This window comes from Clostridium culturomicium, from assembly GCF_000821305.1.
Lineage (GTDB): Bacteria > Bacillota > Clostridia > Clostridiales > Clostridiaceae > Clostridium_J > Clostridium_J culturomicium.
On the sequence record NZ_CCXK01000017.1, the window covers coordinates 173,015 to 230,685 of the forward strand.

Below are 57,671 nucleotides of genomic sequence, written 5' to 3' on the forward strand. Positions count from 1 at the left end.
GTTTTTAGGAGCACCACTTATAGGTGCATTAATTGGATACTGCACAAATTATATAGCAGTTAAAATGTTATTTCGCCCATTAAAGCCAGTGAAATTTGGAAAGGCAACAATGCCATTTACACCAGGAATTATTCCTAAGAGAAAGCCAGCGTTAGCAAAGGCTATTGGAAACATGGTTGGAAATTCTTTAATTGGGGAAGAGGAGATAAAAGGAATACTGACATCTGACAATATGAAGGAAGCAGTGGTATCAAGTATTTCTGGTGCCATTGAAAACACTATAAAGGAGAAATCTATAAAGGATATGGTGTCCTTTGTTGTGGATGAGCATGGTTACACTGATAAAAAAGCAGCAGCCGTTGATTATATTTCAAATAAAATCATAGAAGGTGTTAAGGATATTGATATTGCAGGAATAATAGTGCAAGAGGGGACAACTGCAATAAAAGGTATGGGCGGTATGTTAGCAATGTTTGTAAATGAAGCCATGATTGCTTCCATTGCAGAGCCCATAGGAGCTAAGGTGGATGAGTACATATTAATCAATGGAAAAGATTTAATTCAGTCAAAGGTTCAAGGGGAAGTAACAAACCTGGAAGAAAAACCTTTAAGTGAACTAGTTTCCTTAGAAGATACCAATGGAATTTCAACTGTTATCAGAGAAATTTATGAGAAGATGTTAGATGAAGAAATTGGAAATATTGTTAATGCTTTTGATATCTGTGCTGTGGTAGAAAAGAAAATAAATGATATGGATATTATGGATTTAGAGCAGTTAATAATGTCAGTTATGAAAAGTGAGTTAAGTGCCATTGTTAATTTAGGTGCTTTAATTGGATTTGTACTAGGATTACTTAACTTATTTATATAAAAATAGTTATAGGCTTAAAGAGGTATTTATTTAAGATGAATTCTTTTCAAGGTATTTGAGAGAAGATGACCTTAGAATAAATATCTCTTTGTTTTTAATATAAAAGTAATTTTCTTTATGAAGAAGTTACTAAATATCATAGAACATTAACTACTTACATAAATAAATTATTGAGTACAGGTTTTGAAATTTTGAGTGTAGTTGAGCCAATGCCTCCTGAAGATATGCTTGAAAAAATTGAAGGTATGAAGGATGAATTACGAAGACCAATGATGCTTTTGATTTCTGCCAGAAAAAAATAATAATATAGATATTAGAGGAACTCATGTATAAGAAGATATGTGAGTTCTTTTTTATTTATATTGATGAAAGGATATGTTAAGTTTTAGTGATGTTTTGCCTTTAAACCTAATACTAATAAGTAAAGAAGTTTAAGGATGGGGATATTTGTGGATTGGTTAATTCCTTCAAAGAATCAAGAGGTGGAACAGTTAGCCTTTGATTTAGATGCTAAGTTTAGTATTGATGTAAATCAAATAATGCATAACAAAAGAAAGAGTGAGAATAAATTAAGTTATACCAGGTATTTTTGGTCAACAATTGAGGATATAGCGAAAGATATATTTTCAGATGGAAAGCATGAATTCTGCTGGGCAGAGGATATGTGGAATGTTTTAATGTTTAATGATGTTGTAAAATATGAAAACCTCTTTAAACCCTCCTATGGGAAAAGAGAAAGAGGAGATATAATTCTATGGCTGATTGCAATGTATAATTTGTATTATGAATTCAAGGTGGCATCAGGCTTATGTAAGTTAATTAATTATGATTATTTTGATGGAGTATACTTTATTGAGGATTCCATGAAAGCTATTGGGGAATATTTAAGTGAAAGCATTATGAAAGAGGTAAACAATAAAATTGCTAAGGGAAGAATATTAAAATATGAAGTGTTCGATATGGAAAATCAATGCTTTAATTTTGAACCAGGAGCTATTGCATATAACCTTTGTATTAAGGAAGTTTCAGAAAGGCGAAAGATTATAACTGATGCTTTAAATAAATATTGTAATGGTCCAATGGAAATTTTAAGATTTATGGAAGGTGTCCATTGGTGTGAGAATTATTTTAATTATAAGGAAAGAGAAGAAGAAATCCTAAGCCGGTATGAGGATATTAAAGCTCATATTAAAAGGGGATTATCTGTAACTTACAGGAGAGGAGATAATCAGTTTGAGTATGTTGAAGAAGAAGACACCATTGATGATATGGAAGGAGAACTTAAAGCCTTAAGGTGTGAGATGAATGAATCCATTTTGGAGGGAAATGAGATTAACAGGCTCATGTGGCTGGATAATGACATGAAGTTTTAAGTCAAAGTTGTTGATACTTAAACTTAGGGGATAACCAAGTTTTTGGTCAGGGAAATCAAAGTAATAATTCATATTTTCCATGAGGTCATTTGAATATGACAGCAAGTGTATTGAGAAGAACTAGTAATAGTTCATATTTTCATGAAGACCTTCGTTTATATGAAATATATTTTCCTAGATTGAAATTTCTTATTACTATAATTATAATGATATTGTAATAAATTTGAATTAATGTAAAATATATTACAGATATACTGAAATGATATGAGGTCTGGAGAGTGATAAAAATGAAAAAGATTGTTATTATAGTATTAACTCTTGTTACAATGTTAGTATTTACTTCCTGTGGTATTTCTGCAAAATCTAATTCAGATACTAATAATGAGGAGACTTTCAAAAGTTCAGAAGAAGAAAAGTCAGATGACACAAAGGAAGATAAAGATACAGAGAACAAAGAAGCTGGATCACCAGTGTCTAAGGCAGAACAATTGCTTGAAAATATGACGTTGGAGGAGAAAGTCGGGCAACTTTTCATTGTACGCCCAGATGCTTTAAATCCTAATTTAACTGAAGAGCAGATTGGAGATATAAATAGTGGTGGAGCAATCAGCCTTGATGATCAAATGAAAGAAATGATGAATAGATATCATGTGGGGGGAGTTGCTATTTTCAGCAAAAATGTTGTGGAACCAACTCAGTTAACAACCTTTATTGAGGATATGCAGCAAGAAAGTAAAGTTCCACTATTTGTTGGAGTTGATGAGGAAGGCGGAATTGTTTCAAGAATTGCAAGCTCTCCAGGGTTTGATGTTCCACAAATTGGAACTATGGAGCAAATTGGTCTTACAGGTGACAGTGAAAATGCAAAAAATGTTGGACTTACCTTAGGAGCTTATTTAACTCAATATGGATTTAATCTAAACTTTGCTCCCGTTGCTGATGTTAATACAAATCCAGCGAACATTGTTATTGGGAATCGTTCCTTTGGAAGTGATCCAAACCTTGTGGCAGAGATGGTGATTGCAGAAATTCAGGGGCTTCATGAAGGGGGGATAATGAATAGTGTGAAGCATTTTCCAGGTCATGGAGATACAAAGGGTGACACTCATTATGGATATGTATCTGTTGAAAAGACATGGGAGGAACTTAAAGGCTGTGAATTAATTCCTTTTTCAGCAGCAGTTTCTGCAAATACTGATATGATAATGATAGCTCATATTACAACACCAAATATAACGTCTGATGGACTTCCAGCCTCTCTTTCTAAGGAAATCATTGAAGAAAGACTTAGAAAGGAGTTAAATTATGATGGCATTGTAATCACAGATTCAATGTCCATGGGTGCCATTACAGAGGAATTTACTTCCAGTGAAAGTGCTGTTAAAGCAGTTTTGGCAGGGGTTGATATAATATTAATGCCAGAAAATTTTGTTGAAGCTTATAATGGCATTTATGAGGCAGTGAATAGCGGAGTTATAAGTCAGCAGCGAATTGACGAAAGTGTATTGCGTATTTTATCCTTAAAGGAGCAATATGGATTATTAAAGTAATTGTGGTATTTAATTAGAAGAGTTTCAGTGAAGGGAGTGAGGAAAGTAAGTATACCAATAATTTATTGAGACATTATAAATATAAAGTGGCTAGAAAGGGATAGATAAATTATGATAGTAAATATATTATCGATTATAGTTCAGCTTATAAATATTATAACAATCTTTTATATGATATTTAAAGAAAAGCGTTCTGCTAACAGCGTTGTTGCTTGGACACTGCTCTTATACATCATGCCTTACATTGGATTTATAATCTATTTATTAGTTGGACGAAAGATAAATAACAAGAAGATATACATCCTAAAAGAAGATGAAATAAAGATGTTTAAGAAATATGAAAACCATATAAAGAAAAGAGATGAATTAAATCTTCAGGAAAAAAATATAAGGATGATAAGGGCAATTGAGAATATGGGATATTTCCCATATAGAAATAATAATAAAATAGAAATGTTCTTTGATGGCAAGGATTTTTTTGATCATCTTATTGAAAGTCTTAAAAAAGCTGAAAAAAGAATTAACATTCAGTTTTATATATTTAAAAGCGATGAAATTGGTAGGTCGATTCTTAATATATTAAAGGAAAAGGCAGAGGCTGGTGTTGAGGTAAGACTTCTTTATGATTCTGTTGGGAGCAGATCTCTTAACAAGGAATTTTTAAAGGATTTGAGAGCTGTTGGTGTTAAAACAGGAGAATTCTTTCCTTCCTGGCTGCGCTTTATAAACATAAACATGAACTTCAGAAATCATAGGAAAATCGTTGTTATAGATAATAGAACAGCTTTTGTCGGTGGCTTTAACGTTGGAGATGAATATTTGGGGAAAGACCCTAAGTTTGGATATTGGAGAGATACTCATATTAAGTTTAAAGGGCCTGCTGTTAAGGATTTAAATCTCAGATTTTTAGCTGATTGGCGAAGTGCCACAAAAGAAGACATTGGTTTTGAGCATGTATTAGATGGCGTGGATGAATTGAAGGAAGTTAATGAAGAACTAGAAATAAATGATGGTATACAGATTATTGCAAGTGGTCCTAATCCAAATAATTTTTTTGAAATTAAATTATCTTATTTAAAGATGATACAAAATGCGAAGGAATATGTTTATATCCAATCACCTTACTTGGTCATTGATAATAGTGTGGCTGACAGCCTAAAGATTGCAGCAGTATCAGGGGTGGATGTAAGAGTGATGATTCCAGGTAAGGGAGACCATCCCTTCATTTATTGGGCAAATTCTGTTTATGCTGGAGAGCTTTTGAACTTTGGGGTTAAGATATACAGATATGATAAAAATGCTTTTCTACATTCTAAAACTGTGGTTATCGATGATGAAATCTGCTCCGTCGGAACAGCTAATATGGATACAAGAAGCTTTGAGTTAAACTTTGAAGTCAATGCCTTGATATATTCAGAAAAAATTGCAAGAGAGCAGAGAAAACATTTTGAAGAGGATATGCTTAAATCTGTGGAATTAACAGCGCAGGAGTATAAAAAACGAGGTACTACAGTTAAGATAAAGGAGGCAATATCAAAGTTGTTTTCTGGGGTTCTTTAATGGAGTTTGCTGTAGCACTTCAGAGCTAATATAAGAATGGAAGGTTAAGAACTGTACATATGGGATTCAGAAGAGAATTTTACCCTTGATTTTATATTCAAGGGTATTTTTTTATGTGTAAACATTAGGAAATTCATTGAAAATAGTGTATAATAGAATAATTATGAAATTATTTTAACGACATTTTTTAGATTACAAAGGAGGAAGTTATGGAAAAACAGAAATCCATTAATTTAACAGAAGGCCCAATCGCCAGCAGTCTTATAAAGCTGTCTCTGCCAATAATGGGGACATCCTTTATACAAATGGCTTATAACCTTACGGATATGATCTTCATCGGAAAAAAGGGAAGTGATGCTGTTGCAGCAGTTGGAACTGCAGGGTTCTTTACTTGGTTTGCAGTTGCGGTAATATTACTATCAAAAGCAGGAGCGCAAATAAAGGTTGCCCAAAGCATTGGAATGAAGAATGAAGAGGAAACCAAAAACTATATAAAGACAAGCATTCAGCTGAATGTTATTCTTGCATTAGCATATATAGGAGCTATTTGGTTATTCCATAATCAGATGATTGGTTTCTTTAGACTTGGTAGCGAAGTTGTTATAGATTATACTAAGCAATACCTTTTAATTGTATCTACGGGACTAGTATGCTTTTGTATTAATCCTTTACTTACAGCAATTCTTACAGCATCAGGAGACAGTCACACACCGTTTAAAATTAACTCTATAGCACTTGGCATTAATATTGTTCTTGACTATGTGCTTATTTCTGGTGTTGGACCTTTCCCAGAACTTAGTGTAGCTGGAGCGGCCATTGCCACAGTAACAGCTCAAGTTGTGGGAACTCTTTGTTTTATAGGCGTTATAATAAAGCGTAAAGATAAGAGATTTAAACAGAATTATTTATCAAAACTTGATTTTGAACATGTTAAGACTATTACAAAGTTGGGAGCTCCAGTTGCTCTTCAAGAAGGTTTATTTTCAATTTTCTCTATGACATTAGCAAGACTTATTGCACCTTTTGGACCAGTTGCAATTGCAGTACAGAAGGTTGGTTCTCAAATAGAATCTATTTCATGGATGACAGCAGAAGGATTTTCAGCATCTTTAAGTGCCTATGTAGGACAGAACTATGGAGCTAGAAAGTATGACAGAATCAAAAAGGGGTATAAGATTACCATGACGCTTGCATGCTCTATTGGAATTTTTGCAACTCTATTCTTAATCCTAGGAAGAGACTTTTTAATAAGCATCTTCATCAATGAACCACAAGCCATTGCTATGGGTTCAGATTATCTCATAATCCTTGGATTGTCACAGATATTTATGTGCATGGAAATTACTACAGCAGGTGCTTTTAATGGAATGGGAAGAACTGAAATACCATCTTTTGTTGGAATTACTTTGACTGGTGCTAGAATTCCTATGGCTATGGCTTTAGCAAGTATTCCGTTACTAGGTATTAATGGTGTTTGGTGGAGTATTAGTATCAGCAGTATTTTAAAAGGAATAGTGTTGTGCAGCATTTTTTACATCTTCATCAAAAAGAAAAAATATGTTATAAATTAATGTAAAAATAGACTTTAAAGGAGACCACTGAAAAACATTAGTTTTTGGTGGTCTATTTTTATATACTTTTTTTTGGTTTTCTTAAGTAAACAAAAAAGATGTTGCAAAATGATTGAAAAGTCATTTTGCAACACCATATTTTATACTAGTGGAACTTTTATATTAAGTTATTACTTGCTTTTAAAGCTGTAAATTACTTTTTAATTGAGTTTAACTTCATGTTAACTAATAGTAATAGGTTTTCTGGTAATTCTTTACCCATTTGACCTGCCATTCCCATTAGATCTTCTAAAGTTTTTTCACCCATCATTCTTAGCATTGATGCTTTCATTTTCATTCCAGTTGCTGCTGAGAATGTAGCTACTAGGAATGCAGATGCTTCTTCATTATCAAGGATATCATTTACAGTATCTTTAATTGAGAAGAAACCTTCAGGGAATTGCATTGTAGCATTTGCTGCCTCTGCTGCAGCTTGGTTAAACCAGTTTGCTGCTCCTGCAGTGTCTACATCATCTTCGTCATCTACTAGAGTGTATATTGCTGGCTTTTCAGCAACTTTTTCTAAAGTTATAGCATCTGAGAAGTTTCCAGACTTAGCAGTGATTCCAGAGAAGCCTTCTGCTAGTGGTACATTGTTGAATACAAATACCTTTTTGCTTCCTTCTTGAGTTTCAAGTAATTTTCCGTTTACGTATAAGCTTACAGAATCTAAGTTAGAGTAAACTTTAACTGTTGTAGTTTCTCCAGCTCTTTGAGCATATCTACGTCCACATACATATACGAATGGCTCGTTGCTCCAGTATGCTTTATATACATAGAAAGATTCTTTCTTAATGTTTCTGTCTATAGTCATAAGACCTTTGTTGTTACGTCCAGAAACTCCACCTTCATCTCTTGCAGCGCAACCGAAGTCGAACATGTTCCAAACGTGAGTGCTCCATAGGTAATCACGCTCAGAGATGATTTTAGCCATGTGCTCATGGTATTCAGCTTGGTATGCTTCAGAGTAATCTCTGCATTTTGGCTCGTCTGGTTGGTAAGTTATGATACCTTCAGCACCGTACTCAGAAATTCCAAGACATCTGTTTGGATATTTAGCATGGTAAGCATCAAGCCATGTTTCGTTTTGAGTATAGTCTCCACCATACCATCCGAAGTAGTGGTTGTAGCTTTCTACGTCTGTTACGCTGTGAAGCTCGCTGTCTGTTCCAAGCATACTTACGTGTGCGATTGTAGTAAGTCTAGTTGGGTCTAACTCTTTAACTAAGGCATTAAGATCTCTGTGGTTATCAACTAAACCTGGTTTTTCTCCAGAGATTGTTATTTCGTTAGAAATTCCCCAGAAGCAGATTGAAGGGTGGTTGTAGTTTTGGTAAACTAGAGCCTTCATTTGCTCACGGCAGTTTTCATGTGCAGCTGGGTTGTTGCTTTGGCTACTGATGTATGGTATTTCAGCCCATACTACGAATCCGTATAAGTCACATGCATCATAGAATTCTTGAGCGTGCTGATAGTGAGCAAGACGTACTGTGTTAGCTCCAACTTCAGCAATGTAAGCTGCATCTTCATAATGGTCTTCTATAGTTAAAGCGTTACCTTGGTATAATCTATCTTGGTGACGAGAAACTCCTCTTAGTGGCATTTTCTTTCCGTTTAAGAAGAAGCCTTCATTTGGATCTACGCTGAACTCACGGATACCGAATGCAGTTGAAACTTCATCTACAGTTTCGTTTCTACGTACTAAAGTAGCTACACAAGTGTAAAGGTATGGATCCTCAACTCCTTGCCATAAGTGAGCGTTCTCTATGAATTGAACAATTTTTGTCTCAGTTGAAGGTCTCCAGCTTTCTGCTACTTGGGTACCCTCAGCATCAAATATTTGGTATCTAACTGTGAAATCTTCACCAGCGTTAGTTATCCATGAATTTAATTCTACGTTTGCTCCATTTTCAACTATTTTTGAAGTTACTGTTAATCCTAAGCTTCCGTAAAAGTCTAAATCAAAGTGAGTTTCTGGAACTACTATTAAGTTAACTCCACGATAAAGTCCACCATAGAAAGTGAAATCAGCCATTTGTGGGTAGATGTGATCTACTGAACTGTTGTCAACTTCTATAACTAATAGGTTTTCACCTTCAGCTTTAAGCTGTTCTGTTACGTCTGCTCTGAAAGTAGCGTATCCACACTCGCTATAAGCAACTTCTGTTCCGTTAACGAAAACTCTTCCAGAAAGAGCAGCAGCAAGTACTTCAACGTATACTCTGTCACCTTTTTTCTTAACTGGGTTTTCGAAAGACTTAGCGTACCAGCAAGTTCCACGGAAGTATTGTCCGTTTCCATCTTGTCCATCTATGGCATTCCAAGTGTGAGGAAGATTTATTTTCTCCCAAGTTGTTGGCATTTCTGTCGGCATGCCAACGTTTTCTTTATTAAAAAGCCAATTGTTATTAATGTTAATTATGTTTCTCATTAATGGTTCCTCCTTGTAAATAAGGTATGTTAAATTTATATATATTATATATTTATAAATGAAAATATAATAGGCATAAATTTGTTAGTTTTTTGTACTATTTTTAGTTTTTCCTTGATTAAGGAGAAATATTATGCCAAAATATTGTAAGGAACTCTTTCTTGTATAGAATCAGTGGAGTAAATTCGAGTAACCAAATCGAAGATTTGAAATCAAAATAGGAAACTCCTTCTCATATACATTCGAAGGAGTAAGTTCGAGGAACCAAATCATAGATTTGGACTCTCACTTATGAGGTGGTAGTATGAATAATCAAATATTTGATTTTGTCATAAATTATTTAAAAGATCTGCATATAAATTGTGTAAGAGTCACTAATCCAACAAAGGATTTTTCTGATGTAGACTTGGGATTAAGAAAGATTATCTTGGGAATGAAGAGTAATGGCGACGTAATGAGCAAGGTTAAAGAAAAAATTGATTTGAAAACTATCTATCATTTTACTGATAGGTTTAATTGTAACTATACTATTTTTAATATTCCTGGAACTGAGGAATTTGAAATAATAGGTCCAATCCTTTTAAAGGAGATGAAAAAAAGCGATATTTATGCTTTAATGAGTGATTTAAAGATACCTATTGAAGCTTATGGAGAACTAAAGGAGTATTATTATTCCTTACCGTATATATCTGATAAAATGTGGATTTATTCTTTAATTCATCGTTTAGGAAAAGAATTATATGGAGATGAAGATGTATCAATACAATATATAAAGCTTGATTCATCAGATATATGGCATAAAGGTGATGAGGACCACAACTTTAAAGTGCCATCAGATCCAATTTTAAGTATGAAGATCCTTGAAGAAAGATATTTTCAAGAAAATGAACTGCTAGCAGCTGTTCAGCATGGAAATTATAAGAGAATTCAAAGCTTTCTAGAGTCAGCTGGGATGATAAGATTTGCCAATAGAATTGATGATGAAATTCAAGAATGTAAACATAGATTAATTGTCTTAAATACTCTTATGAGAAGAGCTGTTTATCAAGGTGGAGTTCACCCTCTTCATATAGATAGACTCTCAAATTCCAATGCTGTTAAGATAAATCAAATTTCAAATACAAAAGAATCAGATGAAATGTCTTTGGCCATTGTAATGAATTATTGTAAATTGGTTAAAGATCATAGCTTATCTTCTTACTCTAAGCCTATACAAAAAATTATAACTACAATTGATGCATCTATAACCGCAGACTTGAGGCTTAATACCTTTGCCAAGGAGTTATTCATGAATCCCAGTTATTTATCTGCTCTTTTTAAAAATGAGGTAGGAATGACTTTAACAGAGTATGTTAATAAGAAAAGATTAAAATACAGCAAAACCTTATTAAAGGATACAAATCTTCCTATTCAAGAAGTAGCAGCAAACTGCGGTGTGGCAGATATACATTATTACACAAGGCTCTTTAAGAGGGAATATGATATGACTCCAAGAGAGTATAGGAAAAAGTATATGAAGGGTTAGATAAGAAAATAAGCGTAATAAGATAACCTTGAACAAATTAAAAAGTTGAAGAAAAATGCTCATAAGGAATAATCTATAGATTAGTCCTTATGAATTTTTTTTAGTATTAAAATATTAAGGGAATTTGATAGGGAGGTTACAACAAGTACACCTAAAGAGATAGCGCCACCCACCAATAGTACATCAGCACCTTTAGCAATTGCTTCATCAAAATAACCCTGAACAAGATAAAGCATAGTATTATACATCCCTAAACCAGGTACTAACGGAATTATTCCTGGAATAATAAAAATAATGGCTGGCTGTTTTAATTTTCTAGCTAAAATCTCGCTGATAAAGGCAACTAAAATAGTAGCGATAAAATTTGCAGAAGGATCATTAATTGAACGAGTAGATAGGAAGTAATATAAGGACCATCCAACTGCCCCTGAAAAACCACAGAAAAAAAGAACTTTTTTAGGGGCACATAAAAATATAGAAAAGCCTACAGAGGCTAAGAAAGCATATAAAAAGTGCATTAAAACCGGCATTTGTGTCATCATAAGTTACCACCTAAACTAATCCACATATTAAGTATAATTCCTACACCACAAGCAATGCTTACAGCAGTAACACAGGCATCAAAACTACGAGCTACACCAGAAATCAAATCACCCGATATTAAATCTCTAATACCTTTAATAAATGAAACTCCAGGAAGCAAAGGCATAATAGATCCGACTATTAAAGTGGTCGGAGAAGCTATTATATTCAGCTGGGTGAGAATTAAACCAATTGAAGCTATGACAGTGGATGCAGCTAAACTTGAAAAAGCTGAAATGGAGCTTAATTTCATAATTTTTTTATAGAGTATAACTGCAAGAATAGAAGTTATAATGGTTGAAATAAAGTTTGAAATATTATTTCCTCCTAGTAGACAGGCAAAAAAAGCTGAACCCAAACCAGTAGACAAATAAGTTAGTTTAGGGGAGTAACAGGTAACAGAGCTTATGTCCTTAAGCTCCCTCATAGCATCTACTAATGGAATATCAGTGTTCGCAACAAATTTCCTTGAAAAGTTGTTTAATAGTGAGATTTTGTTTAAATCGATGGACCTTGCTTTAATAGTTTTCATAAAGGAATACCCATCGAATCTATAATCAGCAATAATTATAACTGTTGGTGAGGCAAAAACATTTATATGATTAAAGCCTCTGGAAGTACATATTCTTAGAATTGTATCTTCAACACGAAAGGTTTCGGCCCCATTAATGAGCATAAGCTCTCCTAAAAACAAAGCTAGGCGCAGAATGCTTTTTTTATAGGCTTCACTAAATTCATTTTCCATAAATTTATCTCCATAATATAAGTAATTTTAGATTTATTCTTAACTATGTATAGAATGTGCTAAAAGTAGAAAATTTATTAGTTTTACTTTGCATTGATACCTAAATGAGTGATGAAATATATAAGAATTCACAAGAAATTATTGACTATGTAAGGATTTTTAGCCACAATTAAGCTAATGAATATCCGATAAAAGAATGCAGAAAATAATTAAGAATACATCTATTAGAAAGGAAGGGTTGATGATGAAAATTACTGAAGGTTATATGCCTTTTGAAGGTTTTAAAACTTATTACCGTATTGTAGGAGAGGAAACAGAAGGTAAGAAGCCATTAGTGCTACTTCATGGAGGACCTGGTTCTACTCACAATTACTTTGAGATGTTGGATAAAGTTGCTGAAAGTGGCAGACAAGTAATAATGTATGATCAGATTGGCTGTGGAAAATCTTTTGTGGAGGGACATCCAGAACTATTTAATGCGGATACCTGGATAAAGGAATTAATAGAACTTAGAAAATATTTAGGGCTTGAGGAGATTCACCTTTTAGGGCAATCTTGGGGAGGAATGCAGACTATTTGGTATGCTATTGAGTATAAGCCAAAGGGAATCAAGTCATATATTCTTTCTTCAACCCTTTCTTCTGCTAAGCTTTGGGAAATAGAGCAGAAAAGAAGAATTTCTTATATGGACACTGAGGATCAGGAAGCTTTACTTAATGCAGAAAAAACAGGGGATTATTCCAGTGAAGCTTATGAAAAAGCCTTAGATAAGTTTATGAAACTTTACTGTGCAGGAGAAGTTACACAGGATTCGCCAGAATGCTTAAGAAGGCCTAAAATATCAGGAAAAGAAGCTTATATAGTAGGATGGGGACAAAATGAATTCTCACCAACAGGCACTTTAGCAGGCTATGAATTTACTGACAGGCTTCATGAAATCAAGGAGCCATGCCTCATAACAAGTGGAGCCATTGATTTAAGCTCACCATTTATTGCAAAGACCATGCATGATAGAATTCCCAATAGTAAATGGGAGTTATTCCAATATTCAAGACATATGCCTTTTGTTGAGGAAAATGAAAAATATATTGAAGTTTTAAATAAATGGCTTGAGGCTCATGATTAAAATAAAAAGCCTAAAGTATTGTTAAATGGAACAGCTCCTTGTCATTTTGACAAGGAGCTGTTCATTATAGTGAAGTATTTTAAAATTATTTTTCAGTTTCAATATATTTTAATTTAGCATATTTTAAATTTACTCCATTATATAGGAAGGCTAAACCAGCACCTAGTAATGCTAAACCTAAACCTATATAAAATGTACCTAAATATCTAGGATCAAAAATATGAGCATTTCTAACGGATATACCACCAACAATCATTACAACCATAATAATATAGCTTTTTACATCAAAGAATGAAAATAAGCAATGACGTTCAAGAAGGCTATTTAATATTCTTTTAGAATGTTTTTTAACCATTTTGCTGAAAACAAATTTAAAAAACATAAAAAATATTACTGATGAAACTAATAGGTATATTATTACATTGTTTGCATTTGAAGTTAAATCACCAAGCCCCAGAGTGAATACACGCCCCCCTGCGAAGCTCCACAAAGCACCTGCAATTAGAAGTAAAGTTCTTTTATCAGCTTTAATTTTATATTTTTCTAAGAAATCTTTCATAAATAAATTCGCCTCCAAATTCAAATTGAACTTTGTTCATATTCATATTATATTCCTATTAGTATAAAATGTGAAGGGGTTAAATAAAAATTATTTATTAATAATAATTATCCGATTGTGATATATGAAAAATTCCTGTTCTAATTTACCAGAATAGTATAACTAATGTTCCATTTAAACCTTATCAGCATATCGTTTATTCAAGCTCTTCTAATAATTCTAAAACAATACCATCAGGGTCCTTAAAATATACAGCTTTACTTTTCGAAAACCCATCTGGCGTAAAATCAAAATATTGAGGTGGAGAAATAAATTCTACGCCCTTCTGTATTAAGGTTTCATAGGCTGCATCAATATCGGGTACTTGAAAGCATATTTCTGAAATTGATATGGAGTTAAGTGATGGTTTGACTTTGGCTGCTTTAGGGTTCACAAATTCAATTAGCTCAATGGATGGGCCTGAAATTTGTTCATTGCATTTTAAATAAGCTATTTTGGCAAAACAGTTATTAAGGTTAAAAAGTATTTCTGTGTTTTCACCTGACATAGTCATTTTTCCAAGGTAATTTAACCCTAGTGTATCTCTATAAAATTTTATTGAATTGTTTAGATTTGAGATTGTTAAGCCTATGTGACAGACATTCTTTAACATGTTTAACCTCCAGTTTAATCAACTTAAGATAGTTGTTTTATTATGTGTTGGTAATAGTTTTATCAAAAGGCGCTGGATTTAATACTATGTTTCATAATTTACAGAAAAATAGTATTAAAAATTTACATTTACATAAAAATACAATAATGGTAAGCTGAAGGTGAAAGCTGAGAGATGAAATTAGTTTCCTAATATTCTAAGGAGTTCTTAGAACATAGATGGATAAGCTTATTCATTGTTCAGCAAACATCAGGTATGGATGAATAACTAAATAGAGTTTAAGAGTATAAATAAATATAAATGAAAGGGAGGGGAGGTTTAGTGAGAAGTTATAGAATAATATTTCTCGCTAAAATATTATGAGTAAGGAGTTTAAGTTGCCACAAAACCTTCTATTAGGAGTCGCCACGGCTTCAAAGCAGATTGAAGGAGGAGACACGGATAGTAACTGGAATGACTGGTATGAAAGAGGCGAAATCAGAGATGGCAGTAATCCTGCTAGGGCAAATGACCATTATAATAGGTTTAAGGAAGATATTGATTTAATGGCAGAAATGAATATTGAAATTTACCGCATGAGTATTGAGTGGAGTCGCATTCAGCCAAAAGAGGGATGTTTCGATGAAGGTGTTATTGAACATTATCGAGAAGAAGTTAAATATCTGCAAAGCAAGAGGATAAGGGTCCTTTTAACGCTTCATCATTTTAGCAACCCCATGTGGTTTGAAAGAATTGGTGGTTTTTTAAATAAAGACAGCAGCGATATTTTTTTACAATTTGTAACTACAGTAGTATTAAAACTGGGGGATTTAGTTTCTGAATATATAACTATAAATGAACCCAATGTTTATGTTACCAGTGCCTACTATTTCGGAGAGTTTCCTCCAGGGCATAAATCTTTTAAGGAGTGCAGAGAGGCATTCACAAATTTAGCTTTGAGCCATATTAAGGCATATAAAGGGATCCATGATATTCGTAAAAAAATGGGCTTTAGTGATACAAAGGTTGGCTATGCAAGCCATGTAAGAGTTTTTGAGCCAAGCAGAAAGAATAATTCTTTCGATAAAATTTCAGCGAAGCTGATGGATCAGCTTTTTCAAGTTGGTATAGATGATGCCTGTATGATTGGAAGAGTATCCTTCCCAATCAAAAATCATAAGTATTTTGAAAAAGGAAAGTATTATGATTTCGTTGGAATAAATTATTACGCAAGAAGTATGGTTAAATTCTTTGAGGAGTTTCCTAAGGCAGAGGCGCCACATAATGATATGGGGTGGGAAATTTATCCTGAAGGGTTGGGCATTGTTGCAAAACGATATTATGAGAAATATAATGCTGAAATTTATATCACTGAAAATGGAACTGCTGACAGGAATGATAAATTTCGTTCAAAGTTTATATATGATCATTTAAAGGTTATTGCAAATTGTTCAGTACCAATCACTAGGTATTATCATTGGACCTTTATTGATAATTTTGAGTGGATGGATGGTGAAGCAGAGTGCTTTGGCTTAGTTAACTTAAATTATGAAACACAGGTTAGAACGCCAAGGGAAAGCTGTATCTTTTATTCCGAAATAATTAGAAATAAAAATATAACTGATGCAATGTATTCAAAGTATGTTAAATAATAAGATAAAAGAAGTGACTAGCTTTCTATGATTTAATATATCGTGGAAAGCTAGTTTAATGTATAATAAAATCCATGAAAGAAAAAAGTATATTAAAGAAATAATTATTTTGAACTTAAGGAGAAATAAATGGAAAGATTTAATGCTGAAATTAAACAAGTTGAAGGCAAGGATGCAAGTTATATTGAAATCCCCTTTGATGTGGAAGCAGTGTATGGAAGTAAAAGAGTTAAGGTTAAAGCAACCTTTGATGGTCATCCATATAGAGGTTCTATTGTTAGAATGGGATTACCTTGCTATATGATTGGAATTACAAAGGAAATTAGAAAAGCTATAGGTAAAATCTTTGGAGATATAATACAGGTTTCTATTGAAAAAGATGAAGAGGAAAGAACTATTGAAATTCCAAAAGATTTTCAAGAAGCTGTGGATAAAAGTGAAGAAGCAAAGGCCTTTTGGGATACCTTATCTTTTTCTGGAAAGAGAAAATATATAACTTGGATTACTTCTGCAAAGAAGGAAGAAACACGAAAACAACGTTTAGAAACTGCTGTTGAGAAATTAAGAAATAAAGAAAAACTATAGTAAAATTGCAGAGAAAATGAAAAGGAAACTGTACTACTTTAAATTGACCATCATGGCATATGCATTAAAATTTTGATATATGCAATTTAAACTATAAAAATTAAATGCGTTATCTAACGTAATAATAAATAGATACAAAATCTTCTATAGATATTAAAATCTATGGGGGATTTTTATATAACTATATCTTCATAAAATTCAATATGTTATGTATGGAAATTATTTTTTAGAGTATTATGAAGTCTTATTTTGTAAAAGATAAAAAGCGATTCATAGGATAATTACTTAAAAGTGCCTAATTGATGAAGTAACTTTTTTGGATTAACCTATATTAAGCAGTAATTAAATAAAAAGAGGGAACACAAATGAAAAAATATAAAACGGTTATAGTAACAGTTGCAATGTTAATGCTTTTAGCATCAAATATTACAGTCTATGCAAGTCCACAAAATGTAAATAAAGGAACAATTAGAGTTGGCTCTTCAGGAACTTATTATCCTTTTACTTTTATAGAAGGAGATAGTGCTAAGGGGTTTGAGATAGATGTTTGGAACGAAATTGGGAAGCGTTTAGGATATAATATCGAGCATAAAACAGCTTCCTTCAGTGGATTATTTGGAATGCTAGATTCAGACAAAATAGATGTAATTTCTAATCAGATAACAATAACAGATGAAAGAGAGAAAAAGTATTATTTTTCTGATCCATATGTTGAAAGTGGAGCCCAGATAGTAGTTAAATCAGGTAATGATAATATAAAGTCAGTTGAGGATTTAAGTAGTAAAAATGTTGGTGTTGACTTAGGAAGTAATTATGAAGAGATTTTAAAGGGAAAAAATGAAGAAGCCAATATAATTACATACCAAAGTACTGATGCAGCCTTTAATGATTTAATCATAGGACGAATAGATGCTGTTGTAATAGATAAAATATCAGCGCTGATAAATATAAATGAAAAAAAACTACCATTAGAGTTATCCGGTGAACCTTTTGAAAAAGTAGTAAATGCTATGGTATTTGCAAAAAATGATGTTAACGTTGAGTTAGTAAAAGAAGTTAATAAAGTTTTAGAGGATATGAAAAATGATGGTGCATTAGAAGAAATTTCAAACCAATGGTTGAATAGCAATGTAATTGCATCAAATGAAACCAGTTTCTTTAGCAAGTTAATAAAAGCTGTATTAGCAGGGGCTAAAGTCACTATAGCATTATCAATTATATCTATAGTTATAGGTTTATTAATAGGAATAATAGTTTCAGTAATAAGATATTTAAGGATACCGGTATTAAGTCAGATTTTAGGGGTATATGTATCCTTCTTTAGAGGTACACCTGTATTAGTTCAATTATTCTTATTATATTTCGGATTGCCACAGATTTTCCCAATACTTAAGGGGATGAGCGGATTTACGGCAACTTACATTGCATTAGGACTAAATGCTTCTGCATATATTTCAGAAGTATTACGAGGCGCATTTGACACAATAGATAAAGGGCAGATGGAAGCTTGTTTATCAATAGGAATGAGTAATACTCAAGCAATAAAGAGGATAATACTGCCACAGATACTCAGAATGTCAATTCCTTCTATAGGAAATATTTATATAGATATAGTAAAAGGTTCATCATTAGCTTTTACTATAGGAGTTGCAGAAATGTTAGCTAAGGCTCAAATGGTTGCATCTACTAACTATAAATTTTTCCAAAGCTATATAGTAGTAGCAATAGTTTATTGGATATTAATTGAAATATTTAATTATATTCAAAGGCTTATAGAAAGAAAATTATCTATATATTAAGGGGGATAAGCTGATGATAAATGTTAAGGGAATTAAAAAGAATTACGGAGAACTTGAAGTATTAAAAGGAATAGATTTGAAGGTAGAAAAAGGTGAGGTAGTGGTAATAATAGGTCCGTCAGGTTCTGGTAAATCCACATTTTTGAGATGCTTGAATTATTTAGAAGTTCCAAGTGCAGGAAGTATAAAAATAGATGAATTTTCAATAGATGCTGAAAATTACTCAAAAGGTGATGTGAAAAATCTAAGATCTAAATCAGCCATGGTATTCCAAAACTTTAACCTCTTTAATAATAAAACAGTGTTAGAAAATGTTATGGAAGGATTAATAACAGTAAAAAATTTAGATAAAAAAATCAGTGAAGAAATAGCTTTAAAGAGGCTTAAACAAGTAAATATGGATATGAAAAAGGATAGTTATCCTAAGAGTTTATCTGGAGGACAAAAGCAGAGGGTAGCTATTGCAAGAGCTGTGGCTCTAAATCCAGAGGTAATATTATTTGATGAGCCTACATCCGCATTAGATCCAGAAATGGTTTTAGAAGTTTTAAATGTAATAAAAGAGTTGGCAGATGATGATACTACAATGGTAATTGTGACTCACGAGATCTCCTTTGCTAGAGATATAGCGGATTTCGTTATATTTATGGATAAAGGAGTAATTATTGAACAAGGTACAGCAAAGGAAGTATTATTAAATCCTAAGCAGGTAAGAACTAAAGAGTTTTTATCAAATGTAAGTTTACATTAAATTAAAAGAGTAAATAGAGTTAAAATTAATAATTTCTGTTTACTCTTGTTTATTATTGGTAAGAGCCTTATCATATTTATATAGCTATCCTTTTATATGGATTCACAGCTTCATCCATCGGTGTTTTAGGCCCTGTTTTAATCTATAAGTTTTTGGAAAAATATGAAAAATTCGTTACGAGGTTATGTAAGGAGCGCCTATAGCTTCTATTGTTTTAATCACGGCTTATGGATTTATTTATGACAAATTAGGAAATTATAAATTTGTTCTGATGTTTTTAATTTTTATGCGATTGGTAGGATTAATTAGTATTTGGATAGCTGGAAAAATAGACGTAAGTTATTTGGAAATAAGTGTGAATATTGAAGGTAAATTAAAGTAGTCACTTAAAAGTACCTAATTGTACCTTTCAAATAAGAATAGTATCTTAAAGAAGTAGAGAGTATATAAATTAAAATTAACAAAGGTTGGAGTTCATATAGAGAAAGCAACATAGGGAAGGAGAAATTCATATGAGTAAACAGATTAAAGAAAAAGACTTAATCGTTATTGGAGCAGGACCAGCGGGGCTGACTGCTGGAATATATGCAGCAAGAGCAGGCCTTGATACACTTATATTAGAAAAAGATGTTATTGGTGGTCAGGTAAGATTAAGCTATACAATAGAAAATTATCCTGGATTTGAAAAAATCATGGGCAGTGAACTTGCGGAAAAAATGGAACAGCAGGCAGTTGCATTGGGAGCTGAAATCGATGAGTTTGATATGATTGAGAAAGTATCATTAACTAATGAGGAGAAAATTATAGAGACAGGGGATTATATCTATAAGCCTAAAGCAGTAATTATTGCAACTGGAGCAAATCCAATAAAATTACCAATACCTAATGAGGCTGCTTATTTGGGTAAAGGAGTTCATTACTGTGGAGTATGTGATGGAGCAAGTTATAAGGATGAAGTCATTGCCGTTATCGGTGGTGGTAATGCTGCATTAGAAGAATCAATTTTTTTAGCAAAACTAGCTAAAAAAGTTATCATTATAAGAAGGTACGATTATTTTAAAGGCGAAGTAAAAATCTTAGAGGCTGTGGAAAATACACCTAACATAGAAATTATGTATAACTGGGATCTCGTGGATGTGGCAGGGGAAGGTTTTGTAGACAGAGCTATTATTAGAAATACAAAAACAGATGAAGTAAAAGAAATTGAAGTAAAAGCAGTATTTGGATATATAGGAACTGCACCAAAGACTGATTTATTTAAAGAAAGTATAAACCTTAACGATAGAGGTTATATTTTAACAAATGAAAGCATGGAGACTAATATTAAAGGTGTTTATGCAGTAGGGGATGTAAGAGAAAAAGAGTTTAGACAGGTTACTACAGCTGTGGCTGATGGAACAATAGCTGCCCTTAAGGCAGAACATTACATTTCAAAATAAAGGAGTGATTATTATGATAAAAGTATATTCAGTAGAGTGGTGTGGGCCATGTCAAAAGGTAAAAAAATATTTAACTACAAAAAATGTGCCATTTGAGTCTGTAATAGTAGCAGATGAAAAAGAGGCTAGAGACATTGTTCAAGAAATATCAGGACAAAGGTCAGTGCCTGTAACAGTAATTAATGATAAAGTTATACTTGGATTTGACAAACAACAAATCGACGCAGCTTTAGCAGAGCTTAATAAATAATAAATACTAGACAAAGCTAATAAAGTAAATATAGCAATTAAAAAAGCCAGGTAAATAAAGAAGAAAAGCCAAGAAATAACCTTTAGGAGTTCCAGCTCTTGAAGGTTATTTTTTATGCCAAAATTAAAATTAAAAATAATTTTATTTAAATTTCAATGAAGGAGTTTTACAGCTCATATTAGTTTATAAATTTGTTATGTATAGATATTTAAAATATCATTATTTTCAATATAATGTTACAATTGAATAAATAAACTATTTGTGTAAAGGGGGATGTAATGAAACCATCAGAGAGACAAGAGGTGTTTGAGACTTTAAAAGCAAAATATGAAGGTGAGGGATATGTTACAAAGGAACATACCATTTCTGTTCTAACAGCAAATTTAATGGCATTTGTAATAGCATTACCCATAGTTATAATTTGCGGTGTAATTTATTTTAATGTATATCATCCATTTGACAAAAATAATACAGCAGTAATATATATTAGTTCAGTTGAACTGATATTAGGGCTTATTTTAATGATTGCATTTATATTTATCCATGAATTACTTCATGGAATGACTTGGAAGAGGTTCTGCAAAGATAAGAAGAGTATTTCATATGGGGTAATGTGGAAGCAGGCAACCCCTTACTGTTGCTGTGTGGAGCCATTAACTTTCAAGGGATATATATTAGGTGGTTTGATGCCTTTTATTGTTATAGGTATTGGCCTGTTTATAGTTGCATTGGTATTAGAAAATACAATGATATTTATACTTAGCATGTTTAATATTATTGGAGCATCAGGTGATCTGACTATTGCTTTAATGCTTTTAAAATGCAGAAAATCCGTTATAATTGATCACCCAACTAAGTGTGGCTTTGTAACGTTTAATAAATAATAAATCTTCTAAGGAGGAAAAATGATGAACAAAAATATTCAATGGTTTAAAGAAGCAAAGTTTGGAATGATGATTCACTGGGGGTTGTATTCATTATTAGCTGGAGAATATAAGGGAGAAAAATCCAGTGTATATGCAGAGTGGATTCAATCAAGATTCCAAATTCCAAATGAGGAGTATGGGAAGCTAGCAGATGCCTTTAATCCTATATACTTTGATGCTGATGAAATTGTAAGCTTTGCAAAGGCATGTGGCATGAATTATTTAGTAGTTACTACAAAGCACCATGATGGCTTTGCAATGTATCATTCAAAGGTGGACAAGTATAATGTATATGATGCAACACCTTTCCATAGAGATGTTCTTGGAGAGCTTGCAACTGCTTGTAAAAAAGAAGGTCTAAAGCTTGGAATATATTATTCACAAGATCTTGACTGGCATGAGCATCATGGTGGAGGATATTTGTCTAATCATATTGAAACTGCTGGAACAACATGGGATAACAGCTGGGATTTTAAGGGGGAAAAGGATTTTAATATTTGCTTTGAAAATAAAATCATTCCTCAAATCAAAGAAATCATGACAAATTATGGTGAAATCTGTACAGCTTGGTTTGATATGCCAATGACTCTTACACAGGAGCAAAGCCAGAGAATTTATGAGGTGGTAAAGGAGCTTCAGCCGGATTGTCTTATCAATTCACGTCTTGGAAATGGAAAGTATGATTATGTGTCTTTAGGGGATAACGAAATCCCAGAAACTATGGAAGTTATGGACAAGGATAACGTGGATTATAATGATGTTAATGGAGTTAAACCATCACCTTATGGTCTGTATGAAACTGCTGCAACTATGAACAAAACATGGGGTTTCTCTTATCATGACCACAACTGGAAATCACCAGAAAAGATATATGAATTAAAGAAGCATTTAAACTCCATGGGGGTTAACTATTTATTAAATATAGGCTTAGATGGTTTAGGAAGAATTCCAATGGCTTCAGTAAAGGCATTAAAGGCTGTTGCTGAAATGGAGAAAGAAAAAAAGTAATGGATAAGGCTGTTATTAAGAGATAGGAAAAAGTACTAAAATAATTAAATATAAAATAAACTCTTTAGCTTAAGCAAGCTGAAGAGTTTATTTTTGTCATAAAGCTGTTTGTATATAGAGATAGAGAATCACTAGAATTTAAATCATTAGTATTCAATGCAGGAAACATCAATGATGGTGCTGAGACTGAACCTGATACTGTACAACTTGGAGCGGCTGATTCTGGCTTTAGTATAATGGGATGGATTTTACCTCAAGGAGATACAGATGAATATTCATTATATTTTAATGTGCCAAGAGATGCCTTTAATAAATCTAGAAACACTAAAATGTTTGTTCATTTACTAACTGATAATTTTGATATACCTGGAAATAGGTTTTCAATTAGACTTTCATCATTATTTACTAGAGCTAATGGTGTAGTAAATGCAGATAATATACAAGTTAATAATAGTGGTAATATTACAGTTCAAAACTCAGGAGCAAGTTTTCGATATAGTCATTATGTAATAGAGTTTTGCTTAGACGATATTGTTAGAGCAGAAGATTTTGCATTGTTGAGTGTTGCTAGTGTTACAATTCCTGGTGACTTTACTGGTCCACTACTTTTAACTAGTATAGAGTTTAGATATTTAAGCTGCGAAGCATAAAAGCTAATTAAAAATAATATGAGCTGATATCATGGATATTTACAGGTTAAGAGCTAACAGCCTAGATTAAACCTAAAATTATATAAGGTTGATGGTATATATAATCTGTTAATAATCCAAATAATTGTATATATAATTGACTAAAGTATGATATCTATTACATTGCTTGATAGAATTATTAATAGAAGTGAATAGATGTCATGTATTCTATAAATGAAAGTCTCTATGCCATTTTAAATGGGGTAGAGACTTTTTTATTATTAGGGATATATATCAAGGAATAAACTTCTCTCAACATTGAACATGCACTATTTATTTGATAGTTCATGTTCATCTATGGTTGGAGGAGCTTTTATTGAAATTCTTTATTAATCCTTATACCTGATTTCAGTAAAATTAAAAATTTATCAATTACGTGGTCGTAATCATAGTCTTCTTCATTTAAAAGTTCATAAAGGGCAAAGGAAAACAACATTCCCATGAAGGTGTGGCTGGAAAAGGCAGCATCATCATTTTCGATAAAGCCCTTATCCATGGCTTCTTGAATATGACCAGTTGCTTTATCAAGGAGGAGAGTAACTTTGCTGCGAATGAATTTATTTCTGTCTTCTGTACCCCACAGTTGGCTTATGATAAGTTTAATTAAATCCTTGTTATCATAAACGTATTTAAGCTGTACTCGTGCTGATATTTCTATTTTTTCCAATGGATTTTCTATACCCTCTGTGGCCTTGTCCACCTTTTTAAGGATTAAGTTAACTCCTTCATCCACAATAAAGTTAAATAATTCTTCTTTATTTTTAAAATGATAATATAATGATCCCTTTGCAACACCTGCATTACTAACTATTTCGTCCATGGTAGCCCCTGTATATCCATAACTGGAGAACACCTTAATGGCTGCTTCAAAAATAGCGGTTTTGGTTTTATTCATATTTCTCACCTAACCCATAATTTAGTAAATATAATTATATATTATAGCACTTTTAATGAGAAAAAATCTATTTTGTGCATATTTTACTTTTAATACACAAATGGAATATTGATTTTTTTATTGAGTTCTGAATTATTGTATGGATTTTAGAAGGGAGTTCAGCAAGAAATCTGTTAAATTTTGATAACTATGTAACAAAAAAGATTCATTTGAAAGAGTTAAATTTTTCAATAACTAGTAATATAATATAATTGTACTGACTACCCAGTACAAAAACTTTACAGAAGGTGATAGTGTGGATATTTTTAAAATCGCAGGAAAGGATTTAAAAAGTATTACAAAAAACAAATTCTTAATCATCAGTATAGTAGCAATCATTGTAGTACCAATGCTTTATTCTTTACTATATTTAGATGCTTTTTGGGATCCCTATGCAAAACTAGAAGATGTGCCAGTCGCTGTAGTTAATGAAGATAATGGTGCTGTCCTTGATGGCAAAAAGGTTAACTATGGCAATGACATTCTTGATGAACTAAAGAATAATGAGGAAGTTGGATGGAAAATAACTGATGAGAAAACTGCTGAGGATGGTTTAGAAGGCAGTAAATATTACGCTGTAGTTAAGATTCCTGAAGGCTTTTCAAAAGATGTTATTGCTGCAAAGGAAGGTAGACCTAAAACAGCAACAATCTCTTTTACTTGTAATGACAAGAAGAATTTTTTAGCTGCGCAGATAAACTCTAAGGTTCAATCTGAATTCAAGGCTAACGTTACTGCATCCATAACAAGTAACTATGTAAATGTGGCCTTTGATAATTTGTACAAAGCAAAGGATGGAATGAAGGATGCTGCAGATGGAAGCACTAAGCTTAAGGATGGAATTGGTACATTAAGTGACAAAATGCCAGCCGTGACAACAGGAATTGGGGCTCTTTATAAGGGTTCTAATGAACTTACAAGTGTACAAAGTCAGTTAAATGGTGGTATTAATACTTTAAAAAGTGGAGCATCAGCATTAAATGATGGTGCCTCAGCTTTAAATTCAGGAGCCTCACAGGTTAAGGATGGCGTTGCTGTTTTGGAAAGCAAAGTACCTGAGCTTACACAGGGGGTAGGAGCTTTAGCATCTGGAAGCAAAACTTTATTTGATAGTTATACTAATAAGGTTTTACCAGGTATTAGTAACATCAATGGTGGCTTAAATGCTTTAGATACTCAGTTAAATAATGGAGAAAAGGATATAACAGCTTTAAGTGAAGGTTCAAAACAGCTTCAAAGCAATATTTCAGCACTTCAGAAGGGGGCCAGTGATATAAAAGCTGTAGATGAAATCGTAACTGAAGGTTATAATCAGCTTATTGAAGGAGCTCAGAATTTAAATTCAGGAATAAAGGCAGTAGCAGCTGGCGTAGCAGAAACAACTAAGGAAGTTGAAAACATAGGAACAAATGTGGCAGCGTTACTTCAAAGTAATCCACAGCTTATGAATGACCCTAATATGCAGGCTGTTCTTTCAAGCTTAAATAACTTAAGCGCTGGAAAAGAGCAAGGACAGGCTGGACTTCAACAGCTTGTACAGGGTGGCGATAATTTAGTAGCTGGAGTAAATAACTTTAATCAGCAAGGGTTACAAACTTATATGGCTGGTGTAAGTGAATTTGCAGACAAAACTAGCGAATTTGCTACAGGTACGGCTGCAATGGCTAAGGGAACAGATAGTTTAATTGGAAGTGTGGCACAGATTAAAGGTGCTGTGGGACAGTTAAGTTCAGGAACCAATGAACTTTATAACAACATGATATTAACTAATAAAGATGGCTTTGGATATGGGCTTGCTTCAGTGTCACAAGGAAATTCAAGCCTAAACAGTAAGTTACCAGAGCTTCAAGGAGGAATAAATCACATTTCAACTGGAACAAGTCAGTTAAAGGATGGATCTCAAAGTCTACTTTCTGGAACTACTAGTTTATTAACTGGAGCTAAAGATTTGCAAAGTGGTTCATCAGCAATACTTGAAGGTCAAGTTAAATTAAATAATGGAATTGCTGATTTGAATAGTTCAATTCCAGAACTTACAAAGGGAGTAACTCAGCTTAAGGATGGTTCCACTGAACTTAGTACAAAGTTAAGTGATGGGGCTAAGGAAATGAAGGATGGGCTTGTTAACTCATCAACAGTAATGGGTGACTATGTTGCAAATCCTGTTAAGTTAGACAATTCTTCAGTAAACCCAGTACCAAACTACGGTACAGGCTTTGCTCCATATTTTATTCCACTATCTTTATGGATAGGAGCAATAATGATGTTCTTCGTTGTTCCTATGAAGGTTAGTAAGGAAGAAGAAGAGGCAAGCAGAGTAAGTAAGGTTGTAGGTAAATTTATTACCTTCAGCATTGTTGGTATTTTACAAGCACTACTTGTAAGCTTTATAGTTCTTGGTTTCTTAGGACTTAAACCAGTGAGTACCATAGGATTTATTGGAACTAATATCTTCCTATCTTTAGTGTTTGTTGCAATAGTTCAATGTTTGATTTTATTACTTGGAGATGCAGGACGATTGATTTCCATCGTATTTTTAATTCTTCAATTAACAGGCTGTGGAGGGACCTTCCCACTAGAAGTAGTTCCAAAATTCTTCAGAGTAATCAATCCATTTATGCCATTCACCTATGCAGTTGAAGTTTTAAGAGAAGTAATTTCTGCAACATCAATTAATTCAATGGTGATGTTAAAAGATTTTGGTATCTTAGCTTTAATAATGGTAGTATTTTTAATTATATGTGTTATCTTCAGAGATAAGGGGGAAAAGCTATCTGAAAGAATCACTGCAGCAAGATAGAAGCAGGAAAATAATCAAGTAAAAGGTAAAGAAAAGCTCATTAGTTAAATTTCTTTACCTTTTATTAGTTTACATATGTATAATTTATTAATAATCCTAAATAAGTGTAAACTCAATTGACTTAAACTATGATATCTATTACATTGTTTAATAGAATTGATCCTAGAAGTGAATAGACGTTATTTAATAAAAGCCTCTAATTCCTTTTAAGGAATCAGAGGCTTTATATTTTATTGAGTTCATCTATAACATAGTAGTATTAATTTATAAGTAAGAGGCTTTTATTTTTATAAAAGGCATCATAATTAACTAAAGAAACAACATATTTAGCGAAATCTAATTTCACAATTCTTTTTTTTAAATGAAATTAATATAATACAATAAATAGATTTGGACGAGCTTTATTTATTATATTTCAGAATAAGATAGAAAATGAAGAGGTATAAGATTTTCTTCAAAAGTATCATATAAGGAAGAGTTCGCTTAAATGAACAGTGCAAAGGAGAATATGCTGATGATTTTTTTTCAACAATTTTGGGCACCACGAAATGCTTATGATCCTGTAGGTATGTTTACACAGGGCCATATGTTTTTATTATTAATTTGTTTGGGGATTCTCGGGATTTTGTTATATGCTTCAAGAAAAATAACTAAAAGCAACATTGAAAAAGTAACTAAAATACTTGCTATCGTAATGGTTACTTTAGAGGGAATTAAAATTTGTTATAGTTTTTATTGGGGCTATACTTGGCTTAGTGCATGGTTTCCAATTGCTTATTGCTCCATATTTATGTATGCTCTTTTGCTTAGGGGATATGGAAAAGGGAAGTTTAGAGCCATTGGAGATGCTTTTCTTGCAGGAGGGTGCATTATAGGTGGAACAGCATTTTTACTATTTCCATCCACATCACTTATGATGTATCCAGTGTTTCATTACCAGTGTTTATACAGTATGTTCTTTCATACTCTAATGATATACATGGGAATTATGTATATTTGGAAAATGGATATTAAATTTAATAAAGAAGGGTACAAGGAGTATTGTAAAATATATTTATTCTTTGGAGTTATAGCTGTTGTTCTTAATACAATATTTGATAGTAATTTAATGCTTTTAAAAAAGCCATTTAAGATTCCTGTGCTTTTTGTCCATAAGTTATTTATGGATGCACCATGGGTATATACGATTTTTGTATTTTTAGTGTACTTATTTGCGCCATATTGGATTACAGCATATTTTGCTAAAATCATAAAGAAGAGAAGAAATAAAAAGGTCCTGAATACTTTGGATGAGATAACAGCATAGAAAGTTTAATTGAAAAATCAATTAATTCTAGTAAAAAGAAATGAAAGTTTGTATATTTAAGAGATAAATTATACTTATGTAAATAGGAAGACTGATGACATAAATGCTATGCCATCAGTCTTTTATTATTTTTTATCTTTGTGAGTTAACTAAATGTATGCTTCATCTAAAGATAAGCAGATATATTTTTATTTATCACGGGTATCTCTTTCAATTTTGACAGAAGTTAAGAAGTCCTTAAAGTAATCTCCAACAGAGCAGATGGTACCTAAGGATTTTAAGCATGGAGGAAAGTTACAATAGCTATTTAAAATATATTTTAAATAGCTATTGTTTTACATTATAGTAAGGTGTATAATCTATTTAAAGAAAATTTTAAATAGATGATGCAATTGGAGGTTTAGCATAGTGGGACTTCATGATACTTTTAAAGCTTTATCAGATCCGCTTCGCAGGCAGATTTTAATGATCTTAAGGGAAGGGGAAAGAAGTGCAGGAGATATTGCCAGTGAGCTGAATATTACACCAGCAGCTCTTTCTTATCATTTGAATTTACTGAAGAAAGCTGATTTGTTAATGGAGTATAAGCAGAAAAATTATATATATTATCAGCTGAATACCACCTTATTTGATGAGCTGGTAATGTGGCTAAAGCAATTTGGAGGTGAAGAAAGTGAAAAATAAAATTTTAGGGATTACAACCTTTTTACCATTAGTAGTAACTTTGATTGTCATTAATTTTTTACCAGAACGTATACCAAGGCATTATGATTTGCAAGGGAATATAGATGCTTGGGGCTCAAGATATACACTATTTATATTTCCAGTAGTAATTATTTTAATTACTTTGATTTGGTTATTAGTTATAAAATACTTTGAGAAGAAATCGATAAGTGCTGAGGAAGATAAGGAAAGAAAAGAAGCTGGTGGAAATGCAAAAGTACTTTATGTAGTGGCTATAGTAGAAAATCTAGTTTTTAATGTTATGTGCTATTCTTTTATATTTTCAGCATACCTTGAAGTTAAAAGCAATGCGCAGGTTATGGCAATTGATATTAATACAGTTATGGGTGTGGTCTACGGATTAATGTTTATAGTTTTAGGTAATGTGATGTCTAAATGTAAAAGAAACAGCGTTTTAGGATTGCGCACTCCTTGGAGTATGAAAAATGATATAGCTTGGGCGAAGAGTCAGCGATGGGGAGGTATTTCTTTTATAGTTTCAGGTATCATTATAATAATTTCTGCATTCATTTATGGGGGATTGGCAGTATTAGGTATTATGCTGGGGGTATTAACATTAGACGCTGTATTATGCTTTCCATTGTCGTATATTGCGTGGAAAAAATCAGAAGAAAGAGGCTAGACATAATAGGATTAAGGTTTATCTTATCTGAAGGATTTATGCTAGAATTCCTGTGGAACCCTTTTAGTAAAATTAAAATAAAAAATTTTTGGAGCTTTAGAAGACGCAAAGAATAAAGGGTTAACCATTAAGGCGTTCTCATTTAATTCTAAGGGTGGACGCTGTGAAAACTGTGAAGGTCTTGGATATGTGATTAGTAACATGTTGTTTTTCAAAGATGTGGAAGTAGTATGTCCTATTTGTGAAGGAAATCAATTTAATGATGAGGTTTTAGCTGTTAAGTTCAAGGGCTACTCTATTAAAGATATTCTTAGATTGTCTATAGAGGAGGCAATACCAGTTTTTGAAGATAACTCTAAAATCCTCAAAATTCTTAAAATGTTGCAGGATGTAGGACTAGATTACTTAGAGCTTGGTCAAACGTTGACTACCTTATCAGGGGGAGAAGGTCAGAGATTAAAGCTTGCTAGAGAGCTTATTGAGAAAAAAGGAAAGAATAATTTATATCTTATTGATGAACCTACCACGGGTCTTCATCCAGTAGATGTGGAAAACTTCCTTAAGCTTTTAAATAAAATGGTTGATTTAGGAAATACCTTAATTGTTGTGGAACATAATCAGCAGATAATAAGAGCTTCAGACTGGATAATAGATTTAGGACCAGAAGGTGGAGTAAACGGTGGAGAAGTCATGGCAGTTGGAACTCCAGAGAAAATTGCAGCTAATGAAAAATCTATAACAGGTAAGTATTTATAGATTATTGTATAAAGCAAAATGAGCGGAGATTTTCTCCGCTCATTTTAAGTATCTAAAGATACTTCAGATACTTCGGTTTTATCATTAAAGCCATAAAGCCATTTTGATTTTAAATAGTAGATTAAGAAAATAATTGAACTTAAGGTCCAGGTTAATGGATATGCCCAGAAAATAACTTGAATATCTGGAATAATCCTTGTAGCAACAGTTATATAAGATACTCTTATAACACACCAGCACACAAGCATTACTATCATTGGGACCTTAGACTTACCTGCTCCTCTCATAATACCTGCAATGCAGTGGGAGAAGGCTAGAAGAAAGTAAAAGGGAGCAATAGTTCTTGCTTGTCGTACACCGTAGCTTACAACACTTGAATCATGAGTGAATAAAGCAATTAAAACTGGTGCACCGATGAAAAATAATATTCCAATGGATTCAGCAAGGATCATTGAAGTTGCAATGCCAAAATATGTTCCTTTTTTAGCTCTGTCGTATTTTTTAGCCCCAAGATTTTGTCCAATGAAGGTTGTCATGGACATGGCAAAGCTGGTTACAGGGATAAACACAAAGCCTTCGATTTTGGAATAGGAGCCACACCCAGCTACAGCAGTTGCGCCAAAGGCATTTATACTAGATTGAACAACTATATTTGCAAGGGCGATAACGGAATTTTGAACTCCTGATGGTACACCCATGGATAATATCTCTTTAAGTAAATCCTTGTGGATTTTAATCTTTTTAAAGCTTACTCTGTGAATATCATTAGTGTGGGTAAGGTTATAAAAAGCAAGGCATACGCTTGTACCTTGAGCAATGACTGTTGCAATGGCAGCACCTGCAATTCCCATCTTAAATACCACAACAAATAAAAGATCTAAAATAACGTTAATGATTGAAGAGGTAATAAGATAATAAAGTGGAGACTTACTATTCCCCATGGCTTGGAATATTCCGTTTGCTGTGTTATACATAACAACTGTAAGGATACCTGAAAAATAGATTCTTACATAGGTAACAGCTTTATCGAAAACCTCTGGTGGTGTTCCCATAAGTTTCAAAATTTGAGGTGCAAGCCAAGTGCCAAGTATGGTCATAACTATTCCAGATATGATACCAAATGCCACAGCAGTATGTATAGAGTCTTGAACTTTTTTTGTTTCTCCAGCTCCAAAATATCTAGAGATAACTACTCCAGCCCCAGAAAAAATACCTGTGAATAGTCCTACTAATAAGAAGATTAAAGAACCAGTAGAGCTGATAGCAGCAAGAGAATCAGGACCAACAAAATTGCCTACAACTAAGGAGTCAACCATGTTGTAAAGCTGCTGAAATAGATTGCCGAAGAAAATTGGAACTGCAAATCTTACAATTTGTTTATAAATAGAACCCTCTGTCATTAAATTAGCTTTTGAACTCATAATTATTACCACCTAAAAATATAATACATATTGATGGTAACATATTTTAAATTATTTGGGAACTCTAACTATTATTTACATAAACTCCGTAGTAAAATAAATATATACATAAACCAAAGGTGCAGGCTGTGAATGTTTCACTTTTGGATTGTCACTTTTAGTGATTTATTTAAGGAGTGGAATTAAATGTGGGTAGTTTTTGCCTTTGGATCAGCTTTATTTGCAGGGTTAACAGCTATTTTGGCTAAGATTGGAATCAGAAATACAGATTCCAATCTAGCTACAGCTATTCGTACTTTGGTAATTTTACTTTTTTCATGGCTTATGGTTTTTATTGTAGGGTCCTTTGATACCATAAGTTCTATCAGCAGTCATACTTTGATTTGTTTAATTCTTTCAGGAATTGCTACAGGGGCTTCATGGATATGTTACTTTAAGGCACTGCAGCTGGGGGATGTAAATAAAGTTGCGCCTATAGATAAGTCAAGCATAATTTTGACAATGGTTCTGGCATTTATTATTTTAGGTGAAACTATAACAATGTTAAAGTTTATTGCAATGATAGCTATAGGAACAGGAACATTTTTAATGATAACTAAAAAGTCTGTTGAGAATAAACATTTGGATAGAAGATGGATTATTTATGCAATTCTTTCTGCTGTCTTTGCAAGTTTAACTTCCATCCTTGGGAAAATAGGAATTGTTGGAGTTGAGTCAAACCTTGGGACTGCCATAAGAACCATTGTTGTTCTTATCATGGCATGGGTTGTAGTTTTTATGTCTAAGAAATAAGGTGAAATAAAAAATATTGATAAAAAAAGCTGGATATTTATATTTTTATCAGGGATAACTACTGGGTTATCTTGGTTATGCTATTATAAGGCTTTGCAGATTGGGGACGCCTCCATTGTAGTTCCAATAGACAAGCTGAGTATAGTTATAACGGTAGCTTTTTCATATATTGTATTACACGAAAAATTATCAAAAAAGGCAGCAGTGGGACTTGGATTTATTGTCATAGGTACGTTGATGCTGCTGGTGTAGCTTTAGTGTTAGATTACAATAATATTTAGTAGTTTTAAGAGTAAAGTTTATAAGCATCTCATTTTGAGATGCTTATTTTTTAAATATTAACTAAGTGAATTTTGGTGATATTTTTTTCTATTGCCAATTCCTCAGCAATGTCTATATAGGTTATACCTTTTGGCAGTTCTATTGTATAGATGTCTGAATATATACGTGAATCCCTATCAAAATGTATACTGAAGTTTGTACTTCTGATTTTGACTTTGTGGTCAATGAAATAATTTTGAATAAATTCTTTTGTTTCACGGTGATAATATTCTATTTCAACTTGTTTTATAGTTGGGAAAATTGATAGTGAAAAGCTTTGAAACTTTTTTAACGCTGTTAAAGAAAAGAAGATTAACACCATGCCTGCTACTGCAAGAGAATAGTAGCCCATGCCCACTGCAAGTCCCAAAACAGCTGTTGCCCATAGTGAGGCTGCTGTAGTTAAACCATGGATAGAGCTTTTAGTAATTACAATAGTACCTGCACCGAGAAAACCAATACCACTGACAACTTGACATATAAGTCTTGCGGGGTCAGACCTGATTATACCTGAGAGTTCAGGGTAAGCTACACCAATTCGTAAAGACTCAAACATGATTTCTTTCTGAATCATTGCAATGATAGTTGCACCTATACATACAAGAATATGGGTACGAAGTCCAGCAGGCCTAGTTCTGAATTCGCGCTCCCATCCAATTAAACCTGCGAATAAGACAGCCAGAGATAAGCGTATACAGATGTCAGAAAAATTCAAACTCATAATAACCTCCTGGGTATAAATTAATTTTATTTATATTAATTTAAATTATATGAAATAGATAGTATTAAATATATAGTAATAATATTTATACTATTGTTAAGGATTTAGATGAGTATACCATAAGTTAATAATTTTTGAAGAATTTTATAGGTTTGTAACTAACGTTACATATTTAAATTTATAGATGTGATAACATAATATTACAAAAGGAAAGAATAAAGATTAAAAAAGTAAAGGATGATGAGCTTATGGGATTTTATGAAGAAATATCAAAATATTATGATTTAATATTTCCAACCTTACAGGTAACAGTTAACTTTCTCAAAGAAATAGCTGGAGAAGGGGAGAAAAAGATTTTAGATGTGGCTTGTGGTACAGGAGGATATTCCTTTGCTTTAGAGAAGGAAGGTTATGATTTAACAGCCTTTGATTTAGATAAAAAAATGGTTGAGGAGTTAAGGAAAAAATCAAAAATTCTTGGAAGTAGTGTAAAGGGTATGGAGGGAAATATTCTAAATATAAAAGAAAAGTTTCCCAAAAACACTATGGATTTAGTCTTCTGTATAGGAAATTCCATTGTACACCTAGATAACTCAAAGGACATTGAGAAGTTTTTCAAAGATGCAAAGGATATTTTAAAGGATGAAGGAACTTTATTATTTCAGGTTATAAATTATGATAGAATTGTCTGCAAGGGAATTAAATCACTGCCAACTATTTATAATGAAGCTGCTGATTTGAGCTTTGAAAGATTATATAGATATGAAGAAACTGAGCATAAGGTTTATTTTAAAACTATCTTAAAGGTTGGAGAAGAAAGGTATGAAAATGAAGTACCTCTTTATGCTTTACAGTATGATGAAGCAGTTAGGTTTATAAAAAATGCTGGATTTAATCATATTGAAGCATATGGTGATTTTAAGGGAAATCCTTTTGATAAGGAGAATTCCTATGCAATGATTATTTTATGTAGTTTTAAATAAAATAAAATAAAATAAAATAAAATAAAATGATGCCTCCAAGGGTATAGTGTTTCTTTATAAGAACTTTATACAAATAAAGTTGCTAAATATCTAAATATAAAGAATAACAGTATATTTTGGAGGCTTAATTTTTATTTAATATTTATCATAAATGGTTTTGTTGATACTAAATTGAGTTATACTCTCTGTATGTTTATTATAAATAACCTTTGACATAGAGGCTATGGTTTTCTCAGCATTATAAATTCCCTCAGTGTAGATTGAAATGATATATGGTTCATCAGTGAAAACAAACCCTATATCATGAACATAGGAATCTATAGATCCTATTTTATGGGCAACCAAGTTATTTGGAATATATTTATCTAGTCTTTCATGGAAAATTGTTATTTTCATGGTATCAATCAAGTGATTGAATCCAGATAGTTCTCTATTATCATATACATACTTTAAAATTTGTGCTGAAATAGCAGGAGTTAAAAGATTTTCATAAAGAACATAGTCAATATTTAAAAGGCTGTAGAGCTGTTCTCTTACGGAATTATAACCACCTAAATAATCAGAAAGTATGGCAGTGGCAATGTTATCGGAGTAAATAATAGATAAATCAAGGAGTTCCTGTATGGAAATTTCCATACCAGAATAACAGTACCCGTACAAAATTCCTGTACCATCTTGGTAAAAGTAATCATAATAAGTTAGAAGAGAACTTAAATCAACCTCTCCTTTGTCAGCATAATAGTAGTATAAAAGATTAAGGCCAACCTTATAGGTGCTGGCAGCATCAAAGTCCATATTTTCATTTATTGTTACATATTCTTTTGTTGTAAGGTTATAGTAGACAAGACCAATCTTATTTATATTGTTCCCCAAAAGGTTAGCTAGCTCTGAGTATAATTCCTCATCAAATTTTTCAGTTGCTTCCGTAGTTAATGAAGCTTTCATTGTTTCAGAAGAAGATAAGTTAAATGACTGCATATCTTCATAGATTTTTTTGCTAGGTATCTTATCTAAAGCAGTTTGATTTTTTACTGAGTCTATTTCTTCTGAAGCAGTCACCAAAGTAGAAGAAGTAATTGGTGAAGATGGTGAAAATAAAATATTTAGTGCAACAAAAACAATAATTATTATTGTTCCTGTAAATACATTTTTTTTCATAGGGAAGGACCTCCATGATTATATGTCACTAGAAATTATACTTTCTAAATATATATGACTGGTTAAATGATGATATGATTATTTGAATTTAAGGGTAGAATGAATAGTTTGTGATAAACAAGATGTTCATCACAAATATTTTTCATAAACAAATTCTTTCAGAAATAAAGGTATTTTACTAAAAGTATAGAATATAATCTTAAGGTACTAAAAAAATATACAAAGAAACACTTAAGCTGTAGATTTTTAGTGTTCTTAAGACATAATACAATTACTTTTGGGGAGAAGTGTAGCAATGGGTAAAAAGAATGAGACGGAAAGAGTTTATGATATTTTAAAACAAAGAATAATTTATTTAGAATATGAACCTGGGATGGTTTTGAATGAAGTTGATATTTCAACAGAGTTTGATATAAGTAGAACTCCAATTCGAGAAGCCTTTCAAAAGCTTAGTAATGATAATCTTTTAAATATTATTCCAAGGTTTGGAGCACAGGTTTCGCATATAGATTTTAGATATATGAAATCAGTTTTTGAGGTTACAAGGGAGTTTGAGCCTTTTGCTGTAAAATTAGCTATTGAAAGAATTAGTGAGGAACAGATAAAAGAGCTAGAAGAAATAATAGATAGATTAAAAGCTTTTGATATAAAAGAAGATTATAAAAAAGCAATTATGGAAGATGAAAAATTTCATAAGATTACTATTGAGAATTGTAAAAATCCATGTCTTCAAAAAATATTATATGATTTACATAATCATACGGAAAGGTTATGGCATTATTCTAAGCATTACTTTGATTCTATGGACATATTTACTGTTACTTTAGGGAATGTTTTAGAGGGAATTAAAGAGAGAAATCCAGAAAAAGCAGAAATTTATACAAGAGAGCATATAGATGCTTTTGTTAGAAAAATAAAAGAAGAAATGCTTTAATAAAGGCAGCAGGAAGTTTCACCGAAAGTTTCAGCATATATTTGAAAAGTTGTAAATAAATTTTTATAGAAGTATAAGTTTTTAGTAAGGAAGGGGAAATAAACATGTTTTACAGAAATGAAGCAGAAGTAGAAAAAAACGAAAAAGATAATAATTTAATTATGGAGAAGATGTTAAAGTCTAGGACTATTTTTATATGTGGAGAAATTAATCAAAAGCTGGCTGAAACAGTATGCTCACAATTATTATTACTTGAACAAATGGGAGATGAACCAATTAAAATATTCCTTAATAGTCAAGGGGGACACGTAGAATCTGGTGATACAATCCATGACATGATTAAGTTTATTAAACCAGAAGTTATTATTATAGGAACAGGTTGGGTTGCAAGTGCTGGTATTACAATATATCTTGCAGCTGAAAAAGAAAATAGATATTCACTACCAAACACTAGATATATGATCCATCAGCCATTAGGCGGGTTCCAAGGTCAAGCTACAGATATAGGAATTGAAGCTGAAGAAATATTAAGAGTTCGCAAAAGAATAAATACAATTATTAGTAATGCTTCAGGTCAGCCAATAGAAAAGGTTCAAAGAGATACTGATAGAAATTATTGGATGAATGCTGAAGAAGCTGTGAATTATGGTATAGTAAATAAAATAGTAACTAATCGAAGTGAAATATCTTGTAAATAATAAACTTTTAACTAATTAATTTAGTTGCGAAAGTCCTTAGAAAGAAACTATTATAGTTTTTTCTAAGGGCTTTTTATTTATCTATAGAAAAAACTAATACATACCATTTAAAAACACAATTGTAAATATTTTTAAAAAGAAGGAGTTTTATGAAATAAACAGAATATAATGTATTAAAGAGTTACTGATATACATTATGTATATTAATAATGTTGATGAAGAGAAAAATAATTATCATTAAATTTTATCAGTGATTCAAGGATGAAAATTAAGACATAATCATACAAAGAAAAGTTAAGAATTTAACGAGGTGATTGATGATGAAGTACATTATTGTAAGTAATAATCCACAAGTAAAGGACAAGGTTAAGAATCTAAAATTTGTTGATGGAACCATGAGAGATGTTTTGGTTGAGGCAAGAGATTTAGTACAAGGTGGTTCAGAGCTAATTACACATCCTCTAGGAGCAAGCCTAAGAATGCTTCTTTCTCCATACCGCTCCATTATTATGGCAGAGAAGGAAGCTAATATAAATTTTAACCATTTAGAAACTATAGAAAACAGCATAATTAAATACGACCAGCATATGGGGGTAAGAAGGGAGGATACAGATCACTCTAAAGATTATGCGATTATAGATTTTAAATTGTTAGAGTCAGCCTTTAATGAATTGAGCAAAGATTTAAAAAGTGAGTTTTTTTAAAAGATTAGGAGGGATTTTCTTTGAAACTTGAATTAAGAAGAATCAATATTAAAGACATTCAGTTTGGAAACAATACTGAGGTTGTAGGTGGAGTTCTTTATGTGAATAAAGAAGAACTTATAGCTAAACTTAAGGAAGACCACAGAGTTAAGGACATAAAGGTTGATATAGCTCGACCAGGTGAAAATGTTAGAATCATTCCTGTAAAGGATGTCATCGAGCCAAGAGTTAAAATTGAAGGCGAAGGCAATGGTTTCCCAGGAGTTACATCAAAGATGGCTCAGCTTGGAGAAGGAAAAGTAAATGTACTTCATGGAGCTGCTGTAGTTACTATTGGGGATATAGTTGGATTCCAAGAAGGTGTTATTGACATGTGGGGAGAAGGCGCAAAATGGACACCATTCTCTAAAACATATAATTTAGTTGTTGATATAGTTCCAGTGGAAGGTTTAGAGCCACACGTTCACGAGACAACTGTTAGGCTTGCAGGACTTAAGGCTGCTGAATTTGTTGGACTTGCAGGTAAGGAAGTTGAGCCAGATGAAGTTTTGACCTACGAAATGGGAAGTATACCTGAAGAAACTGCTAAATATCCAGAACTTCCAAAGGTACTATATGTTGAAATGTTAATATCTCAAGGGTTGCTTCATGATGGATATATCTATGGAGTTAACAGCCAGCAGATATTACCTACTTTAATGCATGCTAACGAGGAGTTAGATGGAGCAGTAATCAGCGGTAACTGCGTTGCAGCTTGCGATAAGATTACAACATACCAGCACCAAAATAACTCTGCAATCCTTGATTTATATGCAAGACATGGTAAAGATCTTAACTTCATGGGAATTATCCTAGATCCAGAGCTTACAACTCTCGAAGGTAAGTTTAGAACTTGTGATTACACAGCTAAACTTTGTAAGATGCTTGGAGCAGACGGAGTTATAGTTTCAGAAGAAGGCTATGGAAACCCAGATTCAGATCTTCTAATGATTTGTAAGAGACTTGAAAAGTCAGGAATTAAAACAGTTCTTATCACAGATGAATGTTCAGGATGGGACGGAGATTCACAACCTCTTGCAGATACAACTCCTGAAGCTGTTGCTGTAGTATCAGGTGGAAACGTAAGCCACGTAGTTGTTTTACCACCAGCAGAAAGAGTTATAGGAAACCCAGCTGCTATTGCAACTTTAGCAGGTGGATGGGAAGGATCACTAGCTGAGGATGGAACAATAACTTGTGAATTAAATGCTGTTATCGGTGCAACATCAGAAATTGGATATCATTACTGCACTGCAAAATTATATTAAACCAAGGTGGAGGAGGATATATAGTATGTCAGATAAAGTAAAAATTTTATATTATGTAAATCAGTTCTTCGGACAAGTAGGTGGAGAAGATAAAGCTGATATGAAACCAGAACTTAAAATGGGTGTTGTTGGACCATCCATGGGATTTAATGCAAATTTGGGTGATGCAGGTGAGGTTGTTGCTACAGTAATCTGTGGAGATAACTATTTCAATGAAAATGAAGAAGAATCAATAGAAGCTATACTTAATATGGTTAAAGAAGTTAATCCAGCTATGGTAGTTGCTGGACCAGCCTTTAACGCAGGAAGATATGGAATGGCTTGTGGAACTATTGCAAAGGCTGTAGTGGAAAAGTTTAATATACCAGCAGTTACTGGAATGTATGTTGAGAATCCAGGTTTAGGAACTTGTAAGGATAAGGTTATCGTTGCTAGTGTTGGAGAGTCAGCAGCAGGAATGAGAAAATCTTTAGATACTATGGCAAAGATTGCAGCTAAAATTTTAAAGGGTGAAGAATTAGGACTTCCAGAAGAAGAAGGCTACATTCCTCAAGGAAAGAGAAAAACTGTATTTGCTGAGAAAAGAGGTTCTGAAAGAGCTGTAGATATGCTTTTAGCAAGACTTAATGGTAAAGAGTTTAAAACAGAACTTCCAATGCCTGTATTTGATCAGGTTGCTATAGCACCTGCAATTAAAGATTTAAGCAGGGCTACAATTGCTCTTGTAACTAGTGGTGGTATTGTACCGGTAGGAAACCCTGATAGGATTCAATCTGCCAGTGCACAAAAATGGGGCAAATATGATATAAGTGCTTTAGATAGATTAGGAGCAGATTATTGTACAATTCATGGTGGATATGACCCTGTTTATGCTAATGCAATGCCAGACAGAGTAGTTCCTCTAGATATTTTAAAGGAATATGAAAAGGAAGGCAGAATAGGAAAGGTACATGAACTTTTCTATACTACAACAGGAACAGGAACATCAGTAGGTAACTCCATAAAGTTTGGTAAAGAGATAGGAGCAGAACTTTTGGCAGCAGGTGTTGACGGAGTTATACTAACTTCTACGTGAGGAACTTGTACACGTTGCGGTGCAACAATGGTTAAAGAAATCGAAAGATATGGAATTCCTGTAGTTCACATGTCTACAATTATTACAATTTCTGAATCAGTAGGAGCTAACAGAATAGTTCCAACAATAGCAATACCTCACCCAGTAGGAAATCCTAAGATTTCACCTAAGGATGAAGATGCTTTAAGACATGATCTTGTGGACAGAGCTGTAAGAGCTTTAGGTACAGAGGTTGACGAGCAAAGCTTTTTCTAGAATTAATGCAGCCTATGAAGTTAAATTAATACATTGCCAATTCATAAGTGAACATCCAAATCTCTGATTTGGTTAATGTGAAGTTAAGTGAGTGTCCAAATCTGTGATTTGGAGACACGAACTTACTCTTTGAGCACTCCTTTGAAAAATATACGAAGTTTTAATTTTTAAGATATCAGTTTGAAATTAAGGTTTTGAAAGCTCGTAAAATATGAATTGGCAATTAAGGATTGGGGAGAAATTATGAATAAAAATGTAAGTATGAAAACTGTCATAACCTTTGCTGGCGCAGTTGTAGCATTTTTAATAGGTTCTGGTTTCGCAACAGGTCAAGAGGTCCTTCAGTACTTTGCTTCCTATGGATACTGGGGAATTGCAGGAGCTCTGCTAACTTTAGTTTTATTAATTTATGTTTGTTCTAGCTTCTTGGTGGTAGGACGTAGAGAGAATTTTGAAAGAGGCAGTGATATTTATAAGTATTATTGTGGTAATAAATTAGGTATTTTCTTTGATTATTTTTCTACCTTCTTTTGTTTTTTATCTTTTACAGTAATGATTTCTGGAGCAGGAGCAACCTTAAATCAGCACTATGAGCTACCAGTTTATGTAGGTGGAATACTTATTGCAGTACTTGCTCTTATTACTGTACTTATGGGACTTTCAAGAATTGTTGATGTTATAGGCAAAATTGGACCTGCCATAGTAATTATTTCTATATTGCTTGGTGTAGTTTCTATATTTCAAAATTTTGGGAACTTAAGTCCAGATGTGGTTTTACCTGCCTTAGAAGAGCTTGAAGCAAGTGGAAGCTTAATGAAGGCATCTACTAACTGGGGCTTTGCGGCATTCTCTTATGTTGGATTTTGTATGCTTTGGCTTGCGGGTTTCTTAGCATCAATGGGTGCAAAGGCTCAAAGTGAGAAGGAAGCGTCCTTAGGTGGAGTTTGGGGAGCTAGTGCTTTTGCTATAGCTGTAATAATAGTAGCACTTGGACTTCTAGGCTGTATAAAGGTTGTTGCAGGAAGTCAGATACCAAATCTTCATTTAGCAAAAAATATTCACCCAGCTTTAGCTTCAGTTTTTGCTGTTATAATTATTGCTGGTATTTATACAACCGCAGTACCTCTTCTTTGGAATGTATCTTCTAGATTTACTAAGGACGGAAGCAAGAACTTTAGAATACTAACCGTGGTATTAGCTTTAGTGGGGGCTTTTATTGGATTAGCATTACCTTTTGCAAAGCTTGTTAATATTGTTTACGTAATAAATGGGTATGTTGGAGCTGTTTTATTATTTATAATGTTTGGAAGAAGTTTAATTAAGATTTTTGGCAAAAAGGAATCAAAAGTAAAATCAGAGGATATGAAGGCTTAGTGTAATATACAAATTGTATAATAAGTATAAATAATGTAAAGCTGATAAGTGCAGATTAATGTGTTTATCAGCTTTTTTAAGTTTTTCTTTATAATTCCAAGATCAGTATAGTATGATAGGATAATAAAGAAAATAGAAGTTTTTATAATTAAGACTATAGCTGATAAATTTAATAACATATTATGGTAGTAAAGATAAACAAAACAAGGGAGGAAATCATCATGTTTGATATAAATGAAAATGAATTGAGTGAAATAGAGTTAAAAGAATTGTTGGAACATATTCATCATGGAGATAAAGAAAAGTTAAATGAAGTCATTGACAATATGTATCCAATTGATATTGCTATTGCATTAGAAAATTATGAGGATGAGGAAATTTTAAAGTTTTATGAGTTAGTTAATAATGAGCTTATGGCAGCCATAATTGAGCAAGCAGATGAGGATCTTCAAATTAGGATAATTAATTTGTTTTCCTATAAGAATATAGTTAACATTTTTTCATTTATGTCAAAGGATGATATTGCCGATATTTTAGGGAATCTACCCATTAATTTAAGAAAAGAACTTCTAAAATTGATGAAGACTGGGGATACAAAGGAGATTCAAGTTCTTCTTGGGTATAAAGAGGATAGTGCTGGTGGTATAATGACAACTGAGTATATTGCACTTAAGGGAGATTTAACCACTGGAGATGCTCTTAAAAAGATTAAAACCATAGGTCCTAAAACAGAGGTAATTGAAACAATCTTTGTGATTAACCAAAGCAAAGAATTAGTTGGCTCTGCAGATTTAAGAGATATCTTGATTGCCAGTGAAGAAACAAAACTTATGGATATTATTAAGGATAATATTATTACTGTAAATCCAGAGGTTGACCAGGAAGAGGTATCGAAATTGGTTTCAAAGTATGACCTTAAAGTAATTGCAGTAGTAAATAGAAGAAATAATATTTTAGGAATAATAACTGTAGATGATATTATTGATGTTATCGTAGAAGAACATACAGAAGATATCCTTCACTTGGCTGGTGTAAGTAAAGAGGAGTCCGTTGAAAGTTCTTTAGGAACTTCCATTAAAAAGAGATTACCATGGTTATTTGTAAATCTAGCAACAGCGTTTTTAGCTTCCTTTACTGTTGGATTATTTGAAGATGTAATTGCACAGGTGGTAGCCTTAGCTGCGGCTATGCCAATTGTTGCAGGAATGGGAGGTAATTCTGGAACACAAGCATTGTCAGTAGTAATAAGAGGTATAGCCCTTGGTGATATAGAACTAAAAAAAGGCTGGAAGAAGGTATTTAAGGAAATTGCATTAGGGGTGATAAATGGAGCTGCAACTGGACTTATCACAGGGCTTATTCTTTATATGAAATACGGTAATCCTTATCTTGGAGTAATTATTTTTGTAGCTATGATAGGAAACTTAGTTATTGCAGGCTTCTTTGGATTCTTAATTCCACTTGTCTTGGATAAACTTGGCGTTGATCCAGCTTTAGCGTCAGCAATCTTTTTAACTACAGCAACGGATGTATTTGGATTCTTCTTGTTTTTAGGATTAGCAAAGGCATTTTTACCACTATTATTATAGATAATTAAAGCCTCTAATTATATTTGTAAAATGATTTGGAATAATTAGGTTGCCTAAGGAATTCTACAAATAGGTAAGAAGATAGTGTATAATAGTAGTACGATTCAGAATTTTAAATTAGATGGGGATAAAAGGAGAATTAACTATGTCAGAGTTTGAAAAAATGCACAATGGGGAAATCTATGATTGTAATGATGAAAGTGTAATGGAAATTCAGATGAAGTGTCTAGAAAGATTATATGATTTTAATGCTACTAGGCCTTCAGAGCTTGAAAAAAGAAGTGCTATGCTAAAAGAAATGTTTGCAGAAATTGGTGAAGGATGCTATATTGAACCGCCTTTACGCGCTAACTGGGGTGGAAGACATGTTCACTTTGGAAATAATGTTTATGCAAACTTCAATTTAACCTTAGTGGATGATACCCACATTTACGTAGGGGATTACACATTATTTGGTCCCAATGTAGTTGTTGCAACGGCTTCCCATCCAATAGCACCTGAACTTAGAATGCCAGTTACTCAATTTAATCTTCCAGTACATATAGGAAAGAATTGTTGGATAGGTGCTGGGGCAATTATTGTGCCAGGTGTTACAATAGGAGATAATACTGTGATTGGGGCCGGAAGTGTGGTAACTAAGGATATTCCAGCAAATGTTGTTGCAGTAGGAAATCCATGTAAGGTATTAAGGGAAATTACTGAAGAAGATAAAAATCGTTATAAATATAGTAAATAGGTGAAGGTAGTATAGTATCAATTTAAATTTGATATCATACTACCTTAAATTATTACTAATTTATAAAGTTTTAAGAAAATAATCAACCTGTTTTGGTGATTTTAACACAATTATTTTATTTTTAAACTCTTTTCCAATTTCCTTATAGTGGTTTCTTATAGCCTTAGTACGTCCTTCATGAAGAATCCACCAGAGAAATTCTAAATCTATTTTTTCATTGCAGCCAGCTGCCATGCTTTCTCTTGTTTTATTTCTGTAAGAAAAGTATCTTTTGATTGCTCTAGGAAGGCAGATTCTACGGGGAAAGTTCAAAAATATTATTTTATCAGCTTGTTCTAAACGTTCTCTTTGATAAAACTTCGAATAGTTGCCATCAATTACCCAGGAATCATTTTTCATAAATTCCAACACTAGTTGCATTCCTTCATCTTTATCACGTTCAATCCAATTAGGAAGAAAGTGTACAGTATCAAGATATAATACTGGAACTTTGTAATGATTCGATAAGGTCCTAGCTAAGGTCGATTTGCCACTGCCGCTATATCCAAGGATTGCAATTTTCATTTTACATTCTCACATCCTTTGTCTAATTTCACATTTTTAGGTAAAATTCTCTTTTATCAGAGGTTAATAAACCTTCTTCTTTCAGAACTTTAATTTCCCTCATCATAGCACTTCTATCTACACAGAGATATTCTGCAAGAGAGCTTAAAGTCATTGGAAGTGTAAATGGATTTTTCCCAGTACTCTTTTTTATATAGTTTAAATATGTAAGCAGCTTTTTTCTGATTGAATGCTGATTCAAAATACTAAGATGCAGAGACATTGCCTGAGATTTTTGAGCAGCCATTATAAAAAGGTTATTAATAAGCTGTGAGTGATGTATACAGGCGTTTTCACAGGGGGTAATAATATGTTTATAGTCTATGAAAAATACATTTGTATCTTTTGTTGCTTCAATAATATATTCATAGTTTTCAAGGGGAAGATAAAAAAGTTCACCAAAGACATCATGTTCTTCATAGGTTTCAAGGATGCTGCAATTTCCGTCATAATCTATGACAGATAACTGAGCCTTACCCGAAACCATTACACCAATCTTTTCTATTTTATCTGAGTATCTCATGATAGTTTCGCCAGTAGTATAAGATTTAAAATCAGGTTTAAAGCAGACTATCATTTTATCAATAGATTCCTTTGAAATTCCATCATTAATAAAACATCTTTTCATATTTATCACCTTCTTTTAAATTATAACATTATTTGTTGCAAATGTCACAGATTACAAATAGTAAATTGTATAAAATTAAATTATAAGAGGGAGGGATTCAACATGTTATTTAAAACCACTGATAAACATGAAGAACTTAGAGGTAAAATAAGGGCTTTTGCTGAAGAAGAGGTAAAACCTATAGCATTTATGCTGGATCAGAAAAATGAATTTCCAACTGAGGCAATAAAGAAGTTTGGAGAAATGGGACTACTAGGAATACCATTTCCTAAGAAATATGGAGGAGCAGGTCTTGATACTTTAAGTTATGCTATCGCTGTAGAGGAGCTTTCAAGAGTTGATGGTGGAACAGGGGTTATATTATCAGCCCACGTTTCTTTAGGCGCATATCCTATCTATGCTTTTGGAACAGAGAAACAGAAGGAAAAATATTTAGTTCCACTTGCTAAGGGAGAAAAATTAGGAGCCTTTGGGCTTACAGAACCTAACGCTGGAAGTGATGCTGGTGGTACAGAAACCACGGCAGTACTACAAGGCGATTACTATATATTAAATGGAGGAAAAATCTTTATTACTAATGCACCTAAGGCTGAAACTTATATAGTTTTTGCTGTTACAACTCCAGGCATAGGTACAAGGGGAATTAGTGCATTTATAGTTGAAAAAGGCTGGGAAGGCTTTGAGTTTGGTGACCACTATGACAAGATGGGAATCAGATCTTCTTCAACTGCGGAATTAATTTTCAATGATGTTAAGGTGCCAAAAGAAAACCTTTTAGGTAAAGAAGGGGAAGGCTTTAAGATTGCCATGTCTACCCTTGATGGTGGAAGAATTGGAATTGCATCTCAAGCCTTAGGTATTGCACAGGGAGCTTATGAACATGCCGTTGAGTATGCTAAGGAAAGGGTACAATTTGGTATTCCAATTGCCTTCCATCAGGTTAATTCATTTAAGCTTGCAGATATGGCAACAAAATTAAGAGCTGCAAGATTTTTAGTATATAGCTCAGCAGAGTTAAAGGAAAACCATGAGCCTTATGGAATGGAATCAGCCATGGCTAAACAATATACATCAGATATTTGCTTAGAAGTAGTTAATGACGCCCTTCAAATGTTTGGTGGCTCTGGATATCTAAAGGGAATGGAAGTTGAAAGAGCTTACAGGGATGCTAAGATTTGTACTATATATGAGGGTACTAATGAAATTCAAAGAATTGTTATTGCATCTCATATCATCGGAAGACCGCCTAAAACTAGCAGTCCTGAGCCAAAAGGAAAAGGTCCAATCACAGGAAATAGAAAAAAGAAGATTTTTAATGAAGGTTCAGCAGAAGCTAATGTTAAAGCACTAGTTGAAGCTTTAAAGGCTGATGGCTATGACTTTACTGTTGGAATTCCTTTAGATACACCAATTCCTTTAGCAGATCGTGTGGTAAGTGCTGGTAAGGGAATAGGAGATAAGGAAAATATGAAACTTATTGAAGCTTTGGCACTTCAGGCAGGTGCAGCAGTTGGGTCCTCAAGACCTGTGGCAGAAACCTTAAAATATGTACCACTTAACAGATATGTTGGTATGTCAGGTCAGAAGTTTAATGGAAACCTTTATATTGCTTGTGGAATTTCGGGAGCTGGACAACATTTAAAGGGAATAAAGGATGCAACCACCATTGTCGCTATAAATAAAAATAAAAATGCTGCAATCTTCAAAAATGCTGACTATGGAATCGTTGGAGATTTAATGGAAATATTACCTTTGTTAATTAAGGAATTAGATAATGGACAGCCAAAGAATCCAGCACCACCTATGGAGAAGATGCGTAAACCTACACCTAAAAAGGAACCATCACCATGGACAACTTATGTATGTAATGGCTGTGGCTATGAATACAATCCAGCAGAAGGTGATCCAGAAAATGAAGTGCGTCCTGGAACTGTTTTTGAAGCTCTTCCAGAGGAGTGGATTTGTCCATATTGTGGCGAGGATAAAACAAGCTTTATTGAAGTTGAGAAGGAGGCATAGGGAGTATGCAATGCGTAAGAAAGGTTACTGAAGATTTATATTGGGTAGGAGGTAATGATAGGAGGCTTGAGCTCTTTGAAAATATACATCCTATTTCAAGGGGAGTTTCTTATAACTCATATCTACTTTTAGATGAAAAAACAGTTCTTTTTGATACTGTAGATTGGTCTGTGGGCCGTCAGTTCTTTGAGAATATAGAGTATGTTTTAAATGGAAGAAGTTTAGATTACCTTGTGATTAATCACATGGAACCAGACCATGGTGCAGCTATTGAAGAAATTCTTCTCCGTTATCCAGGGGTTGTGGTAATAAGCACAGAAAAAGCTTATATGATAATGAATCAATTTAATTTCCCGGTAAATGATAATGCCATTATCGCTAAGGAAGGCGACACTATGTGTTTTGGAAAACATACAGTTACCTTTGTTGCAGCTCCTATGGTTCACTGGCCAGAAGCTATGGTTACTTTTGATATAACTAATGGAGTTTTATTTGCAGCTGATGCCTTTGGTTCCTTTGGTTCTTTGGATGGAAAACTGTTTAATGATGAGGTTAACTTTGATAGAGATTGGATCGATGATGCTAGAAGATATTATACAAATATAGTTGGAAAATACGGTCCTCAGGTTCAAAGGCTTTTGAAAAAAGCTTCTACCATTGATATAAAAATTATCTGCCCTCTTCATGGTCCAGTATGGCGAAATGATCTAGGCTACTTCCTTGATAAGTATGACAAATGGAGTCGTTATGAACCAGAGGAAAAAGGTGTAATGATTGCTTATGCTTCAATGTATGGGAATACTGAAAATGCTGCAAATGTTCTAGCTACAAGGTTAGTTGAAAAAGGTATTAAAAATGTGGTAGTTTATGATGTATCTAAAACCCACGTATCACAGCTAATATCTGAAACCTTTAGGTTAAGCCACCTTGTTCTTGCATCAGTAACTTACAACCTAGGAATATTTCCAGTGATGCATAATTTCCTTATGGATATGAAGGCATTAAATTTACAAAAGAGAACTGTGGCAGTAATTGAGAATGGCTCATGGGCTCCACAAGCAGGTTCAAAAATTACTGACTTATTAGATGAAATGAAGGAAATGACAGTGCTTAATGAACATGTCTCAGTACTATCATCTTTAAATGAAACAACTTCAGATGAAATGGATGTTTTAGTAGATAGTATTATTGAATCAATGAGAGATTAAGTTGGAAAATTCTTCTTAATGTATTTGAATAAAGAGTCTTTAGAATAAAATGATATAAGCTAATTAAGCTTTGCAGCATAACTTTTTGATCATCATTTAAAGAAGATTGGAATCAATTGAGATTCCAACCTTCTTTTTTTGAGAAGAATAATATGATTCTATTTATACATCTACTTATAAATTTACAAATTATTATCTTATAAAGGAAGCTCCTTTTTATATTCATTCAAAGGAGTGATCAAAGAGTAAGTTAATGTATCCAAATCATAGATTTGGACATTCACTTAACTTCGTCTTAGTCAAATTAAAGATTTGGAACCTCACTTATGGTAAAAATATCTTTTGTTTAGTATATATTATTTGTTATATATGCAGTTGGTTACATAAGTAGTTAGTTAATTAATGAAATTATTTATGATACTAATCTAATAAGAATCTATAGTTATTACTAATGTGGAATATAAATTAGAATATGCAATGGAATGGGTGTATAATAAAAGGGGTTTAAGTTATATTTTTACAACAAAGTAAAATGATTAAAAGTTTCAATTGGTTAGGCAAAATGAAAAAATATCGATTAAAAGTTGGGAGGATTAATTATGCGAGATAGTAATAGGCCTGCAACAATGCTATTACATTATGGGGAAGATAAGTCTGAGTACCAAGGGGCTGTTGTGCCTCCTATATATCAGAATAGTTTGTTTACCTTTAAGGATTGGGACAGTATTGATAAGGTATTTGATGATCCAGTTAATAATTGTATTTACACAAGAGGAAAAAATCCTACAGTTGCTATTGCAGAAGAAAAGCTAGCAAAGTTGGCTGGAGGAGAAAAAGCAAAGCTCTTTACATCAGGAATGGCTGCAATTTCATCAGCTATAATGCATTGTGTTAAACATAATGGTCATGTAATTACATTAAAGAATATATATGGTCCTGCTAATAATTTTTTAGGTACTTATTTAAAGGAAAAAATGAATTTAGAGGTAACCTATATTTCTGGAACAGATATAAAGGAGTTCGAAAGCAACATAAAAGAAAATACTTGTTTAATATATTTAGAATCCCCATCAAGTGTGGTTTTCAGTCTTCAGGATTTAGAAGTTGTAGCGAAACTTGCTAAGTCTCACAACATAAAAACTATTATAGATAATACGTGGGCAACACCTATTTATCAAAAGCCATTATCCTTTGGGATAGATTTAGAGGTTCACTCCTGTTCAAAATATATAGGTGGACATAGTGATATAGTTGCTGGTGTAGTAATTGGAAGTGAGAAGGATTTAAGAGGGATTTTTGAAAGTGAACATGCTTTATATGGTGGTAAAATAGCACCCTTTGAGGCATGGTTAATTATGAGAAGTTTAAGAACACTTCCAATTAGATTAAAGCAGCATGAAGAAAATGGGATGAAGGTTGCAAAATATCTGGAGCAGCATCCAAAGGTTAAAAAAAGTTTATTATCCAGGGCTTGAGAGCTTTGAGCAATATGAGCTGGGAAGAAAGCAGATGACAGGATACACAGGTATGATGGCTATCGAAGTAGACTGCCAGGAAGTAGAGAAAATTAAAGCCTTCATGAATTCTCTAGAATACTTCTATATTGGAGTTAGCTGGGGCGGTTTTGAAAGTCTTGTTTATGTGCCAGCTATTAGTTATTTAAAGGAGATGACTCCAGAGAAATTTTCTGCCATGGGGATAAGTTTAGGCAGTGTTAGGTTATCTATAGGACTAGAGGATGCAGATGATTTAATTGCAGACCTTGATAAAGCATTAAAGTGTTTAAATTAAAGGGTGAAGAGTTAAGTGAAGAGATCAGAAATAAATGAGGCTATCAAAGATATGGAAGCTTTAGCTTTAAAGAATGGCTTTCAACTTCCACCCTTTTGTAATTGGACACCAGAGGAATGGTTATATAAAAATCATGAGTTCGATGAAATAAGAGATAATATGCTTGGGTGGGATATTACTGATTATGGTTTAGGTGACTTTAAAAGGGTTGGCTTTGCATTAATAACAATTCGCAATGGAAATCAAAATAACCCTAAATATAAAAAAACTTATGCAGAAAAACTTATAATGCTAAAAGAAGGACAAACATCTCCCATGCATTTTCACTGGAAAAAGAGCGAAGACATTATAAATCGAGGTGGAGGAACTCTAATAATACATCTTTACAATGATAAAGGTGATGGGTCCTTTGATGGTACAGAGGTCTTAGTAAATTCAGATGGCAGGTCCTATTTTGTTGCACCTGGCACAGGGGTTGAACTAAAACCTGGTGAAAGTATTACTTTGTGGCCACATCAATATCATGATTTCGAAGTGAAAAAGAGTACAGGTGATGTGCTTATTGGAGAAGTCTCCATGTGTAATGATGATAATACTGATAATCGCTTTTATGAGCCAATAGGAAGATTCCCAGAAATTCAGGAGGATGAAGCTCCATATAGACTTTTATGTAATGAGTATCCATTAGCATAAGCTAGGGGACATTAATGAAGTAAAATGGAAGCTGCTTCTCAGTTATTTAAATTACTTAATTTAAATTATAAATTATGAGATTTGCTTCACAATTAAGGTATTGTTTATTTTAAAGTAATAAGAAAATAAATTGCATAAATAAATAAATAAATAAATAAATAAATAAATAAATAAATAAATAAATAGCTTTAAAGCACCTTTTTATAATTTGAACTCAATGCTGTCTATATGAAAGATTGAGACACAAATTATTGAGAGGTGCTTTAAATTGTATTGAAAAGTATATTATTTTTTTACCTTTACAAAGTATTTAGTGTGAAGGAGTTCATGAGCCTTATTACTTAAAGGATGATCTAAATACTTATCATATATTGCTATAACAGCTGGATTTTCATAAGATCGTCTAATGGATTTTTCTCTATCGATAGTATTTAATCCTTCCATTCTTTTCTTTAAGACTTCTTCACGTTTTCTTACCTTTGGCTGTCCACCACCACCGATACATCCACCAGTGCAAGCCATGATTTCTATGGCATGGAAGAATTCTTCACCAGAGCGTATTTTATCAAGCATTTTTTTTGCTTCTCTAAGCCCATAGGTTACACCTATCTTAAGATGCAAATCACCAGCATCAATTTCACAGGATCTGAAGCCATCCCAGCCACGGACAGCTTCAAACTTCATTAAATCTATTCTTTGACCTGTCATCTTTTCAACGGCAGTTCTTGTTGCTGCTTCAATTACTCCACCGGTTCTTCCAAAGATAACACCAGCTCCAGTATATTCTCCCATTACTTGATCAATAGGTTCTCCTTCGATAGTGCTTAAATCTATGCCAGAGTCTTTAAATATTTTTATAAGTTCTCTGGTGGTAATTACATAATCAACATCATAATTTAATCCTCTTGAAAATTCAGGTCTAGAGGCTTCGTATTTTTTAGCTATACATGGCATGATAGCCACAGAAGTAATTTCTTCTCTAGATAAATTGTGGTCTTTACCCCATAAATCTTTAGCTACTGTGGCAAACATTTGCATTGGAGATTTTGCAGAGGATGGAACATCAAGCATATCTGCATAGTTTTGTTCAATAAATTTCACCCATGCAGGACAGCAAGAAGTAAGAATTGGAAGTCTTACGCTGGTATCACCAGCGATATGTCTTTCAAGTCTGTCTTGAAGTTCTGCGGCTTCTTCCATGATTGTTAAATCTGCTGCCCAAGTGGTATCAAAGACGTAATCAACACCAAGCTGTCTTAAGCCAGCAGCAATTTGGTTTTCAACATTTACACCAGGATCAAAACCAAAAGCTTCCCCGATTGCAACTCTAACAGAAGGGGCCATTTGAGTAATGACTACTTTATTTGGAGTTGCTAAATCCCTTAAGAATCTAAAGGTATTATCACCAGAGGTGATGGCATCTACTGGACATACTGATATACAGGCACCGCAGTGGGTACAACGGTTGTAATCTATATAATGCTGCTGCTTAGGTTCTCCATGAATACAATCTACAGGACAAGCTCTTTTGCAGGCACCGCAGCCAATACACTTTTCTGTAATAGTTAATTTGGTTAAGTGGCTGCACTGGGAAGTAGGACATAAATTGTCCTCAACATGTTCTTCAAGTTCATGATAGAAATTATTGAGTATTTCTTCAATAATATTATAGCGTTGATGCATTTTTTCCTTAACAGTACTTGAAAGTTCTCTTAGAAAGAAAATATCACGCATATTAGAGCGTCCTTTGCTCATTCGATCAAAAACATTTCGCATTTTTGTAATTTCAGGTTGAACCTTAATATAGTTTTCATAAGTACCAGCTTTAAGCTTTCCAAATAGAAAATCAATATAGAAGATAGCATACTGAATTATACAATCTTCTTCAGATAAAATTATTATGGAGCGGCTTAAAGAGATTTCAAATAAGTCAAAATCTAGAGGTTCATTAAGACTATCACCTGTAAGAAAGCAGCCAAAAGGAATTCCTAATTGTGCAGCTTTAAATTTCTTATTATTTAAAATTCCACCTGCTAGATTTATTATATCAAGAAGGGTTGCCCCCTCAGGAACTTCAATTATCCCTGGATTATTAATTTTTCCTGAAATAGCTACAAGTCGTTTGGAGTTATTTGTGATTTCTTTAAGGTTCTCTTCACTAAGTACTGAAAACACAGAACCAAGAGAACTTTGTATCAAGGTTGTTTTTAGATTTTCCATTTTTACCTCCTTAAGTAAGTATCTAAATTTATGATCTGGATACATGAATTTTAATCTTTGAGCACTTTTCGAATGAATAGGAGAAAGAGTTTCCTTTTTATTAATCAAAGATTTAGTTAATATGTATTTGCTCCTTCAAATTTATTTTTAGAAGGAGCATCCTTATTTTGAAATTATGATTCGATTTTTATTAATATATTATGTAGAGTGTCTATATCATTGACGAGAATAGCAGTTTCAATATTAATCTAACCTGACTATTCAAAATGTATACTGAAAAGAAAAGAAAATTAAAGAAATGCGTTTACATATAAAGGTAATAATGTGAAAATATATTTATAGTGATATTTCAAGTTAATATCTTTTATAAATAGAAATCATGTTTTGTACTATATATAAGTTGATTTCAGTTAAAGGGGCGGTAATATGAAAAATAAATTAAAGAAGATTAATTATCCATTACTTTTAGGTGTTATAATTTTAATTTATCTATTTATGATGAGTTTATATCCACAGAAATTTACTAAAAGGGACCCTGTATATGAAGAGAATCCCAGGTACATGGAAGTAGAAATAGATGGAGTCAAAACAGATAAGTTCATGACACCCCCATTATCTCCTAATGAGGTTAATATTTTTGGAACAGATGATGCAGGTAGAGATGTATATGCACGTTTAGTATACGGAACAAAGAATACAATGAAGCTTGCGCTGCTTATAGTTTTATTAAGAATGGCTATAGCTCTTCCTTTAGGTGTTTCAGCTGGAATGGGAAGTAAGGTATTATCAAATTTTATTAAAGGATTTAATACATTTTTCACTGCTATACCAATGCTTATCTTTAGTTATGTCATTTTAAATATTGGATATTTTAAGAGTATGCAGATAGATGAATCAATAATTGCATTTGCTATAATACTAACCATAGTTGGATGGGCAAAATTGGCAGGTATCATTGAGGATTCTACGAAATTAGTAATGGAAGAGGACTTTATTGAAGGCGAAGTTGCTATTGGAAAAACTAAAGCTCAAATTGCCTTTCAAAATGTAATTCCACATATAATTCCAGGAACTATAAGTTTAATCTTTAAAGAAATGGGACTAGCTTTATTTTTAGTAGCTCAGCTTGCAGTATTTAATGTGTTTGTTGGAGTTACCAGACAAATTTCTACGTTAGCTTTTAGGTCGAATTACTTTATGAATCTTGAACCAGAATGGGGGGGAAGTCTTTCAAGAATATCACAAAATGTTAAGGGATTTGAAAGTTCTTATTGGATGGTAGTATTCCCAGTAATAGCATTTACCGTAGCAATAATTGGATTTAATTTAACAGGAGAGGGCCTTCGTATAGAGTTTCAAAAAAAGGATTCTAGAATTATTAGTTCAATCAAAAAAATTACTTATGCTTTATCGCCAAAGGTTTTTATATCACAAGTTAAGAACTTTAAAAACTATTATAAGCCAGTAATAATTAAAATTTCTGCTGCTTTATTATTGGTTGCATATATGGTAATACCATGGCATCCTAGCAAATATGATTTTAATATTGATGAAGCAAGAGGACATTTGGAAGAACTTACTTCCTCAAAATACGAAGGCAGAGCTGCGGGAACAGAGGGGGGAAAGCTGGCTGGAGACTATATAATAGAACAACTTAAAGCTTATGGGTATGAAGTTGAAATTGATGAAATTCCTTTACAAGGAGACCCAAATGTAAATCCGGTGACAGGAAGTATTAGTATAAGCGATAATAATTTATTGGTGCCAATGGTTATTGAAAAAGGATGGATTAGACTAGTAGATAAGAATGGTGAAGAAAAAACATACAATCTTCATGAGGATTTTACAATTGTGACGGTAAGTGAAAGTTTATATCAAACACCAGAAGCAGCAGAGCTTAATTATAAGGGAATTGCTGCAGATAGTGAAAGAGCTAGAGAAGTCGATGAGAACACAGATTTCTTTTATATATCTAGGCATTTAGAAGGTTATTGGTGGGGAGCAGGCAGTACTTCAAATGTTGCAGATGTTGTCGGTGAAAAAGGAAGAAATTATGATATTAAATTTATGTTGAGTGAAGGAGAAAAAGCTAAATATAACCCAAGCCTATTTAAATATACAACTATTATTCCTTATGGTGAGTTATATGAGGAGCTTCATGGTGGATATAAGGAACTGGAAATTAATTTTGATTATCCAAAACCTGTAGAACATCCGGGAAGAAATATAACTGCTTTTTTACCTACAGAAGGCAAAAGTGCTGAAGATCCAGGTACCATGGTTATTATTGGAGCTGCTTATGACGGGGTTAATACTTATGGTAGAGATTCAGACAAATATGTAATGACAGCAACTCCAGCAGCAATAGCTCTTCAATTGGCGAAGGAGATAAGTGAGGTAAAAGAGCCTTTTAATAAATCAATACAGTTTATATTCTGGGATAATGAATATGAAAGTTTGAAGAGTGGAAAACAGGATGGATCATATTACTTTAGTGTACAAGAAGGCAAAGCTGTAGACATGGCCTTTAGGCATGGTTACTACTATTTTGATATAAGTTATCCTGGATATAAGGAAGATAAAGATTTAAATCTTAAAACCATTCCTGCTCAGCTTGTTGACAGTAATAATTATCTTATGGGATTGGAAATTCAGGAGCGATTAAGGCAATTGAACGTTAAGTTTAAGAGACACTTTTATGATTATAATAATTCAAAATCTGTAAGTAATATGTGTTGGAATTCATTAACAACAGTTGCCTTAGGAAATTCTTCAACCTGGGGGATAAATACTGATCAAGATAATATGAAAAATGTTAATATTAATAGAATGGATGAAGTGGGACAAATTATTTTAGATACTTTAACAATGAATAAGTATATGATGAAATTAAAATAAAAGAATAGTGTCAGAGTACTATAGACACCATGACAATTAGTTTATATATAATGGATTCAAATAAAGAATGATGAAGGAGGCACCTATGATAGAAGTTAAGAATCTAAGAAAACAGTTTGTAATTAAGGATAAAGTATTTGGCATAGAAAAGGGTGTTGTAAATGCTGTAAATGGCATAGATTTTGAAATTAGCAAGGGAGAAACTCTTGGTCTTGTGGGGGAGTCAGGTAGTGGAAAATCTACCATAGGAAGGCTCATATTGAGACTTTTAGAACCTACAGACGGAAAGGTATTTCTGGATGGGAGAGATATTAGTACTATTGGAAATAGAGAGTTCAGAAAATTAAGAAAAGAGCTTCAGGTAATTTTTCAAAATCCATATGCAGCCTTAGATACAAAGATGATTGTGCAGGATATTTTAACTCAGCCACTTCAGATTCACAAAATAGTTAATCCTTTAGACTATAAAAAGGAAGTTGAAAGGCTTTTGGAAATGGTAGGACTTCCAAAGGAGGATGGAAAGAAACTTCCTCATGAATTCAGTGGTGGTCAAAGACAAAGAATAGCCATTGCTAAGGCTTTAGCCACAAGACCAAAGTTTATAGTTTGTGATGAAGCAGTTTCTGCACTGGATGTTTCAGTTCAATCACAAATATTAAACCTGCTAATGGATTTACAGGAAGAGTTTGGCTTATCCTATTTATTTATTTCTCATGATT

Annotated in this window: 49 protein-coding genes and 2 pseudogenes (2 of these 51 running past the window's edge); 39 read left to right on the forward strand and 12 right to left on the reverse strand. The window is 32.9% G+C overall.

Annotated elements, in window-relative coordinates:
* From BN1075_RS13320 to BN1075_RS13340, 6 genes and pseudogenes are all read left to right on the forward strand, one after another.
* On the forward strand, positions 1–871 hold the 3' portion of the coding sequence (locus BN1075_RS13320) for a DUF445 domain-containing protein (RefSeq protein ID WP_040193709.1). It extends 14 nt beyond the left edge of the window; the window shows 871 of its 885 coding nt (coding positions 15–885); the start codon falls outside the window, past its left edge; the stop codon is at positions 869–871.
* Positions 872–972: 101 nt separating this feature from the next.
* Positions 973–1,173: pseudogene (locus tag BN1075_RS22030) on the forward strand (class I SAM-dependent methyltransferase); the annotation flags it as partial.
* A gap of 147 nt (positions 1,174–1,320) precedes the next feature.
* A complete protein-coding gene (locus BN1075_RS13325) occupies positions 1,321–2,244 on the forward strand; it encodes a hypothetical protein (RefSeq protein WP_040193710.1) in 924 nt (307 codons plus the stop codon).
* Between the two features lie 287 nt (positions 2,245–2,531).
* Positions 2,532–3,794 (forward strand): glycoside hydrolase family 3 protein, encoded by a 1,263-nt coding sequence (locus tag BN1075_RS13330; RefSeq protein ID WP_040193712.1) that lies wholly within the window; start codon positions 2,532–2,534, stop codon positions 3,792–3,794.
* Positions 3,795–3,905: 111 nt separating this feature from the next.
* Positions 3,906–5,354 (forward strand): cardiolipin synthase, encoded by a 1,449-nt coding sequence (cls, locus tag BN1075_RS13335; protein WP_040193713.1) that lies wholly within the window; start codon positions 3,906–3,908, stop codon positions 5,352–5,354.
* Between the two features lie 209 nt (positions 5,355–5,563).
* Positions 5,564–6,925 (forward strand): MATE family efflux transporter, encoded by a 1,362-nt coding sequence (locus tag BN1075_RS13340; RefSeq protein ID WP_040193714.1) that lies wholly within the window; start codon positions 5,564–5,566, stop codon positions 6,923–6,925.
* A gap of 193 nt (positions 6,926–7,118) precedes the next feature.
* On the opposite strand, the gene BN1075_RS13345 is transcribed toward BN1075_RS13340, so the two are convergent.
* The gene (locus tag BN1075_RS13345; RefSeq protein WP_040193715.1) at positions 7,119–9,395 is read right to left on the reverse strand and encodes a glycoside hydrolase family 2 protein; all 2,277 of its coding nucleotides are present in this window, start codon (positions 9,393–9,395) and stop codon (positions 7,119–7,121) included.
* Between the two features lie 304 nt (positions 9,396–9,699).
* Here BN1075_RS13345 and BN1075_RS13350 point away from each other — a divergent pair, with 304 nt between their 5' ends.
* Positions 9,700–10,920 (forward strand): helix-turn-helix transcriptional regulator, encoded by a 1,221-nt coding sequence (locus BN1075_RS13350; protein ID WP_040193716.1) that lies wholly within the window; start codon positions 9,700–9,702, stop codon positions 10,918–10,920.
* An 80-nt stretch (positions 10,921–11,000) separates the two neighbouring features.
* Here the strand turns inward: BN1075_RS13350 and BN1075_RS13355 are convergent, their stop codons facing one another.
* Positions 11,001–11,462 (reverse strand): threonine/serine exporter family protein, encoded by a 462-nt coding sequence (locus BN1075_RS13355; protein ID WP_235777803.1) that lies wholly within the window; start codon positions 11,460–11,462, stop codon positions 11,001–11,003.
* Entirely contained in the window at positions 11,459–12,247 is a 789-nt protein-coding gene (locus BN1075_RS13360) for a threonine/serine exporter family protein (protein ID WP_040193717.1), read from the reverse strand. The genes BN1075_RS13355 and BN1075_RS13360 overlap by 4 nt, the downstream gene beginning before the upstream one ends.
* Positions 12,248–12,491: 244 nt before the next feature.
* Here BN1075_RS13360 and pepI point away from each other — a divergent pair, with 244 nt between their 5' ends.
* A complete protein-coding gene (pepI, locus tag BN1075_RS13365; RefSeq protein ID WP_040193718.1) occupies positions 12,492–13,373 on the forward strand; it encodes a proline iminopeptidase in 882 nt (293 codons plus the stop codon).
* A gap of 85 nt (positions 13,374–13,458) precedes the next feature.
* Here the strand turns inward: pepI and BN1075_RS13370 are convergent, their stop codons facing one another.
* Both BN1075_RS13370 and BN1075_RS13375 read right to left on the reverse strand, forming a co-directional pair.
* The gene (locus tag BN1075_RS13370) at positions 13,459–13,932 is read right to left on the reverse strand and encodes a hypothetical protein (protein ID WP_040193719.1); all 474 of its coding nucleotides are present in this window, start codon (positions 13,930–13,932) and stop codon (positions 13,459–13,461) included.
* 196 nt (positions 13,933–14,128) lie between these two features.
* Complete coding sequence (locus BN1075_RS13375; protein ID WP_040193720.1) at positions 14,129–14,584, reverse strand: VOC family protein; 456 nt, start codon at positions 14,582–14,584, stop codon at positions 14,129–14,131.
* 359 nt (positions 14,585–14,943) lie between these two features.
* Here BN1075_RS13375 and BN1075_RS13380 point away from each other — a divergent pair, with 359 nt between their 5' ends.
* From BN1075_RS13380 to BN1075_RS13420, 9 genes are all read left to right on the forward strand, one after another.
* Positions 14,944–16,215 (forward strand): glycoside hydrolase family 1 protein, encoded by a 1,272-nt coding sequence (locus tag BN1075_RS13380; RefSeq protein ID WP_040193721.1) that lies wholly within the window; start codon positions 14,944–14,946, stop codon positions 16,213–16,215.
* Between the two features lie 129 nt (positions 16,216–16,344).
* Positions 16,345–16,800: a YdeI/OmpD-associated family protein gene (locus BN1075_RS13385; RefSeq protein ID WP_040193722.1), complete on the forward strand. Its 456-nt coding sequence runs from the start codon at positions 16,345–16,347 to the stop codon at positions 16,798–16,800.
* 365 nt (positions 16,801–17,165) lie between these two features.
* The gene (locus BN1075_RS13390; protein ID WP_040193723.1) at positions 17,166–18,599 is read left to right on the forward strand and encodes an ABC transporter permease subunit; all 1,434 of its coding nucleotides are present in this window, start codon (positions 17,166–17,168) and stop codon (positions 18,597–18,599) included.
* A 13-nt stretch (positions 18,600–18,612) separates the two neighbouring features.
* Positions 18,613–19,350, forward strand: a complete 738-nt coding sequence (locus BN1075_RS13395; protein ID WP_040193725.1) for an amino acid ABC transporter ATP-binding protein — start codon at positions 18,613–18,615, stop codon at positions 19,348–19,350.
* A gap of 512 nt (positions 19,351–19,862) precedes the next feature.
* Positions 19,863–20,789, forward strand: a complete 927-nt coding sequence (locus BN1075_RS13400) for an NAD(P)/FAD-dependent oxidoreductase (protein ID WP_040193726.1) — start codon at positions 19,863–19,865, stop codon at positions 20,787–20,789.
* 13 nt (positions 20,790–20,802) lie between these two features.
* Positions 20,803–21,039: a glutaredoxin domain-containing protein gene (locus BN1075_RS13405; RefSeq protein ID WP_040193727.1), complete on the forward strand. Its 237-nt coding sequence runs from the start codon at positions 20,803–20,805 to the stop codon at positions 21,037–21,039.
* A gap of 278 nt (positions 21,040–21,317) precedes the next feature.
* Positions 21,318–21,923 carry a DUF3267 domain-containing protein gene (locus BN1075_RS13410; protein WP_040193728.1) on the forward strand — a complete coding sequence of 202 codons (606 nt, stop codon included), beginning with the start codon at positions 21,318–21,320 and terminating at the stop codon, positions 21,921–21,923.
* A gap of 21 nt (positions 21,924–21,944) precedes the next feature.
* Positions 21,945–22,973, forward strand: coding sequence for an alpha-L-fucosidase (locus BN1075_RS13415; protein ID WP_197072317.1), 1,029 nt, complete (start codon positions 21,945–21,947; stop codon positions 22,971–22,973).
* A 236-nt stretch (positions 22,974–23,209) separates the two neighbouring features.
* Positions 23,210–23,623, forward strand: coding sequence for a hypothetical protein (locus BN1075_RS13420; RefSeq protein ID WP_235777804.1), 414 nt, complete (start codon positions 23,210–23,212; stop codon positions 23,621–23,623).
* A gap of 352 nt (positions 23,624–23,975) precedes the next feature.
* Here the strand turns inward: BN1075_RS13420 and BN1075_RS13425 are convergent, their stop codons facing one another.
* Complete coding sequence (locus tag BN1075_RS13425; protein WP_040193731.1) at positions 23,976–24,557, reverse strand: TetR/AcrR family transcriptional regulator; 582 nt, start codon at positions 24,555–24,557, stop codon at positions 23,976–23,978.
* A 295-nt stretch (positions 24,558–24,852) separates the two neighbouring features.
* Between BN1075_RS13425 and BN1075_RS13430 the strand changes: the two genes are divergently transcribed.
* The 5 genes from BN1075_RS13430 to BN1075_RS13450 all read left to right on the forward strand — a co-directional run bounded on the left by BN1075_RS13430 (position 24,853) and on the right by BN1075_RS13450 (position 30,824).
* Complete coding sequence (locus tag BN1075_RS13430) at positions 24,853–27,396, forward strand: YhgE/Pip domain-containing protein (RefSeq protein ID WP_040193732.1); 2,544 nt, start codon at positions 24,853–24,855, stop codon at positions 27,394–27,396.
* Positions 27,397–27,910: 514 nt separating this feature from the next.
* Entirely contained in the window at positions 27,911–28,702 is a 792-nt protein-coding gene (locus tag BN1075_RS13435; protein ID WP_197072318.1) for a TMEM164 family acyltransferase, read from the forward strand.
* Between the two features lie 408 nt (positions 28,703–29,110).
* Positions 29,111–29,386, forward strand: coding sequence for an autorepressor SdpR family transcription factor (locus BN1075_RS13440; protein ID WP_040193733.1), 276 nt, complete (start codon positions 29,111–29,113; stop codon positions 29,384–29,386).
* Positions 29,376–30,068, forward strand: a complete 693-nt coding sequence (locus BN1075_RS13445; RefSeq protein ID WP_052406548.1) for an SdpI family protein — start codon at positions 29,376–29,378, stop codon at positions 30,066–30,068. Before BN1075_RS13440 ends, BN1075_RS13445 begins: the two co-directional genes overlap by 11 nt.
* A gap of 201 nt (positions 30,069–30,269) precedes the next feature.
* The gene (locus BN1075_RS13450) at positions 30,270–30,824 is read left to right on the forward strand and encodes an ATP-binding cassette domain-containing protein (RefSeq protein ID WP_235777805.1); all 555 of its coding nucleotides are present in this window, start codon (positions 30,270–30,272) and stop codon (positions 30,822–30,824) included.
* A 44-nt stretch (positions 30,825–30,868) separates the two neighbouring features.
* Here the strand turns inward: BN1075_RS13450 and BN1075_RS13455 are convergent, their stop codons facing one another.
* A complete protein-coding gene (locus BN1075_RS13455) occupies positions 30,869–32,245 on the reverse strand; it encodes an MATE family efflux transporter (protein ID WP_040193735.1) in 1,377 nt (458 codons plus the stop codon).
* Positions 32,246–32,431: 186 nt separating this feature from the next.
* Here BN1075_RS13455 and BN1075_RS13460 point away from each other — a divergent pair.
* A pseudogene (locus BN1075_RS13460) lies at positions 32,432–33,289 on the forward strand (EamA family transporter).
* A 79-nt stretch (positions 33,290–33,368) separates the two neighbouring features.
* On the opposite strand, the gene BN1075_RS13465 reads toward BN1075_RS13460, so the two are convergent.
* On the reverse strand, positions 33,369–34,079 hold the full coding sequence (locus BN1075_RS13465; protein ID WP_040193736.1) for an MgtC/SapB family protein: 711 nt from the start codon (positions 34,077–34,079) through the stop codon (positions 33,369–33,371).
* Positions 34,080–34,300: 221 nt separating this feature from the next.
* Between BN1075_RS13465 and BN1075_RS13470 the strand changes: the two genes are divergently transcribed.
* Complete coding sequence (locus BN1075_RS13470) at positions 34,301–35,062, forward strand: class I SAM-dependent methyltransferase (protein WP_268871556.1); 762 nt, start codon at positions 34,301–34,303, stop codon at positions 35,060–35,062.
* Between the two features lie 135 nt (positions 35,063–35,197).
* On the opposite strand, the gene BN1075_RS13475 is transcribed toward BN1075_RS13470, so the two are convergent.
* A complete protein-coding gene (locus tag BN1075_RS13475; protein ID WP_052406549.1) occupies positions 35,198–36,220 on the reverse strand; it encodes a serine hydrolase in 1,023 nt (340 codons plus the stop codon).
* 295 nt (positions 36,221–36,515) lie between these two features.
* Here BN1075_RS13475 and BN1075_RS13480 point away from each other — a divergent pair, with 295 nt between their 5' ends.
* The 8 genes from BN1075_RS13480 to BN1075_RS13520 all read left to right on the forward strand — a co-directional run bounded on the left by BN1075_RS13480 (position 36,516) and on the right by BN1075_RS13520 (position 44,892).
* Positions 36,516–37,154 (forward strand): GntR family transcriptional regulator, encoded by a 639-nt coding sequence (locus tag BN1075_RS13480; protein WP_040193738.1) that lies wholly within the window; start codon positions 36,516–36,518, stop codon positions 37,152–37,154.
* A 104-nt stretch (positions 37,155–37,258) separates the two neighbouring features.
* Positions 37,259–37,852, forward strand: coding sequence for an ATP-dependent Clp protease proteolytic subunit (locus tag BN1075_RS13485; protein ID WP_040193739.1), 594 nt, complete (start codon positions 37,259–37,261; stop codon positions 37,850–37,852).
* Between the two features lie 317 nt (positions 37,853–38,169).
* On the forward strand, positions 38,170–38,556 hold the full coding sequence (locus tag BN1075_RS13490; protein WP_197072319.1) for a GrdX family protein: 387 nt from the start codon (positions 38,170–38,172) through the stop codon (positions 38,554–38,556).
* Positions 38,557–38,576: 20 nt separating this feature from the next.
* Complete coding sequence (locus BN1075_RS13495) at positions 38,577–39,863, forward strand: glycine/sarcosine/betaine reductase component B subunit (RefSeq protein WP_040193740.1); 1,287 nt, start codon at positions 38,577–38,579, stop codon at positions 39,861–39,863.
* 25 nt (positions 39,864–39,888) lie between these two features.
* Positions 39,889–41,193, forward strand: coding sequence for a glycine reductase complex selenoprotein B (grdB, locus tag BN1075_RS13500; protein WP_081911597.1), 1,305 nt, complete (start codon positions 39,889–39,891; stop codon positions 41,191–41,193).
* Positions 41,194–41,436: 243 nt separating this feature from the next.
* Entirely contained in the window at positions 41,437–42,567 is a 1,131-nt protein-coding gene (locus tag BN1075_RS13510) for a YkvI family membrane protein (RefSeq protein WP_040193745.1), read from the forward strand.
* A gap of 221 nt (positions 42,568–42,788) precedes the next feature.
* Entirely contained in the window at positions 42,789–44,156 is a 1,368-nt protein-coding gene (gene mgtE / locus BN1075_RS13515) for a magnesium transporter (protein ID WP_040193746.1), read from the forward strand.
* Between the two features lie 145 nt (positions 44,157–44,301).
* Positions 44,302–44,892 carry a sugar O-acetyltransferase gene (locus tag BN1075_RS13520; RefSeq protein WP_040193747.1) on the forward strand — a complete coding sequence of 197 codons (591 nt, stop codon included), beginning with the start codon at positions 44,302–44,304 and terminating at the stop codon, positions 44,890–44,892.
* A gap of 60 nt (positions 44,893–44,952) precedes the next feature.
* Here BN1075_RS13520 and BN1075_RS13525 read toward each other — a convergent pair whose 3' ends face one another.
* Both BN1075_RS13525 and BN1075_RS13530 read right to left on the reverse strand, forming a co-directional pair.
* A complete protein-coding gene (locus BN1075_RS13525) occupies positions 44,953–45,456 on the reverse strand; it encodes a DNA topology modulation protein (protein ID WP_040193748.1) in 504 nt (167 codons plus the stop codon).
* A gap of 28 nt (positions 45,457–45,484) precedes the next feature.
* Positions 45,485–46,123: a Crp/Fnr family transcriptional regulator gene (locus BN1075_RS13530; RefSeq protein WP_040193749.1), complete on the reverse strand. Its 639-nt coding sequence runs from the start codon at positions 46,121–46,123 to the stop codon at positions 45,485–45,487.
* A gap of 102 nt (positions 46,124–46,225) precedes the next feature.
* On the opposite strand from BN1075_RS13530, the gene BN1075_RS21210 reads away from it, so the two are divergent.
* The 5 genes from BN1075_RS21210 to BN1075_RS13555 all read left to right on the forward strand — a co-directional run bounded on the left by BN1075_RS21210 (position 46,226) and on the right by BN1075_RS13555 (position 51,834).
* Positions 46,226–48,142: an acyl-CoA dehydrogenase family protein gene (locus tag BN1075_RS21210; protein ID WP_081911598.1), complete on the forward strand. Its 1,917-nt coding sequence runs from the start codon at positions 46,226–46,228 to the stop codon at positions 48,140–48,142.
* 5 nt (positions 48,143–48,147) lie between these two features.
* Positions 48,148–49,350, forward strand: a complete 1,203-nt coding sequence (locus BN1075_RS13545) for an FprA family A-type flavoprotein (RefSeq protein WP_040193750.1) — start codon at positions 48,148–48,150, stop codon at positions 49,348–49,350.
* A gap of 599 nt (positions 49,351–49,949) precedes the next feature.
* A complete protein-coding gene (locus tag BN1075_RS13550) occupies positions 49,950–50,825 on the forward strand; it encodes a trans-sulfuration enzyme family protein (protein WP_268871543.1) in 876 nt (291 codons plus the stop codon).
* Positions 50,767–51,141 (forward strand): PLP-dependent transferase, encoded by a 375-nt coding sequence (locus BN1075_RS22365; RefSeq protein WP_268871544.1) that lies wholly within the window; start codon positions 50,767–50,769, stop codon positions 51,139–51,141. Before BN1075_RS13550 ends, BN1075_RS22365 begins: the two co-directional genes overlap by 59 nt.
* 15 nt (positions 51,142–51,156) lie before the next feature.
* Positions 51,157–51,834: a D-lyxose/D-mannose family sugar isomerase gene (locus tag BN1075_RS13555; protein ID WP_040193751.1), complete on the forward strand. Its 678-nt coding sequence runs from the start codon at positions 51,157–51,159 to the stop codon at positions 51,832–51,834.
* Positions 51,835–52,119: 285 nt separating this feature from the next.
* Here the strand turns inward: BN1075_RS13555 and BN1075_RS13560 are convergent, their stop codons facing one another.
* Complete coding sequence (locus tag BN1075_RS13560) at positions 52,120–54,054, reverse strand: [FeFe] hydrogenase, group A (protein ID WP_040193752.1); 1,935 nt, start codon at positions 54,052–54,054, stop codon at positions 52,120–52,122.
* A gap of 426 nt (positions 54,055–54,480) precedes the next feature.
* Between BN1075_RS13560 and BN1075_RS13565 the strand changes: the two genes are divergently transcribed.
* The gene (locus BN1075_RS13565; protein WP_040193753.1) at positions 54,481–56,952 is read left to right on the forward strand and encodes an ABC transporter permease subunit; all 2,472 of its coding nucleotides are present in this window, start codon (positions 54,481–54,483) and stop codon (positions 56,950–56,952) included.
* An 85-nt stretch (positions 56,953–57,037) separates the two neighbouring features.
* A protein-coding gene (locus tag BN1075_RS13570; RefSeq protein WP_235777806.1) for an ABC transporter ATP-binding protein crosses the window boundary here: on the forward strand, positions 57,038–57,671 show its 5' portion. Its footprint extends 347 nt past the window's final position; 634 of the gene's 981 nt are visible here — the first part of the coding sequence; the start codon lies at positions 57,038–57,040; its stop codon lies off the right edge, out of view.

Coding starts and splice junctions, on each gene's coding strand:
- BN1075_RS13330 (WP_040193712.1), top strand. CDS start 2,532: ATGAAAAAGATTGTTATTATAGTATTAACTCTTGTTACAATGTTAGTA.
- cls (WP_040193713.1), top strand. CDS start 3,906: ATGATAGTAAATATATTATCGATTATAGTTCAGCTTATAAATATTATA.
- BN1075_RS13340 (WP_040193714.1), top strand. CDS start 5,564: ATGGAAAAACAGAAATCCATTAATTTAACAGAAGGCCCAATCGCCAGC.
- BN1075_RS13345 (WP_040193715.1), bottom strand. CDS start 9,395: ATGAGAAACATAATTAACATTAATAACAATTGGCTTTTTAATAAAGAA.
- BN1075_RS13350 (WP_040193716.1), top strand. CDS start 9,700: ATGAATAATCAAATATTTGATTTTGTCATAAATTATTTAAAAGATCTG.
- BN1075_RS13355 (WP_235777803.1), bottom strand. CDS start 11,462: ATGATGACACAAATGCCGGTTTTAATGCACTTTTTATATGCTTTCTTA.
- BN1075_RS13360 (WP_040193717.1), bottom strand. CDS start 12,247: ATGGAAAATGAATTTAGTGAAGCCTATAAAAAAAGCATTCTGCGCCTA.
- pepI (WP_040193718.1), top strand. CDS start 12,492: ATGAAAATTACTGAAGGTTATATGCCTTTTGAAGGTTTTAAAACTTAT.
- BN1075_RS13370 (WP_040193719.1), bottom strand. CDS start 13,932: ATGAAAGATTTCTTAGAAAAATATAAAATTAAAGCTGATAAAAGAACT.
- BN1075_RS13375 (WP_040193720.1), bottom strand. CDS start 14,584: ATGTTAAAGAATGTCTGTCACATAGGCTTAACAATCTCAAATCTAAAC.
- BN1075_RS13380 (WP_040193721.1), top strand. CDS start 14,944: ATGAGTAAGGAGTTTAAGTTGCCACAAAACCTTCTATTAGGAGTCGCC.
- BN1075_RS13385 (WP_040193722.1), top strand. CDS start 16,345: ATGGAAAGATTTAATGCTGAAATTAAACAAGTTGAAGGCAAGGATGCA.
- BN1075_RS13390 (WP_040193723.1), top strand. CDS start 17,166: ATGAAAAAATATAAAACGGTTATAGTAACAGTTGCAATGTTAATGCTT.
- BN1075_RS13395 (WP_040193725.1), top strand. CDS start 18,613: ATGATAAATGTTAAGGGAATTAAAAAGAATTACGGAGAACTTGAAGTA.
- BN1075_RS13400 (WP_040193726.1), top strand. CDS start 19,863: ATGAGTAAACAGATTAAAGAAAAAGACTTAATCGTTATTGGAGCAGGA.
- BN1075_RS13405 (WP_040193727.1), top strand. CDS start 20,803: ATGATAAAAGTATATTCAGTAGAGTGGTGTGGGCCATGTCAAAAGGTA.
- BN1075_RS13410 (WP_040193728.1), top strand. CDS start 21,318: ATGAAACCATCAGAGAGACAAGAGGTGTTTGAGACTTTAAAAGCAAAA.
- BN1075_RS13415 (WP_197072317.1), top strand. CDS start 21,945: ATGATGAACAAAAATATTCAATGGTTTAAAGAAGCAAAGTTTGGAATG.
- BN1075_RS13420 (WP_235777804.1), top strand. CDS start 23,210: ATGGGATGGATTTTACCTCAAGGAGATACAGATGAATATTCATTATAT.
- BN1075_RS13425 (WP_040193731.1), bottom strand. CDS start 24,557: ATGAATAAAACCAAAACCGCTATTTTTGAAGCAGCCATTAAGGTGTTC.
- BN1075_RS13435 (WP_197072318.1), top strand. CDS start 27,911: ATGATTTTTTTTCAACAATTTTGGGCACCACGAAATGCTTATGATCCT.
- BN1075_RS13450 (WP_235777805.1), top strand. CDS start 30,270: ATGTTGTTTTTCAAAGATGTGGAAGTAGTATGTCCTATTTGTGAAGGA.
- BN1075_RS13455 (WP_040193735.1), bottom strand. CDS start 32,245: ATGAGTTCAAAAGCTAATTTAATGACAGAGGGTTCTATTTATAAACAA.
- BN1075_RS13465 (WP_040193736.1), bottom strand. CDS start 34,079: ATGAGTTTGAATTTTTCTGACATCTGTATACGCTTATCTCTGGCTGTC.
- BN1075_RS13475 (WP_052406549.1), bottom strand. CDS start 36,220: ATGAAAAAAAATGTATTTACAGGAACAATAATAATTATTGTTTTTGTT.
- BN1075_RS13480 (WP_040193738.1), top strand. CDS start 36,516: ATGGGTAAAAAGAATGAGACGGAAAGAGTTTATGATATTTTAAAACAA.
- BN1075_RS13485 (WP_040193739.1), top strand. CDS start 37,259: ATGTTTTACAGAAATGAAGCAGAAGTAGAAAAAAACGAAAAAGATAAT.
- BN1075_RS13490 (WP_197072319.1), top strand. CDS start 38,170: ATGATGAAGTACATTATTGTAAGTAATAATCCACAAGTAAAGGACAAG.
- BN1075_RS13510 (WP_040193745.1), top strand. CDS start 41,437: ATGAATAAAAATGTAAGTATGAAAACTGTCATAACCTTTGCTGGCGCA.
- mgtE (WP_040193746.1), top strand. CDS start 42,789: ATGTTTGATATAAATGAAAATGAATTGAGTGAAATAGAGTTAAAAGAA.
- BN1075_RS13520 (WP_040193747.1), top strand. CDS start 44,302: ATGTCAGAGTTTGAAAAAATGCACAATGGGGAAATCTATGATTGTAAT.
- BN1075_RS13525 (WP_040193748.1), bottom strand. CDS start 45,456: ATGAAAATTGCAATCCTTGGATATAGCGGCAGTGGCAAATCGACCTTA.
- BN1075_RS13530 (WP_040193749.1), bottom strand. CDS start 46,123: ATGAAAAGATGTTTTATTAATGATGGAATTTCAAAGGAATCTATTGAT.
- BN1075_RS21210 (WP_081911598.1), top strand. CDS start 46,226: ATGTTATTTAAAACCACTGATAAACATGAAGAACTTAGAGGTAAAATA.
- BN1075_RS13545 (WP_040193750.1), top strand. CDS start 48,148: ATGCAATGCGTAAGAAAGGTTACTGAAGATTTATATTGGGTAGGAGGT.
- BN1075_RS13550 (WP_268871543.1), top strand. CDS start 49,950: ATGCGAGATAGTAATAGGCCTGCAACAATGCTATTACATTATGGGGAA.
- BN1075_RS13560 (WP_040193752.1), bottom strand. CDS start 54,054: ATGGAAAATCTAAAAACAACCTTGATACAAAGTTCTCTTGGTTCTGTG.
- BN1075_RS13565 (WP_040193753.1), top strand. CDS start 54,481: ATGAAAAATAAATTAAAGAAGATTAATTATCCATTACTTTTAGGTGTT.